This window comes from Comamonas sp. BIGb0124 (assembly GCF_003752175.1).
GTDB lineage: Bacteria > Pseudomonadota > Gammaproteobacteria > Burkholderiales > Burkholderiaceae_C > Comamonas_F.
The window spans coordinates 792,188-849,858 of record NZ_RJVF01000008.1 but is presented as its reverse complement, the minus strand read 5'-3'; the positions used below and the strand labels follow the sequence as shown (position 1 = coordinate 849,858).

Here is a 57,671-nt window from a genome sequence, read left to right as displayed (position 1 = left end):
GCGAATCCCAACTCCAGGCTAGCCAAATACCGTGGGGGCTCTTGTTGTCCTTCAGGGGTTTGGCGCTTGCCCGCCTTGCCATGCCGTCTCTTTTCCGGATCCATCTTGTCCGCGCCTCGTTGTTTCTTTTGTTGTCCTGGCTCGGGGTCGGCGCCGGCCCCGCGTGGGCGCACGGTTATGTCGTCCAGCCCGAATCGCGTGCCGCGCTTTGCCGATCCGGGGGCAACAGCGATTGCGGGGCCGTCCAGTACGAGCCCCAGAGTCTCGAGGGACTCAGCGGCTTTCCTGCCCAGGGTTCGGCAGACGGCAGCATTGCCAGCGCCGCCTTGCCGCAGTTCTCCGCTCTCGACGAGCAATCCGCCGGTCGCTGGCGCAAGGTGCCCTTCGCCGCCGGCGAGCAGGTCTTCCGCTGGATGCTCACCGCCAACCATGTCACGCGCAATTTTCGTTACTACATCACGAAACCGGACTGGAATCCCAATTTCCGGCTGAGCCGCGTGTCGTTCGAATCCACGCCGTTCTGCCATGCCGACGGCGGCATGCAGCGTCCGCCGAAAGACGTCTCCCATACCTGCCAGGTGCCGGCACGGTCCGGTTACCAGATCATTCTGGCCGTCTGGGAAGTGGGCGACACCGCCCGGAGCTTCTACAGCACCATCGACGTCCAGTTCCCCACGGCAGGCAGCCCGACGGCCGTCGCGCCCACCGCGGCGCCGGCCTGGCCGGCACGGGGCAGCATCTACCCGTCCATGGATCTGCAGCCTGGCGACCAGGTGGCGACCCGGGTCTTCGATGCGCAGGGCGAACGCAGCGACCTGCAGACCCGGCTCACGATCGGCAGCGTGGCCGACGGCCAGCGCAATACCTGGCCCTACCTGCTGGCCGGTCGCATCAATGCCACGCAGGCCCGCACACAGCGTGCGGGGCGGATGGCGGGCAGTGGCGAGATCTCTCCCGTCCAGGGTCAGAACGAGGTGCATGCACCACCCGGCAGCGGCATACAGACGGTCGAGGTCCAGATCACCAAGGCGGTCGAGCCGGCCGACGTCATCGTCAGTGGTCTCGCCAGCCGTTACGACGTCCCTGCGTCCGGCCGCCTGGATCTGCGTCTGCAGGTCACGACGGTGGGCAACATCGATCTCCATGCCAGCCTGGTCGACACCGGCGGCAAGACCCTGGCCGTTGCCAGCGCCGCCCGCGACGCTTCGGGGCAGGGGCGCTTGTCTCTTTCGGTGACGGGGGCTTCTGCCGGTGGGCACCAGCTTGTCGTCAAGGGCACCAACCGCGCGACCGGGGCATTGGTGCAACGCACCTACGCATTGGAGTTCACCGGGGGGATCCCGGCCTCGGGATCCAGTAGTGCGGCAGGCCCCGAACAGCGTTTCCCCCAGGGCCTGAGCAGCTACACCGCGGGCACACGGGTTTTCCAACCCAAGACCGGACGCTCCTACGAATGCCGGCCCTTTCCGTACAGCGGCTACTGCGTGCAGTGGTCTCCCGGCGCCACGCAATATGAACCCGGAATCGGCAGCCATTGGCAGATGGCCTGGCTGCTGCGCTGATTGCTTCTGTTTCCCGGCGCACACTTCGTGCCGGGAACGCCCCCGGTCGCCATTTTTCATACCCCTCTTTGGGGCGACCGGGTTTTTTTATTCGCCGTCATGGGATCTCGGTGATCGCCATGACCTGCATGACCGCTGCGGCCGGGATGCCCGGCGGCCAGGCCCGCATGCCGAGGCCGTAGTCCCTGCAGAAACGCAAGCCTCTTGCCTCTTGCCTCTTGCCGCACAGCGCACAGCGCGCAGGGCTCAGGGCTCAGGGCTCAGTTCTGCGCCTTCTTCACAAAAAACAAGCCCATGCCCACCGCCATGAGAATGCCGCCGAACAGGCGGTTCTGCAGCCGCAGGGCGCGTGCATCGCTCATGAAGCGGCTGAACGCGCTGGCGCCATAGGCATAACCGCCCATGACCAGGGTGTCGATGGCCACCAGGGTAACGGCCAGGATGAACAACTGCGGCAGCAGCGGGCGCTGTGGACTGATGAACTGAGGCAGAACGGCAACCATGAAGACGATGCCTTTTGGATTGGTCGCGTTGGTCAGGAAACCGACGGCCAGGCGCGTCCGGCGCGAGGGCAGCACGGCGGTCTCTCGCGTCGCGCCGGCTCCCGCCACGCCTGCGGTCGAGCGCCACTGCTTCCAGCCGAGGTAGATCAGGTACGACGCGCCCAGGATCTTCACGGCCCAGAATGCCGTTTCCGAGGCCACCAGCAGGGAGCCGATGCCGGCCCCCGCGATCAGCAGAATCATGACCAGGCCGATTTCCAGGCCTGCAATGGTCAGGCGGGCGTTGCGCCAGCCGTAGGACAAGCCGTGACTCATGCACAGAACGGCACCCGAGCCCGGGGAAACCGCGATGAAGACGCTGGCCAGTGCAAAGGCCAGCCAAGTGTGGAATTCCATGGCTGTCGTGAAGAGTCGAAGGGGTCCGCAAAGGACCGGAACAAAAAAAGGCATGCGCCGGATGCTGCGCATGCCTGTCGTGTCGCCGCGAAACCCGTGCGGAGCCCGCACGGGACAGGGCGGTGGCCTGTCGTCAGATCACCTTGGCGATCGAGGCGCAGACGTGGTCGATGTTCTTGCTGTTGAGCGCGGCCACGCACATGCGGCCGGTGTCGGTGCCATAGACACCGAACTCGTTGCGCAGTCGCACCATCTGATCCTTGCTGAGGCCCGAGTAGCTGAACATGCCGATCTGGGTCGTGATGAAGCTCACGTCCTGCGACACGCCGGCGGCCTTCAGACCGTCGACCAGCTTCTGGCGCATGGCCTTGATGCGCTCGCGCATCTCGGTCAGCTCCTGTTCCCACTGGGCGCGCAGTTCGGGTGTGTTGAGCACGGTGGCCACCACGGTGCCGCCATGCGTGGGCGGGTTGCTGTAGTTGGTGCGAATCACGATCTTCAGCTGGCTCAGCACACGGCCGGCTTCTTCCTTGTCCTTGGCCAGGACGGAAAGGGCACCCACGCGCTCGCCATACAGGCTGAAGCTCTTGGAGAACGAGGTCGAGACCAGGAAGGTCAGGCCGGCCTGGACGAACTTGTCGATGACGGCGCCGTCTTCGGCGATGCCGTAGCCAAAGCCCTGGTAGGCCATGTCGAGGAAAGCCACCAGTTGGCGTTCCTTGACGGCGGCGACCACCAGATCCCACTGTTCGGGCGTGATGTCGTAGCCGGTGGGGTTGTGGCAGCAGGCATGGAGCACCACGACGGTGCCGGCTTCGGCAGCCTGCAGCGCGGCGATGAAGCCTTCGAAGTTGATGCCGCGCTTGGCTGCGTCGTAGTAGGGGTAGGTTTCGACCGTGAAGCCGGCGTTGATGAACAGCGCGCGGTGGTTTTCCCAGCTCGGGTCGGAGATCAACACCTTGGCAGAGGGGTTGAGACGTTTGAGGAAATCGGCGCCGACCTTCAGTCCGCCCGTGCCGCCCAGGGCCTGGACGGTAGCCACGCGGCCGGATTGCACCGGCTCGCTGTCGGCACCGAAGACCAGGGTCTTGACGGCATTGTCGTAGGCCGCGATGCCGTCGATGGGCAGATAGCCGCGCGCCTTGGGAGCCTCGGCCAGTTGTTTCTCGGCTGCCTGCACGCACTTGAGCAGGGGCAGCTTGCCGTTGTCGTCGTAATACACGCCGACGCCCAGGTTGACCTTGGCGGGATGGGTGTCGGCGGCAAATTGCTCGTTCAGACCCAGAATGGGGTCACGCGGTGCGAGTTCGACGGCGGAGAACAGGGAAGACATGAATTTCCTAGCGAGAGCCAAAAGAAAAGAGTTGATAACTGCCAAGATGGCGTGATCTACAGCAGACCCGGGCCGGCCTGCATCTCGGTTACGCTGCAAGACAGCCCATAATTTTATGCCCAGCTTTTGTGCGCTGTCTGCTTGCGGCGACGCCCGGGCGCCACATATCGTCTCCAGTCTTTGCCGTTCATGCCCAAAAAACCAGCCCTCACGCCGCCTGCCGCCATCGCCTCGGAACTGCTGGCCACCGTGCCGCCGACCGGCGCGGAGGCGGCCAACGACGCCCCTCCCGCGCCCCAGGGCGAGTTCGTGCGCTACGAGGATTCCCCCTTCGAGCTGTACCAGCCGTATCCCCCCGCCGGCGATCAGCCGACGGCCATCGAAAGCCTGGTCGAAGGCATCGAAGACGGTGAGGTCTTTCAGACCCTGCTGGGCGTCACGGGCTCGGGCAAGACCTTCACCATGGCCAACGTGATCGCCCGCATGGGGCGGCCCGCCATCGTCTTTGCGCCCAACAAGACGCTGGCGGCGCAGCTGTACGCCGAGTTCCGTGAGTTCTTTCCCAAGAACGCCGTCGAGTACTTCGTCAGCTACTACGACTACTACCAGCCCGAGGCCTACGTTCCGCAGCGCGACCTGTTCATCGAAAAGGACAGCGCCATCAACGAGCACATCGAACAGATGCGCCTGTCGGCCACCAAGAGCTTGCTGGAGCGCCGCGATGTGGTGATCGTCGCGACGGTGTCGGCCATTTACGGCATCGGCAAACCCGAGGACTACACCAAGATGCGGCTGATCACGCGCGTAGGCGACAAGGTCGGCCAGCGCGACATGATCGCCAGCCTCATCCGCATGCAGTACACGCGCAACGACACGGAGTTCTCGCGTGGGTCGTTCCGGGTGCGCGGCGACACCATCGACGTCTTTCCGGCCGAGCATTCCGAACTGGCCGTGCGTTTCGAGCTGTTCGACGACGAGCTCGAGAGCATTTCGCTGTTCGACCCGCTGACGGGCCGGATCCGCCAGAAGGTGCCCCGGTTCACGGTCTACCCGGCCGGCCATTACGTGACGCCGCGCGAGCAGGTGCTGTCGGCGATCGAGACCATCAAGGTCGAGCTGCGGGACCGGCTCGGCCAGTTCACTGCCGAAGGCAAGTTGGTGGAGGCCCAGCGCCTGGAGCAACGCACGCGCTTCGATCTCGAGATGCTGCAGGAGGTGGGCCACTGCAAGGGCATCGAGAACTACACCCGCCATCTGTCCGGCGCCGCGCCGGGCGATCCGCCGCCGACGCTGGTCGACTACCTGCCGCAGGATGCCCTGATGTTCCTCGACGAGAGCCACGTCATGATCGGCCAGCTCAACGGCATGTACAACGGCGACCGGGCCCGCAAGACCACGCTGGTCGAATACGGCTTCAGGCTGCCGAGCGCGCTCGACAACCGGCCCCTCAAGTTCCCCGAGTTCGAGGGCAAGATGCGCCAGGTGGTCTTTGTCTCGGCCACGCCGGCCGATTACGAAAAGACGCATGCCGGTGCGGTCGTCGAGCAGGTGGTCCGGCCCACCGGTCTGGTCGACCCGGTCGTCGAGGTCCGGCCGGCCGCGCACCAGGTGGACGACGTCCTGCAGGAAATCCACGAACGCGTGCGCATCAACGAGCGGGTGCTCATCACCACGTTGACCAAACGCATGGCCGAGCAGTTGACCGAGTACCTGTCAGAGAACGGCGTCAAGGTCCGTTACCTGCACTCGGATATCGACACCGTCGAGCGGGTGGAGATCATTCGCGATCTGCGGCTGGGGCTCTTCGATGTCCTGGTGGGCATCAATCTGCTGCGCGAAGGACTGGACATCCCGGAGGTGTCGCTGGTCGCCATCCTGGACGCCGACAAGGAGGGTTTCCTGCGTGCCGAGCGCTCGCTGATCCAGACCATCGGCCGAGCGGCCCGGAACGTGAATGGCCGGGCCATCCTCTATGCAGACCGGATCACCGACTCCATGTCGCGTGCCATGGACGAAACGCTGCGTCGCCGCACCAAGCAGACGGCTTACAACACCCTCAACGGCATCACGCCGCGCACGATCAACAAGCAGATCAAGGACTTGATCGACGGGGTGTACAGCGCCAAGTCCGCCGAGGCCGACAGCCGCGCCGCGCCGGATCTGATGCGGGCCAGCGTCCAGGACATGAGCGAAAAAGACGTGGCGCGGGAAATCAAGCGCCTGGAAAAGCAGATGTTCGAGCACGCCAAGAACCTCGAGTTCGAGCAGGCGGCACGGGTACGCGACCAGTTGGTCCAGCTCAAGGCCAATGCCTTTGGTGCGGCAGGGCACGACCCGGTTTGAGCCGCTCCGGATGCCCCAAGACAGGGCGTGTCACGGGAATTCACGTGTCTGCCCACCGTAAAATGTCCTGCTGATGACTATTGTCGGCGCTGTTCTGGTGCGTGGCGGGACGGGCCGCGTGGTGTTTCGGCACCGTCTCAGTGATTACCCGAGCCCCTCGGCGGGTCTTCTGGTATACTTGACGTAAACAGTCAGGAAACAACAGTCGTTCTCAATCGCCAGCCTCGGGCCGGTGTCACAAGAAGAGCGCTGAGCTGGCTGGCGCCGAGGTGTTTGCCGTGTTGGCAACCGTCCTCGTGCGTGGGCCGCATCTGGGGCAGGGGCTATCGCAGTCCGTGCTGCATGCGCGCCACTCACCGTTCATAAAGGAGCTTGCCATGCGTTTGACCACCAAAGGGCGATTTGCTGTCACGGCCATGATCGATCTGGCACTGCGCCAGAACAATGGCCCCGTGACCCTGGCTGCCATCAGCCAGCGTCAGCAGATTTCGCTGTCCTATCTCGAGCAACTCTTCGGCAAGCTGCGTCGCCATGAGCTGGTCGAATCCACGCGTGGCCCAGGCGGCGGTTACACCCTGGGTCGCAAGGCGGCCGACATCACCGTGGCGGACATCATCGTGTCCGTCGACGAGCCGATCGATGCGACGCAATGCGGTGGCAAGGAAAACTGCCATGGCGACGGCGGCCGCTGCATGACCCATGAACTGTGGGCCACCCTGAATCAGCGGATGGTCGAGTTCCTGGATTCGGTCAGCCTGCAGAAACTGGTCGACGAGCAGCTCGCCAAAGGCATTCAGGTCGAGTCGCGGCCCAACGTCAAGAAGGCGATTTCCAGCACGCCGGTGGTCAAGCCTATCCGCGTCAATGCACCGAATTCGGTGTTCGCGCTGGGCAGCATCCTGGCGGCGAAGTAAGCCGGCCGAAACCCGAGCCCGGCGAGGTCGCCATGCTCTTCGAAACGCAGCACCACCAACAGGGCTATTGCAAAGCAGGCAATATTCGACACTCGCCAGCGATCCGAATTTGTGCAACCCAACAGAACGTATAAGCCAGCCATGGACATGACACCCCACTTCCCGATCTACCTCGACTACGGCGCTACCACCCCGGTCGATCCCCGCGTGGTCGACGCGATGATTCCCTGGTTGCGCGAGCATTTCGGCAATCCGGCTTCGCGCAGTCACGCCTGGGGCTGGGAGGCCGAACAGGCCGTGGAAAAGGCCCGCGTCCAAGTGGCCGACCTGATCGGTGCCGACCCGCGTGAAATCGTGTGGACCAGCGGAGCGACCGAGTCCGACAACCTCGCCATCAAGGGCGCCGCCCAGTTCTACAAGGGCAAGGGCAAACATCTCATCACGATCAAGACCGAGCACAAGGCTGTGCTCGACACCATGCGCGAGATGGAGCGTCAGGGTTTCGAGGTCACCTACCTGGGCGTCCAGGAAGACGGGCTGATCGATCTTGAAGCGCTCAAGGCCGCTATCCGCCCCGACACGATCCTGATCAGCGTCATGCTGGTCAACAACGAGATCGGTGTCATCCAGGACATTCCGGCCATCGGCACGCTGTGCCGCGAAAAAGGGATCGTGTTCCATGTGGACGCAGCCCAGGCCACCGGCAAAATGGAAATCGACGTCAAGACGCTGCCGGTCGACCTCATGAGCCTGGCCTCGCACAAGACCTATGGTCCCAAGGGCATCGGCGCGCTGTACGTGCGCCGCAAGCCGCGCGTGCGCCTGGAAGCCCAGATGCACGGTGGCGGCCACGAGCGCGGCATGCGTTCGGGCACCTTGCCCACTCACCAGATCGTCGGCATGGGCGAGGCCTTCCGCATCGCCCGCGAAGAAATGGCGATCGAGCGTCCGCGCATCCTGGCCCTGCGCCAGCGCCTGCTCGACGGCTTCAAGGACATCGAACAGGTGTTCGTCAACGGCAACCTCGAGCACCGGGTGCCTCACAACCTCAACATCAGTTTCAACTATGTCGAGGGCGAGTCGCTGATCATGGGCATCAAGGGCCTGGCGCTGTCGTCGGGTTCGGCCTGTACGTCGGCGAGTCTCGAACCCAGCTATGTGCTGCGGGCCCTGGGTCGTACCGACGAGCTGGCTCATTCCAGCTTGCGCATGACCATCGGCCGCTTCACGACGGAAGAAGAGATCGACTACGCGATCGCCACGATCCGTCAGAACGTGGCCAAGTTGCGTGAACTCAGCCCGCTTTGGGAGATGTACAAGGACGGCATCGACCTGAGCACCATCCAATGGAGCGAGCACTGATCCCAGTGGTTTCGTGTTTTGTAGTTGTTGTTGTGTGAGGCCTGGCCCTCGATGAAACCTGGGTCGCCAAGACCCACCAGGCCGCCGCTAAAAGGAGATAGACATGGCTTATTCAGACAAGGTTGTTGATCATTACGAAAACCCGCGCAACGTCGGATCCTTCGAAAAAGGTGACGAGACGGTTGGCACGGGCATGGTGGGTGCGCCTGCCTGCGGCGACGTGATGAAGCTGCAGATCAAGGTCAATCCCGCCACCGGTGTGATCGAAGATGCCCGTTTCAAGACCTACGGCTGCGGCTCCGCCATCGCCTCGTCCTCGCTCGTGACCGAATGGGTCAAGGGCAAGACGCTCGACGAAGCCGTCTCGATCAAGAACAGCCAGATCGCCGAAGAGTTGGCTCTGCCTCCGGTGAAGGTGCATTGCTCCATCCTGGCGGAAGACGCCATCAAGGCCGCCGTGCACGACTACCGCCAGAAGCGCGGTGACGGTGCCGAACCGGCTGTGCCGGCAGTGGCCGAAGCGGCTGCGCATTGAGCGCGCAGGGGGAGTCGATCATGTCTGTCACCCTGACCGAATCCGCTGCCCGCCATGTCAACCGCTACCTGAGCAAGCGTGGCAAGGGCCTGGGTGTGCGCCTGGGCGTCAAGACCACGGGCTGTTCCGGCCTGGCCTACAAACTCGAGTACGTCGACGAGGCCCGGCCCGAAGACGTCGTGTTCGAAACGCTGGGCGTCAAGGTGCTGGTCGATCCCAAGAGCATGGCCTACATCGATGGCACGCAGCTGGACTTCGTCCGCGAAGGCCTCAACGAAGGTTTCAAGTTCAACAATCCCAATGAACGGGATCGTTGCGGCTGCGGCGAGTCTTTCCGCATCTGAGCGCGGCGCGCGAGGCGACGGGCGGGGCGGCACGCGCTGCCGCGCCCTTTTTTGTGTTTGTTTGATGGATCGAGAAAGTGATGAGCAGCAGCTTGGGCTTGGACTTGAAGGCGGATGATTTCACGCTGTTCGGCGTGCCGCGCGCCTTCGAGCAGGATCCGGCCGAACTGGCGCGCCGTTGGCGCGAACTGCAGGGTGCCGTCCATCCGGATCGTTTTGCCACCGAAGGCGCCGCCTCGCAACGCGTGGCGATGCAGTGGGCCGTCCGCATCAACGAGGCCTATCAGCGACTCAAGGATCCCATCAAGCGTGCGGCCTTGCTGTGCGAGATGAACGGCAGCCCCATCGATGCCGAGCGGAACACGGCGATGCCGCCGGCATTCCTGATGCACCAGATGGCGTGGCGCGAAGCCCTCGACGAGGTCGAAGGTCTGCCTGCGCTCGAAGCGCTCGAGGACGAGGTGCTGGCCGAGCGCCGCCGCAGCGAGGCGCAGCTCAATTGGCTGATCGACGAAAAAGGCGATTACCCTGCCGCGTCGCAGCAGGTGAGGGCGCTGATGTTCATCGTGCGTTTCGCAGACGAACTCGATAACCGAGCCGAACGCCTGGGCCGCTGAGCCGCCCGGCGTCTTCCGTATGGATTGCCGAGGCAGCCCCGGCTGGTCGGCAGATACCTCTTCAAATCCCTCTTCTTTAGGGCCGCGATGTCTTTACTCCAGATTTCAGAACCCGGTGCCAGCCCCGATCCGCATCAACGGCGAATCGCTGTGGGCATCGATCTGGGCACCACCCACTCCCTGGTCGCTTCGGTGCGCAACGGCGTGGCCGAATGCCTGCCGGATGAACAGGGCCGTGTGCTGCTGCCGTCGGTGGTGCAGTATCTGGCCGAAGGCCGGCGTGCCATCGGCTACGAAGCACAGCAATCCCAGGCCAGCGATGCCGCCAACACCATTGCTTCGGTGAAGCGATTCATGGGCCGCGGCCTGGCCGATATCGCCCACCGCGAGCAGTTGCCGTACACCTTCGTGGACAAGACCGGCATGGTTGCGCTGCAGACCCGCCATGGCGAAAAATCGCCGGTCGAGGTCAGCGCCGACATCCTGGCGACGCTGCGTTACCGGGCCGAAGACACCTTCGACGACGATCTTTACGGGGCTGTCATCACGGTCCCGGCATATTTCGACGACGCGCAACGCCAGGCGACGAAGGATGCGGCGCAGCTGGCCGGACTGCATGTGCTGCGCCTGATCAACGAGCCGACGGCCGCGGCCATTGCCTACGGGCTCGACAATGCCAGCGAGGGCGTCTATGCGGTGTACGACCTGGGGGGCGGCACCTTCGACATCTCCATCCTGCGGCTCACGCAGGGGGTGTTCGAGGTCATCGCCACCGGTGGCGATTCGGCACTGGGCGGCGACGATTACGATCGCGCGCTGGCGAGCTGGGCTCAGGCCCAGGGCGGCTGGCAGGTGGACGGCCCCCAGGACAAGGCTGCGCTGGTGGTGGCGGCTCGCCGCTGCAAGGAGGCGCTTTCCGACAAGCGGGATGGCGAGGCCGTCGAACTGGCCGTCGAACTCGGCGGGCAGTTGCGGGTGCTGCCGGTGCGTGCGGAAGACTTCAAGGCGGTCACCGCCGAACTGACGCAGCGCACGCTGACTGCGGTGCGCCGTGCGCTGCGGGATGCCAAGCTGAGCCCGGAAGCCGTGCAGGGCGTGGTCATGGTGGGCGGATCCACCCGCATGCCCGCCGTGCGCGAGGCGGTGCATGCCTATTTTGGCCAGGAGCCCCTGGTCAACCTCGATCCCGACGAAGTGGTGGCGCTGGGCGCATCCATCCAGGCCAACCAGCTTGCCGGCAACGACAACTCGGGTGATCTGCTGCTGCTCGATGTCATTCCGCTGTCGCTCGGCGTCGAGACCATGGGCGGTCTGGTCGAGCGCATCGTGCCGCGCAATCAGACCATTCCCACGGCCATGGCGCAGGACTTCACCACTTACCAGGACGGGCAGACCGCCATGTCCATCCATGTGGTGCAGGGCGAACGCGACATGGTGTCCGACTGTCGCAGTCTGGCGCGTTTTGTCCTCCGGGGTTTTCCGCCGATGGCTGCCGGTGCAGCGCGCATCCGCGTGACCTTCACCGTCGATGCGGACGGTCTACTGAGTGTGGCGGCCCGCGAGCAGGGTTCGGGCGTCGAAGCCAAGGTCGACGTCAAGCCCAGCTACGGGCTCGACGACGGCGAGATCGCGCGCATGCTGCGCGAGAGCTTTTCCACGGCCGAGCAGGACATCCAGACCCGCGCGCTGGTCGAGGCCCGTGTCGACGCCGATCGTCTGCTGATGGCGACACGCTCGGCACTGGCTGCCGATGGCGACCTGCTGGATGCCGGCGAGCAGGCCCGCATCGACGGCTTGCTGACCCGTCTGCAGCAGGTCATGCAGGGGGCCGACGCCGGCGATATCGAGGCAGCCTCGAAAGATTTGGCTCACGGCACCGAACAGTTCGCTGCCGAACGCATGAACCGCGGTATCCAGCGCGCGCTCGCCGGACGCGATGTGAACAGCTTCTGAGCGGCGCCCGCCGGCCTGCCGACCCGACTCCCGATACGCACAACACGATTTTCCCCATGCCCGTCATCAAGATCCTTCCCCATCCCGAGTACTGCCCCCAGGGTACGCAGATCAGCGCGCCGGCCGGCACCAGCATCTGCGAAGCATTGCTCGACAACGACATCCACATGGAGCATGCCTGTGAAATGGTCTGCGCCTGCACGACTTGCCATGTGGTGGTGCGCGAAGGCTACGCCAGCCTCAACGAACCCGAAGAAAACGAAGAGGACATGCTGGACAAGGCCTGGGGCCTGGAGCCTCAGTCCCGCCTGAGCTGCCAGGCCATCCTGGCGCAACAGGACGTCACCATCGAGATTCCCAAGTACTCGATCAACCATGCCAAGGAAGGCCATTGAGGTCTTTTCCCCCGGGGCAGGCTGCTGGTCTTAGAATGCGAATTATTATCTATCACGCATCTGCCTGACTCGGTTTTGCCATCACAACGCAGGCAGCCCGCCCGGTCTTCACGATCGGGCGGGCTGTGTCGTTATGACGCATGGCCAGGCTTGCAGGCCTTTCCATGCCATGGCCCTTGTCGATACCCCTGTCTCCCTGCATGCAGCCGACGCGCCGACCTCGACGGACGTGGCGGCCTTGTATGCCGCACATCATCGCTGGCTGATCAACTGGCTGCAGCGCCGCATGGCCGGTTCGTCCCAGGCCGCCGACATGGCGCAGGATACCTTCGTGAGTGTGCTGGCCGGCCATACAAAGACGGCCATCGCTCAGCCCCGGCCTTTCCTGGCGACGATTGCCCGGCGGCTGCTGGCCAACCACTACCGTCGTCTTGCGCTGGAGGAGGCGTATCTGCAGGCGCTGAGCTGCCAGCCCCAGACGCTGCAGGCCTCGCCCGAATCGCAGAGCCTGGTGATCGAGGCCCTGGTGCGCATCGATCAGGCCCTGGCGGGTTTGCCGGACAAGGCCCGCGAGGCTTTTCTGCTGGTCCATCTCGATGGCTTGAAGTACGCCGAGGTGGCCGCGATGCTGGGCGTCTCGCAGTCCGCGGTCAAGAAATACCTGAGCCGTGCACACGCAGCCTGTCTGCTGCTGTCGCTGGAGGACGGGCTTTGAGCGCGAACGATGCCGTGCAGGGCCGCGGCGGACTCGATCCCCGCATCGTGCGGCAGGCGGCCGACTGGCTGACCGTGCTGATGGCCGACGAGGTGTCGGCGCGCGACCGCGAGGACTGGATGCGTTGGCGGTGCGCCCATGCCGATCATGAGCGCGCCTGGCAACACCTCGAGCGCTGGCGCGACAGCTTCTCGCACGCGGCGCAGGCGAGCCGCGCTGTTCCTGTGCGGGAACTGTTGTCGCGGGTTCCATCGCGCGGCCGGCGGAATGCCGTCAAGACGCTGTCGGTGGCGATGATTGCCGGCTCGGCGGGCTGGCTGGGCTGGCGTTCACCGGCGGGCCAGGCGCTGAGGGCCGACTACCGCACGGGGACCGGCGAGTGCGTTGAATGGCAACTGCCCGACGGCACACAAATCATGCTGGATACACGCAGTGCCGTCGATGTCCGTTTCGACGGGGCGTTCCGGTGCGTGGTGCTGCGTGCGGGCCGTGTCTACATCCGGACGGCGGCTCAGGAAGACCCTCTGCACCGGCCTTTTGTGGTCGACAGCGCCCAAGGGCGTGTCCAGGCGCTGGGGACGGTGTTCACGGTGGCCGAATCCGATGAACTGACCCGCGTGGCGGTGCACAGCGGGGCCGTTGCGCTGCAGCCTGCGCAAGCCGGGCACAGCATGCTGCGTATCCAGGCCGGCGAATCCGGCCAGATGGATCGCCGGCAGGCGCGGCAACTGGCCGCCGTGCGCAGCGCGGAAGACGACCTGGCCTGGACCCGGGGCCAGATCCTGGCCGACGGTCTGCGGCTGGCCGATTTCCTGGCCGATCTGCAGCGGTACCGGCCCGGCCTGATCGTGTGTCATCCGGCGATCGCCGATTTGCGGCTGTCGGGCGTTTTTCCGGTGGCCGACACCGACAAGGTCTTGGCCGCCTTGGCCAATTCGCTGCCTGTTCAGGTGAGAACACGCACGCGCTTCTGGGTGACGGTCGAGCCGAGGCCGCAGAACGCTTGAATGCATCGGATTGTTGCGAATAATTACAAATCAGGAGTGTCTGTTTGACCTATTCGCGTGACCTACCCGTCGGGAACTTTGAATTTCACAGGTAAGGACACCATTCTGATGAACGTCTCATTGCAACTTCCGGGCACGGCTGTGCCTGCTTCCATGTCGTGCAGCGCTGCGCGTGCCGTGCTCCGGCCTCGCCCCGTCGCCTGGGCCGCGCGCCGGCTGGTCATGGGGCTGGCGCTCGCCGCCGGCGGCTCGGCCGCCTGGGCACAGACGCCTGCACGCACCGAACAACCCGTGCAGGCTGCCAGCCAGCGTTTCGACATCGATGCCGGCCCCTTGGCCCCTGCACTGCGGCGTGCCGCCAGCCAGGCGGGGGTGGTGTTGAGCTTCACGCCGGACCAGGCCGAAGGCCGCACCACGGCAGGCATCCACGGCAACTACGGGCCGACGGAGGCGCTGGCGGCCCTGCTGAGCGGCACCGGCCTGGCCCTGGCACAAGGCGAGGGCGGCGTCTATGCCCTGCGACCCGCAGCCGCGGCGGCTTCGGCCGTGCCGGTCGCGCCCGGCGCAGCCGTGACGCTGGGCACCGTGACCGTGACGGCCAACCAACTGGGCGAAATCACCGAGCGCAGCGGCTCGTATACGCCGGGCAGTATCGCCACCGCCACCCGACTCGTGCTGACCCCGCGCGAGACGCCGCAGACCATCAGCGTCACCACGCGGCAGGAGATGAACGACTTTGCCCTGAATTCGATCGACGACGTGATGCGCCACACGCCTGGCGTGAGCGTGGTCACATACGACAGCGAGCGCACCGAGTACTACGCCCGCGGCTTTGCGATCCAGAACTTCCAGTACGACGGGATTCCGATGCGCCGCGACTCGGCTTACTCGGCCGGCAACACGCTCAGCGACATGGCGATCTACGACCGTATCGAAGTGCTCAAGGGCGCGACGGGCCTGCTCACCGGCAGCGGCGATCCGGGCGCCACGATCAACCTGATCAGAAAAAAACCGACGCGCCTGTTCCAGGGGCATGCGCAACTCGGCATCGGTTCGTGGGACAACTATCGCTCCGAGCTCGATGTCAGCGGCGCCTTGAACGAAGCGGGCACACTGCGCGGCCGCGCCGTGGCCGCCTATCAGGACAAGCATTCGTACAGCGACGACTACAAGCGGCGCAGCTCCGTGTTCTATGGCGTGATCGAGGCCGACCTCGCGCCCAGCACGCTGCTGACGCTGGGCGCCGACAGCCAGAACAACGTGCCCAAGGGGTCGAGCTGGGGCGGCATTCCGCTGTACGACAGCAACGGCAACTTCAACAGCCTGCCGCGGTCGTTCAACAACGGTGCCAACTGGAGCCGCTGGGAGCAGTACACCCGCACGATGTTCGCCACGCTGGAACACCAGTTCGACAGCGGCTGGACCGGCAAGCTGCAGTTCAACCATCAGGTCAATGGCTATGACGCCGCACTGGGCTCGGCGGCCTCGGGCTTCATGGATCCGGTCGACGGTTCGGGCATCTCGATGTGGACCGGCAAATACATCGGCAAGACCACCAGCAATGCGATCGACGGTTATGCATCGGGCCCCTTCAGCTTGCTGGGACGCGAGCACGAACTGGTGGTGGGCGCCAGTTTCAGCAAGCGCCGCTGGACCAATCGAGGTTACGGTGCGCAGGCGGGCTACGACACCAGCGTGTCCGATTACCTGACATGGACCGGCAACGTGCCCGAACCGGACTGGGGCAGCCCGAGCTACACCAACGACGAAACGACGCGTGAGAGCGGCCTCTATGCGGCCTCGCGTTTCAACCTGCGGGACGACCTCAAGCTGATCACCGGCGCACGGCTCTCGAGCTACAAGGGGCCGGATCTCAAGGAGAACGGCGTGCTCGTGCCTTATGTCGGTGCGGTCTACGATCTGACCCGCAACCTCTCGGCTTATGCCAGCTACACCAGCATCTTCCAGCCGCAGTCGCTGCAGGACGAGCAGGGCCGCACGCTCGATCCGCTCGAAGGCAAGAACTACGAGATCGGCCTCAAGAGCGAGTTCTTCGGTGGCCGCCTCAATGCCAGCGCCGCCTATTTCCAGCTCAAGCAGGACAACTACGGCGAAGAGAGCGGTGGCGTCACGCCCAGCGGCGGCATTGCGTATCGCGCCATCCAGGGCGTGAAGACCAAGGGGTTCGAGCTGGAGATGTCCGGCCGGCTGACGGAGGCCTGGCAACTGCACGCGGGCTTCAACCACAAGATTTCTCGCCAGCAGGGCGACAAGGTCTCGACGCTCACGCCGGAAAACCAGTTCACGCTCTACACGAGCTACAAGCTCGACGGCTCGCTCGCCGGCTTGACGCTGGGCGGCGGCGCACGCTGGCAGGACAAGACCTGGGGCGACGTCCGCCATCCGTCGGGCACGCTCCAGCACACGGTCAAGGGCTATTGGCTGCTCGACGCCATGGCCCGTTATCAGTTCACCAAGAACCTATCGGCCACGCTCAACGTCAACAATCTGCTGGACAAGAAGTACTACACTATCTTCAACTGGTACAGCACCTACACCTGGGGTGAGCCCCGCAGTGTGACGCTCACGGTCAAGTACGACTTCTGACCGCCGGCGGTTCCGCCCGCACGGGCGATTCGGGCTGCGCACCGACATGGCGTTGCTGGCGCTGCCGCGCCAGTTCCACCTGCCGGTGCCGCTCCTCGAACCCTTGCAGTTGCCGTTCGTCCTTGCTGCCATGGCAATGCGGGCAACTGACGCCGGGCCGATACAGCGGCGACTGCCTGTCGGCCGGTCCGAGGGGCAGGCGGCAGCCGTAGCACAGCGCATGCGTGCCCTGTGCCAGGCCGTGACCGACGGCCACGCGCTCGTCGAACACAAAACACTCGCCTCGCCACAGGCTGTCCGCTTCCCCGACCGTCTCGAGGTATTTGAGGATGCCGCCCTGCAGGTGGTAGACCTCGTCGTAGCCACGCTGGCGCATCAATGCGGTCGATTTCTCGCAGCGGATGCCGCCGGTGCAGAACATGGCGATTTTTTTGCCGCGCAGCATGTCGGCATGGCTGTCCACCCACTGCGGCAGCTCGCGAAAGCTGGCGGTGTGGGGATTCACGGCCCCCTCGAAGGTGCCGATGGCGACTTCGTAATCGTTGCGGGTGTCGATCACCACCACGTCCGGGTCGCCGATCAGGCGGTTCCAGTCCCGAGCGGCGACATAGCTGCCGACCTGGTTGACCGGGTCGACTTCGGGCACGCCCAGGGTGACGATCTCGGGCTTGAAGCGTACCCGCATGCGGTAGAAGGGGGCCTTGTCGCCCAACGCTTCCTTGTGCTCCAGTTCGGCCAGCCGGGGGTCTGCCCGCAGCCAGGCCAGCAGATGCCGAACGGCCTCCGGCCGTCCTGCGACGGTGCCATTGATGCCTTCGTGCGCGACCAGGACCACGCCCTGGATGCCGTGGGCATCGCATTCGGCCTGCACCCGGTCCCGAAAAGCGGGCGCATCGGCCAGCGCGACGAAACGGTAGAAGGCCGCAGTGAGGTAGAGCGCGGGTTCGGAGGGCAGGCCGGAGAGCGGAGTGGACATGGGAGGGGCGGCTTTCGGGGCGGCGGCAAACGGGGGAGGGGACGGGCGGTCAGCCGGGCTCGCCGGCACGGTCTGCCGGCACCGGAGAAGGCTGGCCGGCCTGTCGTGTCGGCGAGGGCGTGGCGCTGGCGGCCTGCCGCAGCAGAGGCTGGCGCTGCAGCACGTCGTCGCGCGGACCGGCGTCGACGAGCTGTCCGGCCTCCATCAGGAAGACGGTATCGAAGCGCTCCAGCAGACTGAGCCTGTGGATGGAGGCCACGATGCAGGCCTGGGGAAAGGCCAGGCCGATCCGGTCGACGACCTTGGCTTCGGTGGCGGCATCGAGCGCGCTGGTCGGTTCGTCGAGCAGCAGGATCCGGCTGTCGCGGGCGGCGAGCAGGCCGCGTGCCAGGTTGAGCCGCTGGCGTTGTCCGCCGGAGAGGTTGAAGCCGCGTTCCGACAGCGGCGTCTCCAGCCCGTTTTCCATGCGTGCCATCACTTCGTCGAAGGCGCTGGTGTGCAGCGCCTGCTGCAGGGCATCCGGGGGAACCTGTTCGCCGAACGTCAGGTTTTCCCGCACGCTGGCTTCGAAGATCTCGCTCTCTTGGGGAATGAGCGTGGCGATATCGGCGAGTTCGGTCCAGTCCTGGGGACTGTCGCCGAACCTCAGGCTGCCGGCTTGCGGCCGGTAAAGGCCGGCCAGCACGCGCAGCAGCGTGCTTTTCCCACCGCCGCTGGCCCCGACCAGGGCGATGCGCTGGCCGCTGTGCAGCATCAGCGAGATACCGCGCAGGCCCCCGCGAGGGCCACCGCTCTTGAGTGCGGGATCGGCCGGATCCTGCATGCGGGGATAGTCCCAGTCGAGGGCCGCGAGCGCGATCGGGCTCCAGGCCGGGCCGGATGCGGCCTCCGGGCGATCGGCATGCAGACGGCTCGCAGCGGCAGGCAACGGCGCCGCAACGGGTTCCGCATCGGCTGCGCTTCCTGGCGCAGGGGCAGCGACAGGGCTGGGGTCATCCGGTGCCGGCAAGCTCCAGATGAGGTCGGCGCTGCCGTAGTCGGTGTGCATGCGGGCAAAGTTCTGGAAGTTGCCCGCCATGGTCGAGACCACGGCGGCGGTCTGCTGCGCATACTGGTAGATCATGAAGACCGAGCCCAGCAGAAGCGCCTGTCCGGGCTGGTGCGACTGCCAGATGTAGATGACGACCAGGCCCCAGGTCAACGCCAGGCCCATCATGTCGACGGCGCACCACTTGCCTTCGTTGAGCACCACCGAACGCTTCAGCGGTTCGGACATGGCCTGCATGCGGCCATGCAGCAGGCGACGCGAGGCCCTCTGCAGACGCAGGCCGATCACCGTCGATGCATTGCCGAGGAAATCCAGCAGGGCCGAAACGTAACGGCGGTCGGCATCGTTTTCGTCTCTGGCCAGCCGCATCAGGGCACGGTCGAACTTGATGATGACGAAAAAGATCACGATGTAGCCGGCGACGGCCGCGCCGCCGCTGACGGTCGAGAGCAGGGCGAGCGCGACCAGCGGGCCGAAGAAGTTGACGGTGCTCTGCAGGTAGACGAACTGGTTCTGCGTGAAATCGCACAGCGCCCGCCCGGCCTGGTGCACCCGGTGCTGCAGTTCGCCGGAGTGGTGTGCGTCGTGCCACACCAGGGGGGCCGCGGCCAACCGGGCATAGAGCTGATCGCTGACGGTCTCGCGGACCCTGACGGCGACGTTGCGTTCGAGGATGCGGCCCGGACCGTGGAGCGCCCAGCCGGTGGCGTAGACCAGCACCAGCAGACCGATCCAGCGCGCCGATGCCGCGATGTCGCCTTGCTGCAGTGCATTGATGGCCTGGGCCGTGAACCAGGGCATGGTCAGCCGCACCAGCTGCGAGGCGGTCAAGAGACTCATGGCTGCCACCAGCGTGCCGTGCATCCCCGTGGAGTGTTGCCACAGAGCACCATAGAGCTTGCGGAAGGCTGATTCGGGGGAACGTGTCATGCGGTCGGTTGCTGGGCCAGGAGCGGGAAATCGGTGTCGCTCCGACCCGCTATTGTCCATGCATGGGCTTGGTGAGGCCAAAAAAAAGCAGATCGCATGGCCCTCCATGTCGATCTGCTCCGGTCTCAGGCTGCGGTTTTATTTTGGATAGCAGCGCTTTCGTGGGGAGACTCGTATGCGTATGCCGCGCTGGCGCGCTTACTCCGGTTCGCCTGCGATCGACTGCAGGTAATTCTGCACGCCGATCTTGCCCAGCACGTCGATCTGGGTTTCCAGGAAGTCGATGTGTTCTTCGGTATCGTCGAGAATCTTCAGCAGCAGATCACGCGAGACGAAGTCGCGCACGCTCTCGCAGTAGGCGATGCCGTCCTTGATCGTGGCCTGAGCGGCCGTCTCGAGGCCCAGATCGGCCTGCAGCACCTCGGGCACATCCTCGCCGATGTTGAGTTTGCCGAGATCCTGCAGGTTGGGCAGGCCGTCGAGCATGAAGATGCGGTCCATCAGCCAGTCGGCGTGTTTCATCTCGCCGATCGATTCTTCGTATTCCTTCTTGGCCAGCTTGTCGAAGCCCCAATGCTTGAGCATGCGGTAGTGCAGGAAGTACTGGTTGATCGCCGTCAGCTCGTTCTTGAGCTGGGCCTGCAGATGCAAAATGACTTGCTTGTCGCCTTTCATCGTGACGCTCCGTGTATGGTTGTGAAGGCCGCGCGGAGCGGCGGAACGAGGGGAGCGGTGCAAGACCCTTCCCGCGACATTGATGAGGATTGTCGTCGCGCCGGCGCCTGTTCACAAGTTTGATAGCGTGAAGCCCCGCATTGGCGCTTTTTGTGCGTTTAATGTTGATTGGTGTTCTCAATCAGGCGGTGGCGCAGGCGGTTTGTCATATTTACGCCATGCCATACACACTGCGTACAGTTGGCCGCGCATATGTGCCGCTATAATTGCAAGGTTTACCTGCCAACAATACGCCTAGCGCAGCCCTGCATCCAGAACGCCTCCCTGCATACGCCGGTCCCGTACCGGCCGAGCCGGATGCGGGCCGCGCCCGGCGCAGCCATCTACTGGAGTTATCCCCGTGTTTCCCGTCCTGCCCCCCGCCATTCTTGCGCTCGCAGACGGCACAGTCTTTATCGGCCAGTCCATCGGAGCGGCCGGCTCGACCGCCGGCGAAGTGGTGTTCAACACCGCCATCACCGGCTACCAGGAAATCCTCACCGACCCGAGCTATGCGCAGCAGATCGTGACTCTCACGTATCCGCACATCGGCAATTACGGCGTCAACGAAGAGGATGTCGAAGCCCGCAAAGTCTATGCCGCCGGATTGATCATCAAGGATCTGCCGCTGCTGTCGTCCAACTTCCGCAAGACCCTCACGCTCAGCGAATACCTGCAGCGCGAGAACACGGTCGCCATCGCGGGCATCGACACCCGCAAGCTCACCCGCCTGCTGCGCAGCAAGGGCGCGCAGAACGGCACCATCGTGGGCCTGCCTGCAGGCACCACGGTCACGCAGGCCCATATCGATGCCGCCGTGGCTCAGGCCCAGGCTGCCCCCAACATGGCCGGCCTCGACCTGGCCCAGGTGGTCAGCGTCAAGCAAGCCTACGAATGGACCCAGACCGAGTGGAAGCTCGAGACCGGATACGGCGAGCAGACCGAGCCCCGTTTCCATGTCGTGGCTTTCGACTACGGCGTGAAGTACAACATCCTGCGCATGCTGGCCGAGCGCGGCTGCCGTGTGACCGTCGTGCCGGCGCGCACGCCGGCCGCCGAAGTCCTGGCGCTCAATCCCAGCGGTGTGTTCCTGTCGAACGGCCCTGGCGATCCGGAGCCCTGCGACTACGCCATCGCCGCCGCGCGCGAGATCATCGAGCAGGGCGTGCCGACCTTCGGCATCTGCCTGGGTCACCAGATCATGGCGCTGGCCTCGGGCGCCAAGACCTACAAGATGAAGTTCGGCCACCACGGTGCCAACCATCCGGTCAAGGACCTCGACAACGGCCGTGTCAGCATCACCAGCCAGAACCACGGTTTTGCCGTGGACGAGAAGACGCTCCCCGCCAATCTGCGGGCCACGCACGTCAGCCTCTTCGACGGCACGCTGCAGGGTCTGGCCCGGACCGACCGTCCCGCCTTCTGTTTCCAGGGCCACCCGGAAGCCTCGCCCGGCCCCCACGACATCGCCTATCTCTTCGATCGTTTCATCAAGCTGATGGAGGCGAAGTAAAAAAATGCCAAAACGTACAGATCTCAAAAGCATCCTCATCATCGGCGCCGGCCCTATCATCATTGGCCAGGCGTGCGAGTTCGACTATTCCGGCGTGCAGGCCTGCAAGGCCCTGCGTGAAGAAGGCTACAAGGTCATCCTGATCAACAGCAACCCTGCGACGATCATGACCGACCCGGCCACGGCCGACGTCACCTACATCGAGCCCATCACCTGGCAGACGGTCGAGAAGATCATCGCCAAGGAACGTCCCGACGCGATCCTGCCCACCATGGGCGGCCAGACCGCGCTGAACTGCGCGCTCGACCTGTGGCACCACGGCGTGCTGCACAAGTACAAGGTCGAGCTGATCGGCGCAACCCCCGAGGCCATCGACAAGGCCGAGGACCGCATGAAGTTCAAGGACGCGATGACCCGCATCGGCCTGGGCTCGGCGCGGTCGGGCATTGCGCACAGCATGGACGAAGCCTGGACGGTGCAGAAGACCGTGGGTTTCCCGACCGTCATCCGCCCCAGCTTCACGCTGGGCGGCACCGGCGGCGGCATCGCCTACAACGCCGAAGAGTTCGAGACCATCTGCAAGCGCGGCCTGGAAGCCTCGCCCACCAACGAGCTGCTGATCGAAGAGTCGCTGCTGGGCTGGAAAGAGTACGAGATGGAAGTCGTGCGCGACAAGGCCGACAACTGCATCATCATCTGCTCGATCGAGAACCTCGACCCCATGGGCGTGCACACCGGTGACTCGATCACCGTGGCGCCCGCGCAGACGCTGACCGACAAGGAATACCAGATCATGCGCAACGCCTCGCTGGCGGTGCTGCGCGAGATCGGTGTCGACACCGGCGGTTCCAACGTGCAGTTCTCGGTCAACCCGAAGGACGGCCGCATGGTCGTCATCGAGATGAATCCGCGCGTGTCGCGTTCCTCGGCGCTGGCCTCCAAGGCCACGGGTTTCCCCATCGCCAAGGTGGCGGCCAAGCTGGCCGTGGGTTACACCCTCGACGAACTGCGCAACGACATCACGGGCGGTGCGACGCCGGCATCTTTCGAGCCGTCGATCGACTACGTGGTCACCAAGATTCCGCGTTTTGCCTTCGAGAAGTTCCCGACCGCCGACAGCCGCCTGACCACCCAGATGAAGTCGGTGGGCGAAGTCATGGCCATGGGCCGTACCTTCCAGGAGTCCTTCCAGAAAGCCCTGCGCGGCCTGGAAGTGGGTGTGGACGGCATGAACGAGAAGACGCAAGACCGCGAACTGCTCGAAAAGGAACTGGGCGAGCCCGGTCCCGATCGCATCTGGTACGTGGGCGACGCATTCGCTGCAGGCTGGTCGCTCGACGAGGTGCACAACATCACCAAGATCGACAAGTGGTTCCTGGTTCAGATCGAGGACATCGTCAAGACCGAACTGGCGCTCGACCGCCTGACCGAGGAAAAGGGCGAGGGCGCACTGGCCTCGCTGTCGGCCGACACGCTGCGCACCCTCAAGAAGAAGGGTTTCTCGGATCGCCGTCTGGCCAAGCTGCTCAAGACGAGCGACAAGGCCGTGCGCGAAGCGCGCATCGCGCTGAACGTGCGCCCCGTGTACAAGCGCGTGGACACCTGCGCGGCCGAATTCGCCACCAATACCGCCTACATGTACTCGACCTACGAGGACGAGTGCGAGGCCGAGCCCACGGGCAACAAGAAGATCATGGTTCTGGGCGGTGGCCCGAACCGCATCGGCCAGGGCATCGAGTTCGACTATTGCTGCGTGCACGCCGCGCTCGCCATGCGCGAGGACGGTTATGAAACCATCATGGTCAACTGCAACCCCGAGACCGTGTCGACCGACTACGACACCTCGGACCGCCTGTACTTCGAGCCGGTGACGCTCGAAGACGTGCTCGAGATCGTCGACAAGGAAAAGCCCACCGGCGTGATCGTGCAGTACGGCGGTCAGACTCCGCTCAAGCTGGCACTCGACCTCGAAGCCAACGGCGTGCCCATCATCGGCACCAGCCCCGACATGATCGATGCGGCCGAAGACCGCGAGCGCTTCCAGAAGCTGCTGACCAAGCTCGGCCTGCGCCAGCCGCCCAATGCGACGGCCCGTACCGAAGCCGAAGCGCTCGAAAAGGCGGCCGAGATCGGTTACCCCCTGGTGGTGCGTCCCAGCTATGTGCTGGGTGGCCGTGCCATGGAAATCGTGCACGAGCAACGCGACCTCGAGCGCTACATGCGCGAGGCCGTGAAGGTGAGCCACGACTCGCCGGTGCTGCTCGACCACTTCCTCTCCAATGCCATCGAGTGCGACGTCGACTGTCTGAGCGACGGCCAGCGCACCTTCATCGGCGGCGTGATGGAACACATCGAGCAAGCCGGCGTGCACTCCGGCGATTCCGCCTGCTCGCTGCCGCCCTACTACCTGGCCAAGGAAACGGTCGAAGAGATCAAGCGCCAGACGGCCGCGATGGCGCATGCGCTGAACGTGGTCGGCCTGATGAACGTGCAGTTCGCGATCCAGGAAAAAGACGGCAAGGACGTCATCTACGTGCTCGAAGTCAACCCGCGCGCCTCGCGCACGGTGCCGTTCGTGTCGAAGGCCACCGGCATCCAGCTGGCCAAGGTGGCTGCACGCTGCATGGCCGGGCAGACGCTCGAGCAGCAGGGCATCACCGAAGAAGTCACGCCGCCTTACTACTCGGTCAAGGAAGCGGTCTTCCCCTTCGTCAAGTTCCCCGGCGTGGATCCCATCCTCGGCCCGGAGATGAAGTCCACCGGCGAGGTCATGGGCGTGGGCAAGAGCTTCGGCGAGGCCTACTACAAGTCGCAACTGGGTGCGGGCACGCAGTTCCCGCGCTCGGGCAAGGTCTTCCTGACCGTGAAGAACAGCGACAAGCCGCGTGCCGTCGCCATCGCCCGCGATCTGGTCGCACTGGGCTTCGAATTGCTGGCCACCAAGGGCACCGCTGCCGCGCTGAGCGAGGCAGGCCTGGTCTGCACGGTGGTCAACAAGGTCACCGAAGGCCGTCCGCACGTGGTCGACATGATCAAGAACAACGAGATCGCGCTGGTCATCAACACCGTTGAAGACCGCCGCAACGCCATCGCCGACTCGCGGGCCATCCGCACCTCGGCGCTGCAGGCGCGCGTGACCACGTTCACGACCATCTTCGGTGCCGAAGCGGCGGTCGAAGGCATGAAGTACGCCGACAATCTCGAGGTGTACTCCGTGCAGTCGCTGCACGCGCAACTCGCCACCGGCGCGGCCTGATCGGCCCCTGCCGGCATGGTGCCCCGCCGCACGCCAGGCAAGAGCCTGAGTACGGCATTGGATTGACTGGCCTGGCCAGTTAATCAAGGCATAATGTTCATCAAACAGACACCGCCGGGCTATATGCCCGGCGGTTTCCTTTTGGAGAAAGACAAAGCAATGGCTACCCTTCCGATTACGAAACGCGGCGCAGAAAAACTCAAGGCCGAACTGCATCAGCTCAAGACGGTCGAGCGTCCTTCCGTCATCAATGCGATTGCCGAAGCACGTGCTCAGGGCGACCTGAGCGAGAACGCAGAATACGAGGCCGCCAAGGACCGTCAGGGCTTCATCGAAGGCCGGATCAAGGAAGTCGAAGGCAAGCTCGCTGCCGCGCAGGTCATCGATCCGTCGAGCCTGGATGCCGGCGGCCGCGTGGTCTTCGGCGCCACCGTCGAGCTCGAAGACGTGGGCTCCGGCGATCTGGTGAAGTACCAGATCGTGGGCGAGGACGAGGCCGATCTCAAGCTGGGCCTGATCAACGTGGGTTCGCCCATCGGCCGTGCACTCATCGGCAAGGAAGAGGGCGATACGGCAGAGGTGCAGGCCCCGGGCGGGCTCAAGCACTACGAGATCATCTCGGTCCAGTACCTCTGATGGCCGACAACAGCACCTCCCGTCAGCCTGTTCCGCGCGGAGGGCTGTTGCACACGCTGCGAACCGGTCCGTGGCCGGTGCTGATCGCCGCCTTGTGGTGGGGAAGTCTCTGCACGATCGGATTCCTGGCGGTTCCCATGCTGTTCGCGAATCTGCCGTCGGCCGTTCTGGCAGGCGGCATGGCGGCCAAGCTGTTCGCGGCGCAGACATGGGTGTCCGTGGCCTGTACCTTGCTTTTGCTGGCCGTGTTCCGCGAGGCGCTGCAGTCGCGTGGCCCAGGCGGCCAGGCCGTGCTGGGGGTCGTTCTGCTGGGCCTGCTGGCCGCGCTGGTCGTTCAGTTCGGGGTATCGCCCCAGATCGTGGCGCGCAACAACCTCAAGCTGTGGCACAACGTCGGTACCGCGCTGTACGTGCTGCAATGGGCGTGCGCCACCGTGGTTCTCTGGCGCCTGGCCGCACCGGGTCGCGCCGCCAGACGATGAGTCCGAACCCGGCTGCACCGGGCTCGAGGCCCGATGGCTGCCGGGTGGCCGCCTAGCGGGTTCATGCGCCGTTGCAGGGGTTCCTGCAGCGGACGAGAATAAAAAAAGCCCGGCACGAGCCGGGCTGGGTTTGCAGGGCGGGGCCGCTGGCCTGTCGGCCGGGCGGGTTGTCAGCCTTGCGAGCGTTTGATGCTCTTCTGCTTGGGTTTGGCGCGCTTGACCGTGCCGCCTGCCGTCAGGCGCTGGTTGCCCAGCACGCGCAGGGTACGGACTTCGGGGCGCTGGCCGCCGCGTTTGCTGTACTTGAGCACCTTGACGTCGCGCGGGCCGGGCATGCGGTCTTCGTCCGTCGCCTTTTCCTTGACGGGGAGCGGGCGCCACAGGACCAGCAGCTTGCCGATATGCTGGATGGGTGCGGCGTCGAGTTCGTCGGCCAGGGTCTTGAGGATGGCTTCGCGCGTGGTGCGTTCGTCCGAGAACACACGCACCTTGATCAGGCCGTGGGCCTTGAGTGCGGCGTCGACTTCTTTTTGCACGGCGGGCGTCAGGCCGTCGCTGCCGATCAGCACGACGGGGTCGAGGTGGTGGGCATCGGAGCGGTGGCCTTTGCGTTGGGCCGGAGTGAGTTGTATGGCTGGCATGACAATATCGGTAATGAGGCCGGTGTCCAGGCAAGGGCGCGCGGGGCGCGCCGTGTTGTCGAACCGGCCAGTCGTTTGTGTATCCGCCGAAGGATGAACCCGTTGATTCGGGTTGGCAACAGGGTTGCCGGCGGGATTGGCCTCTATTATCAGGGCAAGATGAAAGTTTCTACCAAGTCGAAAAAGGTCAACAAGGCCTGGCTCAACGATCACATCAACGATCCATGGGTCAAATTGGCCAAGCGCGAGGGCTATCGCGCGCGTGCGGCCTACAAGCTCAAGGAGATCGATGAGACCCTCGGGCTGATCCAGCCCGGCCACATCGTGGTCGATCTGGGCTGCACACCGGGCGCCTGGAGCCAGTACGTGCGCCGCCGGCTCTCGCCCGAGGGGGCCGCCGTGGGGGCGCTCGACGGTGCCATCATCGGCGTCGACCTGCTGCCCATGGAGCCCGTCGAAGGCGTGGATTTCATCCAGGGCGATTTCCGTGAACCCGAGGTGCTCCAGAAACTGGAGCAGATCGTGGCGGAAAAGCTCGTCGAGAGCGGTGCCAGGGGCAAGCCGAAAGCCAAGGTCGACCTGGTCGTCTCGGACATGGCGCCCAATCTTTCCGGCATCGAGTCCTCGGACGCGGCGCGTATCGCGCTGCTGGTGGAATTGGCCGTCGAGTTCTCGCAAAACCACCTGCGGCCCGACGGTGCCCTGGTAGTCAAGCTCTTCCACGGCAGCGGCTACAGCCAGCTGGTGAAGCACTTCAAAGAGAACTTCAAGGTGGTCAAACCCCTCAAACCCAAGTCCTCCCGAGACAAATCGTCGGAGACTTTCCTGGTCGGGATAGGCCTGAAGAATCCGGGCTGAAGCCTTGTTCCATGCGGCCTGGCGCTTGATTTCGTGGTGTTGCGTGCGCGCAGAAACGCCGGTCATCAGTCAGTCATCGCCGCGCGTTATCCGAATTCGGGCTTGAAACACCTAAAATGATCCGCAAATGCTGATTCGACAGGTGTGTGTCTTGCCCACCGGGTCGTTTCTGCTCTCTTTCTACTAGACCGGAGTCTCGCTTGAATAACAATCCTTGGTTTTCCAAGATCGCTGTCTGGCTGGTGATCGGGCTGGTGCTGTTCACCGTCTTCAAGCAGCTTGACGGTCGCAGCATTGCCGGCTCCAACGCCATGCAGTATTCGGATTTCCTGGACGCCGTGCGCTCGCAACGCGTGTCGCAGGTGGTGATCCAGGAAAGCACCGGCGGTACTTCCGACGTGCTGGCCACGCTGACCGATGGCAGCAAGGTGCGCACCACCACCACGCAACTCGACCGCGGACTGATCGGTGACCTGATCAACGCCAAGGTGAAATTCGACGTCAAGCCTCGCGAGGAAGGTTCCTTCCTCACCAGCCTGCTGATCTCGTGGGGTCCGATGCTGCTGCTGATCGGCGTGTGGATCTACTTCATGCGTTCCATGCAGGGCGGCGGCAAGGGCGGTGCCTTCAGCTTCGGCAAGAGCAAGGCGCGCATGCTCGACGAGAACAGCAACCAGGTGACCTTTGCCGATGTGGCCGGTTGCGACGAAGCCAAGGAAGAAGTGCGAGAGGTCGTCGACTTCCTGAAGGATCCGCAGAAATTCCAGAAGCTGGGCGGTCGTATCCCGCGCGGTCTGCTGCTGGTCGGCCCTCCGGGTACCGGCAAGACGCTGCTGGCCAAGTCCATCGCCGGCGAAGCCAAGGTGCCGTTCTTCAGCATCTCGGGTTCGGATTTCGTCGAAATGTTCGTCGGCGTGGGTGCTGCCCGTGTTCGCGACATGTTCGAAAACGCCAAGAAGAATGCACCCTGCATTATCTTCATCGATGAAATCGACGCCGTGGGCCGCCAGCGTGGCGCCGGCCTGGGCGGTGGCAACGACGAGCGCGAACAGACCCTCAACCAGATGCTGGTCGAGATGGACGGTTTCGAGACCAATCTCGGCGTGATCGTGGTGGCTGCCACGAACCGTCCGGACATCCTGGATGCCGCTCTGCTGCGTCCCGGCCGTTTCGACCGCCAGGTCTACGTGACGCTGCCCGATATCCGGGGCCGCGAGCAGATTCTCAGCGTGCACATGCGCAAGGTGCCGATCGGCCAGGATGTGAATCCGTCGATCATCGCCCGCGGCACGCCCGGCATGTCGGGCGCCGATCTGGCCAACCTGTGCAACGAGGCCGCGCTGATGGCGGCCCGACGCAATGCACGCGTGGTCGAGATGCAGGATTTCGAGAAGGCCAAGGACAAGATCATCATGGGCCCGGAACGCAAGTCCATGGTCATGCCCGAGCATGAGCGCCGCAACACGGCCTATCACGAAGCCGGCCACGCCCTGATCGGACGCCTGCTGCCCAAGTGCGATCCCGTGCACAAGGTCACCATCATCCCGCGCGGTCGTGCGTTGGGCGTGACCATGAGCCTGCCCGCGCAGGACCGCTACAGCTACGACAGCGAGTACATGCTGAGCCAGATCAGCATGCTGTTCGGTGGCCGTATCGCCGAGGAAGTGTTCATGAACCAGATGACCACCGGCGCCTCGAACGACTTCGAGCGTGCCACGCAACTGGCCCGCGACATGGTGATGCGCTACGGCATGTCCGAGGCCCTGGGCCCGATGGTGTATGCCGAGAACGAAGGCGAAGTGTTCCTGGGCCGCTCGGTGACCAAGACCACCAACATGAGCGAAGCCACGATGAAGAAGGTGGACGACGAAGTTCGCCGCATCATCGACGAGCAGTACACGCTGGCACGCAAGCTCATCGAGGAGCACAGCGACAAGATGCACGCCATGGCCAAGGCCATGCTCGAGTGGGAGACCATCGACGTCGAGCAGCTCGACGACATCATGGCCGGCAAGCCGCCGCGTCCGCCCAAGGACTGGGTGCCGCGTACGCCCCCGTCTTCGGGTGGCGACGGCAATGGCGGCGGCGGTGCTCCGGCAACCGTGAAGCCGGAGCCGAGCACCACTGCTGCCTGATCAGGCGCACGGATGGCTCTACCATCCGTCCGACCATGCGGGGCCCTCTGGGGCCCCGTTTTGTTTTGAGCGCTCGTTCTCTGTCCAAACAAACCCGACTGCCGCCATGTCCTCTGCCACGCCCCCTTCCGCCGCTGCCGCCCGTTCCGCACCCGCACCCACGCCCCCGTCTTCGACGGGCCGCTTCCCCCCCGTGTGGCAGGCGGGCCGGCATGTCCTCTCGCTCGATCAGCCCCTGATCATGGGCGTGGTCAATGTCACGCCCGATTCCTTTTCCGATGGCGGTTGCTACGACACGCCGCTCAAGGCCCTGCGGCATTGCGAACAGTTGCTGCAGGAGGGCGCTCACGTGCTGGACATCGGCGGCGAATCGACGCGGCCCGGCAGCCCGGCGGTGGACGAAGCCGAGGAAATCGCACGCGTCCTGCCGGTGGTGCGCGAGGCGGTGAAGCTCGGCGTGCCGATTTCGGTCGACACCTACAAGCCCGGCGTGATGCAGGCCGTGCTGGACCTGGGCGCGGACATCGTCAACGACATCTGGGCACTGCGCCAGCCGGGCGCGCGCGCGGTGGTCGCCGCCCATGCAAACTGCGGTGTGTGCCTGATGCACATGCACCGGGATCCGCAGACCATGCAGCAAGCACCGATGGACGGTGACGTGGTGTCTCAGGTCCGCGCGTTTCTGGACGAGGCGGCACAGGCCCTTGTGGTCCAGGGCGTCGATCCGCAACGCATCCTGCTCGATGTGGGGCCGGGTTTCGGCAAGACGGTCGAGCAGAACTTCAGCCTCCTGGCCCGGCAGGCCGAACTGCTGGACATGGGGTATGCATGGCTCGCCGCCTGGTCGCGCAAATCCTCGCTGGGTGCGGTGACCGGCCTGCCGGTCGAGCAGCGCATGGTACCGAGTGTCGCGGCGGCTCTGCTGGCGGTCGAGCAGGGGGCACGTGTCGTGCGGGTGCACGATGTGGCAGAGACTTCGGCGGCGCTCAAGGTATGGCAGGCGTATGACCGGCAACGCCCAGCCCGTGCAGGAAAGGCCGCCCCGCAGGCCGCGGCGTAGGATGATGTGCTGAGCCGCAGGGCGGCGGTTCAGTCCGGGTATAGTCTTGCGCCTTCCTCCAACGCAACGGATCAGTCAGACATGAGCAGGAAATACTTTGGCACCGACGGTATACGCGGTACGGTCGGCCAGTCGCCGATCACGCCGGATTTTGTGCTGCGCCTTGCGCATGCCGTGGGCCGGGTGCTGCGTGAGGGAACTGCCCGTCCACGCGTCCTGATCGGCAAGGACACACGCATCTCCGGCTACATGCTCGAGAGCGCGCTGGAGTCGGGCTTCAATTCCGCGGGCGTCGATGTGGTGCTGGTCGGACCGTTGCCGACCCCTGGCGTCGCCTACCTCACCCGTGCGTTGCGTGCGAATCTCGGGGTGGTGATCAGTGCCAGCCACAATCCTTTTCCCGACAACGGCATCAAGTTTTTCAGCGCCCAGGGGACCAAGCTGTCCGACGAGTGGGAAAGCGCGGTCGAGGAGCGTCTGACCGAGGAACCGGTGTGGGTCGATTCTGCCAACCTCGGCAAGGCGCGGCGGCTGGACGACGCAGCCGGACGCTATATCGAGTTCTGCAAATCCACCTTCGATCACGACCTGACCCTGCGGGGACTGAAGATCGTGGTCGATGCGGCACATGGTGCGGCCTACCAGATCGCCCCCAAGGTGTTTCATGAACTGGGCGCCGAGGTGGTGGCGATCGGTTGCGCGCCTGACGGCCTCAACATCAACCATGAAGTCGGAGCAACCCATCCGCAGGCCCTGGTCGACGCGGTGCGGCTGCATGGTGCGGACGTGGGCATCGCGCTGGATGGCGATGCCGATCGCCTGCAGGTGGTGGATGCGCAGGGCCGGCTCTACAACGGCGATGAACTGCTGTACGTGATGGTCAAGGACAGGCTCGATCGCGGCCAGTCGCTCGGAGGCGTCGTCGGTACGCTGATGACCAACATGGCTGTCGAGACCGCGCTCAAGGCCCGTGGCGTGGCGTTCGTGCGGGCCCGGGTGGGCGACCGCTACGTGCTCGAGGAGCTCAACAAGAACGGCTGGCTGCTGGGTGGCGAGGGTTCGGGTCATTTGCTCGCGCTGGACAAGCACACCACGGGCGACGGCCTGATCAGCGCACTGCAGGTGCTGCAGTTGTGCGTGCGGCAGCAAAAGCCGCTGGCCGAGGTCCTGGGTGCCCTGCGCCTGTATCCGCAGGTGCTCATCAACGTCCGGTTGGCGCCGGGTACGGACTGGGAGTCCAGCCGGGCTCTGCGCGAGGCGCGTGTGGCCGTCGATGCCGACCTGGGCAGTACGGGGCGCGCGCTCATCCGGCCCAGCGGCACCGAGCCGTTGCTGAGGGTGATGGTCGAGGCCGAGGACGAAGCGCTGGCCCGGACCTGTGCGCAGCGTCTGGCCGATGCGGCTGTGGCCGCCTGAAGCGCGCGGGGCTTCTGTCAGAATCGCCGTTTCATTTCATTCACAGTCAGTCGCCGCATGCGCATACCGAGTTTCTGGGCCGAGGCCACCATCAGCCAACAGCATGACGGCAAGTCCGTCGTCATCCGGCGTTACGGCTGGTCCGACACCGGCGAGCCAGAGGCTAAGGCCCTGGCGCAGGCGCGTGCCGAAGAAGCGGCGGCCCAACTGGCCGCCGGCGAATCGGTGGTCCGGCGCGAGCCGCGCAAGGGTTATGGCGGTGCCGACGGTACCCCCATCCGCGAAGAGATCATCGAACAACGCGGCGACAGCGTGCTCACGCGCAACAGCTATGGCGCGGTGTGCCTGAACACGCCCGATGTGCTGTTCGTGGACATCGACGACGAGTCCTTCGAGCCCCCCGTGCTGGGCAATGCCTCGCTGTGGACGGCGGGGATCGTCATGGCGGTGCTGGTCGGCGTGTCGGTCAACATGCAGTACTCGCCGCACGGCTGGTTGCTGGCGGCACTCATCCTGTGCGCCACGGCTTTTGTCGGATTGCGCCGAGGGCGCGAGGGCGAGGCTGCGGGCCGCCAGCGCAAGGGCGCAGCTCTCGAGCGCGTGCGGCGCCAGATCGACTCGTTCATTGCCGCGCATCCCGACTGGTTGCTGCGCCTCTACCAGACCCCCGGCGGCCTGCGCCTGATGGCGACGCACCGCACCTTTGCCCCCGACGATGCCGAGGCGCAGGCGTGTTTCGAGACCTTCCAGGCCGACCCCATCTACGTGCGCATGTGCCTGAGCCAGCGTTGTTTTCGTGCGCGTGTCAGCGCCAAGCCCTGGCGCATGGGTTTGCGGCGCGGCCTGCCGCAGGCACAGAGCCACTGGCCGGTGGCTCCGGCACAGCGTCAGGCACGCGAGCAGTGGGTGGCCGATTACGACGCCAAGGCCCAGCGATATGCCGCCTGCCATTTCATCGAAGCCTTCGGCAGCGGGACGGCCCACCCGCGCGCCCTGGCCGTGCAGGATTGGCACGACAGCCTGTGCCGGGCCGAACGGAAGAACCTGCCGTTGGCCTGAGGACCGCCGCACTCGGCGCAGCCGTCCGCTCAGGCGCTTCGGTGTTCGGGCAGTCGGTCGAGCTGCTGTCCGGCCTTGTCCATCCAGGCCCTGAGGTTGGCGATGAGGTCGTCGTGGCTGAACGAGCAGCTTTCCTCGTCGAACAGCGCGCTCGACTCCAAGCGATTGAGCAGATCGAACAACACCACTTCGTATTGGTGCGGCAGCGCCTTGTGCAGCGATTGCGCGGCGCGCGCCTGGGCGGCGAAGCCGTGCAGGCTTTGAGGGGTGCCGTCGAGGGCGTCGAGTCCGAGTTTGAGGGTTTGCCACTGCTGGCGGCCCAGTTCGATGTCGGTGATGTCCATGAGGAGTCGGCTCCTGGGCGATTCGGGTCTGGCTGCAAGCGCAAGCCGCCGGGCATGGAGCCGGCGGCCTTGCGCTACGGGGTTCGATGCGTTCAGTGTGACATATCCGGATCGCCTTGCGATACGGTCTGGGGCTCATGGAACTGTAGGGCGGCCAGCCTGGCATAGCTGCCGCCGGCGGCGATCAAGCTGTCGTGCGTGCCTTGCTCGACGATGCGTCCCTGGTCCAGCACCACGATGCGATCGGCCTGCTGCACCGTGGCCAGGCGGTGGGCGATCACCAGGGTGGTGCGGCGATGCATGGCGGCCGCCAGTGCCGCCTGCACCATGCGTTCGCTGTGCGCGTCGAGTGCGCTGGTCGCTTCGTCGAGCAGCAGCACCGGTGCATTGCGCAGGATCGCACGCGCAATCACGATGCGCTGCCGTTGACCGCCCGACAGGCGCACGCCGCGTTCGCCCAGGAACGTGGCGTAGCCCTCCGGCAGGGCACTGATGAAGTCGTGTGCATGGGCGGCGTGCGCGGCGGCAAGGACCTGCTCGTCGCTGGCCTGAGGGCTGCCGTAGCGGATGTTGTCCGCGGCACTGCCGGAAAAGATCACGGGATCCTGCGGCACCAGCGCCATCCGGCTGCGCAGGTGGTGCAGGCTGATGCTGTCGAGCGCCTGGCCGCCGATGGCGATTTGCCCCTCCTGGGTGTCGTAGAAGCGCTGCAGCAACTGGAAGACGGTGCTTTTGCCTGCGCCGCTGGCACCGACCAGGGCAACGGTCTCGCCGGCCGCGATGTGCAGCGTGAAGCCGTCGAGCGCCGGTACCTGGGGCCGCGACGGATAGTGAAAGACGACCTGGTCGAAGGTGATGGGCAGCGGCTGCGGTTGTGCGGCCGGTGGCGGGGAGGGCAGGCTTTCGTCGGATCGGACGGGCGAGGGGCTGTCGAGCAGTTCCATGAGCCGTTCGGTGGCGCCGGCGGCTCGCAGCAGCTCGCCGTAGATCTCGCCGAGCACGGCACTGGCACCGGCGAGGATGATCACGTAGACGACGGTCTGGCCCAGCTCGCCGGGGCTCATCTGACCGGCAAGCACGGCCTGGGTGCCCTGGTACAGGCCCCACAGCAGCGCTGCGGAAGTGGCGATGATGATGAAGGCGACCAGCAGGGCACGCGCACGGCTGCGGCGCACTGCGGTGGCGAAGCTCTGCGCGCTGGCCTGGGCAAAACGCGCGGTTTCGTGCCGCTCGGCGGTGTAGGCCTGGACGACGGGAATGGCATTCAGGATCTCGCCGGCAATGGCGCTGGTGTCGGCGACGCGGTCCTGGCTGGCGCGCGAGAGCCGGCGCACGCGGCGTCCGAACACCATGGCCGGCACCACGAGCAGCACCAGCACCAGCAGCACCTGCAGCATGACGGCGGGATGGGTCCAGACCAGCATGCCGAGCGCGCCCAGCGCCATGACGCCGTTGCGCAGTCCCATCGAAAGCGACGAGCCGACGACGCTCTGGACCAGCGTGGTATCGGTGGTCAGGCGCGAGAGCACCTCGCCGGTGCGTGTCGTCTCGAAAAACGCCGGGCTCAGCCGGATCACATGCTGGTAGACCGCCTGGCGCAGATCGGTGGTGACCCGTTCGCCCAGCCAGCTCACCATGTAGAAGCGGGCCGCCGAGAACACGCCCAGCGCCGCGGCGACGGCAAAGAGGGCGAGGAAATGGTCGCGCAGGCTCAGCAACTGGGCTCCGCGCAGGCCTGCCGCGTCCGGCGTCGAGGCCCCCGGCCCCCAGGCGGCGAGACCGCCGTCGATGAGCTGGCGCAGCGCCAGCGGGAATGCCAGCGTCGTGGCCGCGGCCAGCACCAGGAACAGCAGCGCCAGCCCGATCTGCAGACGGTAGGGACGCAGGAAGGGGCGCAGTCCCGACAGCGCACGCACGGGGGGCTTGGCGGGCACGACAGGGGTCTCCAGGGACATCGAAGGAGCGGATCGGGAGTCGGGCATGGGGAGAGGGATGAAGCGGGTGGCAGCCGTGTCGACGTTGCGAAACGCGGCTGGATAGGGGCAGCAGGACCCCGGTGGTCCCGGTGTCGCATGCCACCGGGACGAAGCCAGGACCGCCAGTTTAGGGAAGTTGGCGCCGGTGTGCCGGGGAAGCCCGGTTTTGACCGTGTTTTTGTGCGGCGCACGCAAGCGGCCCGTCGACGGTGACTTTGCGTCGCCGCCCGAGCCGCTAGGGAAAACCGCGATGGCATTTGTCCCTATAGGACGGTTTGAGCGACACGTCTAGAGTCCACTGACACCACGACATTGCAGGTTTGCGGCAGCGCCGCAACGACGTCCGACTCTCAAGGGATCCTCTCGAATGAGCGACATCATTCTCGAAACGCGCCACATGACCAAGGCGTTCAAGGGCTTCACCGCCGTGAACGATGTCAATCTGCGGGTCAGGCGTGGCTCCATCCACGCCCTGATCGGCCCCAACGGCGCAGGCAAGACGACCTGTTTTAATCTGCTGACCAAGTTTCTCGAGCCGACGCGCGGCGAGATTCTTTTCAACGGTCAGGACATCACCCGCGAAAAGCCGGCACAGATCGCACGCCGCGGCGTGATCCGGTCGTTCCAGATCTCTGCGGTGTTTCCCCATCTGACCGTTCTCGAGAACGTGCGTGTCGGCCTGCAGCGCAAGCTGGGCACGGCCTACCATTTCTGGCGCAGCGAGAGCCAACTGCGGCAGTTGCATGACAAGGCCCGCGAGCTGCTGGCCGAAGTGGGACTCGAAGGCTTTGCCGACGAGACCACGGTGAACCTGCCCTATGGCCGCAAGCGCGCGCTCGAGATCGCGACGACGCTGGCCATGGACCCCGAACTGATGCTGCTCGACGAGCCCACGCAGGGCATGGGCCACGAAGACGTGGACCGCGTGACGCAACTGATCCAGAAGGTCTCGGCGGGCCGCACCATCCTGATGGTCGAGCACAACATGAACGTGGTCTCCAGCATCGCCCACACCATCACGGTGCTGCAGCGCGGCGCGGTGCTGGCCGAAGGCCCGTATGCCGAGGTCTCGCGCAACCCTGCCGTGATGGAGGCCTACATGGGCCAGTCCGACGGCGAACTCCAAGGAGCGCACTGACATGGCCGAATCGCAAGATCAACGGACGGAAGGCGGCGCGCAGGCCCTGGCCCTGTCGCTGCAGGGGCTGCACGCCTGGTATGGCGAAAGCCACGTCCTGCATGGCGTCGATCTGGACGTGCGCCGCGGAGAGGTGGTGACGCTGCTGGGCCGAAACGGCGCCGGCCGCACGTCCACCCTGCGTGCCATCATGGGGCTCACGGGCACCCGCAAGGGCTCCATCAAGATCGCGGGCGAGGAAGTCTCTCACCTGCCCACGCATCGCATCGCCCATCGCGGCGTCGGCTACTGCCCCGAGGAGCGCGGCATCTTCGCCAGCCTGTCCTGCGAGGAGAACCTGATGCTGCCGCCCACGCTCAAGAGCAGCGGCAAGGGCATGTCGGTGGCCGAGATCTACGAGATGTTTCCGAACCTCGCAGAGCGCCGCCACAGCCAGGGCACCCGGCTGTCGGGCGGCGAACAGCAGATGCTGGCGGTCGCGCGCATCCTGCGGACCGGCGCGAACCTGCTGCTGCTCGACGAGATCTCCGAGGGCCTGGCGCCCGTGATCGTGCAGGCCCTCGCACGCATGATCGTCATGCTGAAAGCCAGGGGCTACACGGTGGTCATGGTGGAACAGAACTTCCGCTTCGCGGCCCCGCTGGCCGATCGGTTCTACGTGATGGAACACGGTCGCATCGTCGAGCGTTTCGGCGCCGCCGAACTGCAGCAGAAGATGCCGGTGCTCACCGAGCTGCTGGGCGTCTGAACACGGTGGCCGTCCTCATTTTTTCCCTCGCGAGTTTCCCTTGCGGTTTTTTTGACATCGACAAACAGGAGACAAGGCAATGACACGCAGCAAGCAACCTTCGTTCAACATGCTGGCCGTCGCGCTGGGCGTGGCGGTCCTGGGACTGACCAGTGGGGCACAGGCCCAGCAGGCCGACAAGATCCGCATCGGCTTCACGACGGACATGTCCAGTCTCTACTCGGACATCGACGGCAAGAACGGGGCCATCGCCATCCAGATGGCCATCGACGACTTCGGCGGCAAGGTGCTGGGCAAGCCGGTGGAACTGCTGAGCGCCGATCACCAGAACAAGGCCGACATCGCAGCCTCCAAGGCGCGCGAATGGTTCGACACGCAGGGTGTGGTCGCCATCATCGGCGGCACGAACTCCGGCACGGCGCTGGCCAGCGCCAAGGTCGCCGAAGAAAAGAAAAAGCTCTATATCCAGATCGGCGCAGGCTCGTCGGCCCTGACCAACGAGGCCTGCTCGCCCTATACCATCCACTATGCGTACGACACGGTGGCACTGGCCAAGGGCACCGGCGGCGCCCTGGTCAAGCAAGGCGACAAGGACTGGTTTTTCCTGACCGCCGACTATGCATTCGGCCATTCGCTGGAGGCCGACACCTCCAAGGTGGTCAAGGACGCCGGCGGCACGGTCAAGGGCACGGTGCGCCATCCGCTCAATGCTTCCGACTTCTCGTCCTTCCTGCTGCAGGCGCAGAGCTCGGGCGCCAAGGTGCTGGGCCTGGCCAATGCAGGCGGCGACACGGTCAATGCCATCAAGGCGGCCAGCGAGTTCGGCATCAACAAGACGATGAAGCTCGCAGGCCTGCTGATCTTCATCAACGACATCCACAGCCTGGGGCTCAAGGACACGCAGGGCCTGTTGTTCACGGACAGCTGGTACTGGGATCAGACCGATGCCTCGCGGGCCTTTGCCAAGAAGTTCTTCGAGAAGACCAAGCGCATGCCGTCTAGCCTGCAGGCTGCCGACTACTCGGCGACCATGAACTACCTCAAGGCGGTCGAGGCCGTGAAGTCGACCGACACCGACCAGGTCCTGGCCCATCTCAAGAAGACCGGCATCAACGACTTCTACGCCAAGGGCACCATCCGCGACGATGGCCGGTTCGTGCACGACATGTATCTGCTCAAGGTGAAGACACCGGCCGAGTCCAAGCAGCCGTGGGACTATTTCACGGTCCAGGCGACGCTTCCCGGCGACCAGGTCTACACGACCAAAGCCGAATCGCGCTGCAAGCTCTGGAAGTGACCCAGACAACGGGCACGGCGGGCGGGCGGTGCCCGCCGGCTCGTGCCGCCTGCAGCCGGTTACCTGCCACCCGCGCACGACGTGCGTCCCGAAGCCCCGATCGGATGCCGTGACGCCGCTGACGTCCCGGCATGCCATCTCCCGCATCTTGCGGTCGACTGCCTGAAGCAACGAACATGATCCTATTCGGCATACCCATGACGGCCTTGCTCGGACAGCTCCTGCTGGGGCTGGTCAATGGCTCGTTCTACGCCATCCTCAGTCTTGGCCTGGCGGTGATCTTCGGCCTGCTCAACGTGATCAATTTTGCGCACGGCGCGTTGTTCATGCTGGGGGCCGTGCTGGCCTGGGCCGGACTGAACTACTTCGACCTCAGCTTCTGGGTGATGCTGCTGGTGGCGCCCCTGCTGGTGGGCCTGGTGGGCATCGTCATCGAGAGGCTGTTTCTGCGATGGATCTACCGGCTCGATCACCTCTACGGCTTGTTGCTGACATTGGGCATCACGCTGATTCTCGAGGGCGTGCTGCGCTCGATCTACGGCGTCTCGGGCCTGGCCTACAGCGCGCCGATCTCGGGGGCGACCAACCTGGGTTTCATGATCATGCCGAACTACCGCGGCTTCGTGGTGGTGGCGTCGATCCTGACCTGCCTGGCGACCTGGTTCGTGATCGAGAAGACCAAGCTTGGTGCCTACCTGCGGGCGGGTACCGAGAACCCGCGGCTGGTCGAGGCGTTCGGCGTGAACGTGCCCCTCATGATCACCCTGACCTACGGCTTCGGCGTGGCACTGGCCGGATTGGCCGGCGTGCTGGCCGCACCGGTGATGCAGGTCTCGCCGCTGATGGGGCAGAACCTCATCATCATCGTGTTCGCGGTGGTGGTGATCGGTGGCATGGGCTCGATCATGGGCACCATCGTGACCGGGCTGGGGCTGGGGATCGTCGAAGGGGTGACCAAGGTGTTCTACCCCGAGGCGTCTTCGACCGTGGTTTTCGTGATCATGGCCGTCGTGCTGTTGATCCGTCCGGCCGGCCTGTTCGGCCGCGAGAAGTAATGTTGTTGAGCCCAAGGATGTTGGCATGACTTTTCCTATCAAGCTCGTTTTGTATGGCTTGCTGCTGCTGGCCCTGGCGCTGGTGCCCTTCATCGGCGTCTATCCCATACTGATCATGAAGCTGCTGTGCTTCATGCTGTTTGCCGCCGCTTTTAATCTGCTGCTGGGCTACACCGGACTGCTGTCCTTCGGGCATGCGGCTTTTCTGGGGGGTGCCGGTTATGCGGCCGGACATGCCATCAAGGTCTGGGGCGTACCGCCCGAGCTGGGGCTGGTTCTGGGCACGCTGTCCGGCGCAGTGCTCGGCCTGGTGGTGGGTTATCTGGCGATCAAGCGGCAGGGCATCTATTTCACGATGATCACCCTGGCATTGGCGCAGATGCTGTTCTTTTTCTGTCTGCAGGCACCGTTCACCGGCGGCGAGGACGGATTGCAGGGTGTGCCGCGCGGGACCTTCCTGGGCCTGCTCGATCTGCGCCAGGACGTCACCATGTATTACGTGACGCTGGCCATCGTCGTGCTGGCGCTGCTCTTCATCATGCGGGTGGTGCATTCGCCCTTCGGACAGATTCTCAAGGCCATCAAGGAAAACGAGCCGCGCGCGATTTCGCTGGGCTACGACACGCAGCGCTTCAAGCTGCTGGTGTTCGTGCTGTCGGCCGCGCTGTCGGGGCTGGCCGGATCGCTCAAGACGCTGGCCATGGGATTCGCCACCCTGACCGACGTGCACTGGGCGATGTCGGGTTCCGTGGTGCTGATGACGCTGGTCGGCGGCCTGGGCACGCTGTCGGGCCCCTTGGTGGGCGCTGCGGTCATCATCGCGCTGGAGAACAAGCTGGGCGAGATCGGCCACTGGCTGGCGCGCAACACGGGCGTCGACTGGTTCAACACGTTGGGCGAATCGGTCACCATGGTCACCGGGCTGATCTTTGTCGTCTGTGTACTGGCATTCCGCCGCGGCATCATGGGCGAACTGATCGCTCTGATCGAACGTTTCTATCCGTCCAAGAGGCGTTCGGGTGAAGAAACGCCACCCGCGCAGGCCATGCCGAAGGACGTGCATGCCGCACCGGTCGCGCCGGCCCGCAACGGCTGATGTGACGTTCGGCACCCGAGAGGGCACGTGGGGGATGGGCTGAGGCACGGGCTCGCGCCGTCGCCGGCGTGAGCGTCAACTCACCCGCAGCGGCGCGTGGTAACCGGTCATTTCAAGGTATCCGTAACCCAGGGTCTCGCTGCTGTCGGCACGGCTGAGCGCGCACAGGCCCTCCCAGTAGATGCCGCCCGTGCTGGCGCGTGCGTCGATTTCCTGAGGATCTGCCAGGGCGCGCACCCTGAATCGGCCCGCCGGTGTGTCGACTTGCCACGCCAGTGGATAGCGGGCGCCCGACTGCGGACTGGTCCAGGTGCGGCCGGGAGACCATTTCAGTTCTCCTGGCGCGAAGGCGTGGGCCTGCCCTCCGGCCTGACGCCACGAACCACCGGTCCACAGGGCGCTGCCATCGGGCCGGCGCAACTGGAAGGCGGTGAGGGCGCTGCCGTTCAGGAAATTGATGCCCATCCAGTCCCAGCCTTCGGCGTCGCGCGACAGCAAGGCGTCGCTCCACTCGTGATCGAGCCAGGCGGTGCCGGTCATGTCGAGGGGCGCACGGTCTTGTCGTGTGCGGATGCGGCCGGTCACATCGAGTTGTGGGCGGCTGTAGTAATAACTCGCCTGTTCGGGCAACGGCCCCTTGCGCGAGAGTCCGTCCAAGCCCTGCAGCACAAGAGGCTGGCTGTCGGTCAGTTTCAGGTCGAGCAGGAGTTCGTCGGTTTCGATCTTGGCGGCATGACGCCCCCTGGCTTCGCTGGTCAGCAGCCACGGGCCGATGTGCACGGCCATGTCGGTCTCGGCGGCCTGCGCCCAGCCGTGGCCCTGGCGCGCCATGCGCTGCACATGAATCAGTTCGCCGCGGGCCAGGTCGGTGATCGCTGCGTGAGCGAACAGCAGTTGGCGTGCCGCGAAGCTGGACTGGATGCCTTCGGCCTGGGCCACGCGCGAGCGGAAGAAGGTGATCTGGAAACCATGGCTCGGGGCCGGGCCGGCGTTGCCGCGCGGGCGCAGGTGGCCCGTGACGTACCACCATTCGGTCTGAAGCTCGGGATGGCTGCCATGATCGCGTGGAAACACCAGCATGCGGGGTGCCAGGGGCTGCAAGGCCGTGGCCCCGGCTGCGGCCCAGGCCGCAGGCCCACCGGCCGCCGCCAGTCCTGCGGCCGAGAGCTGCCAGGCATGCTTCAGCCAGAGCCGCCGGCCGGCAGAGGACGGCAGGGCGGATACGAGGGGTTGCTGGGTCGCGGACATGCTTTGATTGTGGCAGCATAGGCCCTCGCTGGTTCGGGGAACCGAGAGCTCGCCAGCGGGTCTTGAACAGTGCGGCCGGGTCCGGCCGTGCACCAGTGTTTTCTACGGATTCCTTTTTGATTTGCAAGCCACTCCCTCTTCTTCCAAGCCCCCGGCCGTTTCGCCCCTTTCCGATTCCCCTGTCCAGCCCGACCGTTTGCGCAGCCTCTGGCTGACCGAGGCGTTGCGATTGACCGAGGCCCAGACGGGCTGGCTCGACGACGAGCAGGCCAATCGGCAGGCGCGAGCGGCAGGCGGCAGTTTTTCGACGCGACTGCAGATTCGGGCCTGGGCGCTGGGTCTGCGCGACGGATGGGTTCAGGCGCAATCGCGTTGGCTGACCAGTGCCGGCCTCGCTGTTGCGCTGCTGGCCGTTGTGGCCGTGCTCAGCGGCGCCGGGCTGGCCTGGGCTGCATTGGGGACACAGGCCGGACCGGATGGCGTGGTGGTCAATGTCTACCGGGCCGTGGTCGGGCTGCTGGGCTTGAATGCGCTCATGCTGCTGGTCTGGCTGGTGGCCATGCTGGCGACAGTACGAGGGAGTGCGCAAGCGGCCGGGCAGGGCCTGGGCCTGGCTGGCCGTTTATGGATATGGCTGATCGGGCGCTTCAGCCGCGAAGCGCGCATGCTGCAACTGGGCGCAGCCTGGCAGCCCGTGCTGGTGCGCCACGGCTTGTTGCGCTGGCTGATGGGCCTGCTCACCCATGGTTTCTGGCTGGTGACCTTGGTGTCGGCGCTGCTTTGCCTGCTGGCGACGATGGCCACGCGCCGCTATGGCTTCGTGTGGGAAAGCACGCTGCTGGGCGGCGACACGTTTGTGGCCCTGACTCAGGCACTGGGCTGGTTGCCGTCTCACCTGGGCTTTCCGGCGCTGGGGGTCCAGGCCATCGAGGCCAGCGGGCAGGGCGTCGTTGGCGATCCGTCGGTTCGCCAGCAATGGGCCTGGTGGCTGGTCGGTCTGGTGGTGACCTACGGTGTGCTGCCGCGCCTGCTGCTCGGGTTGCTGTGCGCGGCGGGCTGGAGGCGCGGCACGAAGCGCCTGACGTTGGATACCGGCTTGCCGGGTCTCGAGATGTTGCGGAGCCGCCTGGTGCCGGCCGCCGAGGCCGTCGGGGTGCACGACGCCGCGCCGCCCCGTCGCGCCGATGCGCAGCTCGATGCCACGCGGATCGTCGCAGGCCATGGCGCGATTCTGGTCGCCATCGAACTGGGCACCGATCACGACTGGCCGCCGGATTTGCCGGAGGGGATCGAGGGCCAGGTGCACGACGGCGGGCGGCTCGACACCGGAGGCCAGCGCCAGCGTGTGCTCGACCAACTGACCCGGGAGCCTGCCGAGCGGCTGCTGATGGCCTGCGATCCCCGGCGCTCACCCGACCGCGGGACCCTGCGCCTGATGGTGACGCTGGCGCAACTGGCCACGCAGGCCCGGGTCTGGCTGTTGCCGGCACCCGGTGGCAGCCAGTTGGACGCCGCGCGCGTGGGCGATTGGATCGAGGCGCTCGACGAAGCCCGGCTGCTGCGCGTCGAAGGGGTGGCGTTGGCCTGGCTTGAACGCGGACAGGTTCAGTGGCCCAATGACGCTACTGCGGCCGTACATGTCGGTGTCGGTATGCCGGACCCGCTCGATCCCGCGCAACCTCTTTCCAGACAGGCGGCCTCGTGAACCCAGAATCTGCATCTTCATACGACCGGCCGCGCGGCGCTGCAGGCCCCGCCGCACCACAGGCTCCCGCCACACCCGTCAACCTTGCCGTGGTCGGGCACACCAATGTCGGCAAGACCTCGCTGCTGCGCACGCTGCTGCGCGATGTGGCGTTCGGCGAGGTCTCTCATCGGCCCAGCACCACGCGGCATGTCGAAGGCGCGGCCCTGAGCGTGGGCGGCCAGATCCATCTGGTTCTGCATGACACGCCGGGCATGGAAGACGGCATCGGTCTGCGTGAGTATCTCGAACGGCTGGCGCAGGCGCCGGCCGAACCGACGCTCGTGCCGGGCCATCAGGACGACCCGGGGCTTTCGCCTTACGGGTCGACCGGCGGCCTGGGATCGACCCGTCTGCAGCCGCCGGTCGCCCGCACGCAGCGCCTCGACGGCCCGGACACGATTGCCGTTTTCCTGCGCACGGCCGAGGCGTCCGATCGCTACGAGCAGGAGGCCAAGGTGCTGCGCCAGATGCTGCAGGCCGATGCGGCTCTGTACGTGGTCGATGTCCGCGATCCGGTGCTGCCCAAGTACCGAGACGAACTGGCGGTGCTCGCCATGGCGGGCAAACCTCTGCTGCCGGTGCTGAACTTCGTTCTGGATGCCGCGTCGCAGGAGCCGGCCTGGCGCGACATGCTGGGTCGATTGGGTCTGCATGCGGCCATCCGCTTCGATACCGTTGCGCCGCCGTTGGACGGCGAGCAGCGCCTGTACGACAGCCTGTCGATGCTGCTGGAGCCGGCGCGTCCGGTGTTTCAGCGGCTGCAGGCCGAGCTGGTGCGACAGGCGCGTGAACGCCGGGCAACCGCGGCCCGGCTGGTGGCCGAACTGCTGCTGGACGTGGCGGCCGTGAGGCTGACGGTGGCCAGCGACGAGGACTCGGTCAGAGCCTCCGGCCTGGCCCTGCACGATGCCGTTCGCCAGCGCGAACAACGCTGCAGCCAGGCGCTGCTGGCCCTGTACGCCTTTCGGCAAGGCGATGCGGCCAGCCGGGGTTTTCCGAGCTTCGAGGGGGTTTGGGACGAAGACCTCTTCAGTACCGAAACCCTCCGCCAATTCGGCATCAAGCTCGGCGGCGGCATGGCTGCGGGTGCGGCCGTCGGGGCCGGCCTGGACGTGATGCTGGCAGGGCTTTCGCTCGGCACGGCCACCCTGGTCGGCGCACTGGCCGGTGGAGCCCTGCAGACGCTGCGCGATTACGGGCAGCGCATGTGGGGGCGGGTGCAGGGCGAGCGTGTGCTGCGTGTCGACGACACGGTGCTGCGCCTGGTCGCCCTGCGCCAGTTGAGTCTGGTGCGCGCGCTCGAGATGCGAGGACATGCGGCGCAGGATGTCATCCGCATCGACGACTTGCCTGCTGTGCAGGCCGCGACCTCGGCCATGATGGACTGGCGCCACGACAGCCTGCCGCCGGCCTTGCACAAGGCCCGCAGTCACCCGGAATGGTCGAGTCTCAATCGCCATGAAAACGCACCGTCGGCTGCCTGGCGGCAGGTGGTACCGCCGCAGCAGCCCGAGCGCCAGCAGCAGGTACAGGCGTTGGCCATGCACCTGATCTAGGAGGGCTGCGAATGGACAGGCCGGGCGGGACTGATTCTTCAGCCGCTCCGGCTTACCAGTCTTCCTTGACGGACAGCACGGCATCCTGGCCCGCCGCGGCGCGGGCGGCCAACCAGGCCGTGAGGGTGCCCACGGCGACCACGGCGGCGCACAGGGCCATCAGGCGCGTGGCGGGCAGGCTCATGTCCATTGTCCAGTGGAAGCTTTGCGGGTTGACCACTTTCACCAGGATCAGGCTGATCACCAGGCCCAGGGCCAGGCCGGCCGCGCTGCCGATGGCGGTCCACACCGCCCCTTCGCCGGCGACCACGCCCAGGATCTGCCGGCGTGTGAGGCCCAGATGGCGCAGCATGCCGAACTCCTTGCGGCGTGCCAGGACTTGCGCACTCAGGCTGGCTGCGACACCGAACAGGCCTATGCCGATGGCCACGCCTTGCAGCCAGTAGGTGACGGCAAAACTGCGGTCGAAGATGCGCAGCGAGGTCGCGCGCAACTCTGCCGCGCTGGCGAACTCGATGCCCTCGGGCCGTCCCTGCGGTCCGGCGGCATCCAGTTGCCGTTCGATGATGTGTTGCAATGCGGCGGTGTTGCCGGCGGTCTGGCCTGGCGCGAGCCACAGCGCGAGCTCGTTGACCTCGGTATCGCCGGTCAGGCGCCGGTAGTCGGCCAGATCCAGCGCCAGGCTGCCTTGCTGTCGGGCGTAGTCGCGCCAGATGCCGGCCACCACCAGGGGAGGCGTGGAGCCCGTCGTTCCAAGCAGAGCAGGCAACGGGTCGCCGGGCGCGACGTCGAACAGGGCGGCGAATGTCTCGCTGGCATAGACGGGAATGGCCTGCGGGTCGCTCGGTACCCACGGCTCGCCGACCAGCGGCAACGTCTGGCTTGCGCGCGCCGCGGCATCCGCGCCGGGCATGAAGGTGCGTGCAATCAGCGTCACGGGGGCGCGGGTGGGATCCATCACCACGGGCTGGATGCGGCTCGCCGTGCTGCGGGCCACCTCGCCGAGGCCCGCGACGGCTTGAACCTGCTCGGGCGAGAAATGGCCCGAGGGCGCCAATTGACGGTCGATTCGGACATACAGGTCGGCCGGCAGCACGGTGTCGAGCCATGCCGTGACCGAGTCGCGGAAGCTGGCCACCATGACCGTCAGTGCGACCGACAGAGCCAGGGCCGCTACCACGCCGCTGACGGCAACGGCCGCCGTTTCACGCGCATGGCGGGCCCGCTCGACCGCCAGCAGGGGCAGAAGCCAGCGTTCGAGCGCGGGCGCAAGGCGGTCGTTGAGCACCCGGATCAACCAGGGCAATAGGCCGATGCCTCCGACCAGCAAGGCCGCGATGGCCGCATAAGCACCCAGCGCCATGCCCGCGATGGGCGGCAGCGCGCTCATCGCACCGGCTGCCGCAAGGGCTGCGAGCGCTGCCCAGGGGAGGTCGGCCTGACCGGTCGTCCCGCCGCCCAGGCCCTTGAGCGCCTGCGCAGGGGGCAGCGCACCGGCCGCCCGCGCCGGCCACCAGCCCCCCGCCATTGCCGCCCCTGTGCCCAGGGTGCCGAAGACCAGGGCTGTCGTGTGGTCCCAGGGCCATTGCAAGGCGCCACCCACGACCTGGAAGTAACCTCCACCCAGATCGCCTCCCAGCCAGGTCAGCGCCAACGCGGCCAGTGCCGAGCCCAGCAGCAGCCCGAGCGCGCTGCCGACCACGCCCAGCACCGCCGATTCCGCCAGCACCAGTTTCAGACGCTCGCCGCGGGTCAGGCCCAGCACGGCCAGCAAGGCCAGTTGCTGGCTGCGGCGCGCCACCGACAGGGCCAGTACCGAATAGACCAGAAAAGTGCCTGTGAAAAGGGCCACCAGCGCCAGCACGGTGAGGTTGACCCGGTAGGCACGCGACATGTTGCTGACCCGCAGATTGGTGTCGCCGGGCTGGCTCAGCAGCGTGCCGGTCGGTGCAGGCCAGCGCTGTGAAAAGAGCTCGGGGGTCAGTCCGGAAACCAGTTTCAGGTCGATGCGACTGAGCCGCCCGGGCTGGCCCAGCAGATCCTGCGCCGCGCCGATGTCCATGACGGCCAGGGGCGGGCCTTGCGCGGCCACGTCGCCGGCCCTTTCGAGCACGATCGGCCGCTGGGCATCGACCAGGGCCGTCAGGGGACCCTTGGGCCAGACGGCCGTGGCGGCGGGGTTGAGGAAGAGGGTGCGGGGGGCGAACAGATCCAGCCGGTCGCGGCCCTCGGCCAGCCGGGGCATGAGGTTGCCGGCAACGGCCGCCACGCGCAAGGCATCCACACCCACGATGCGCAACGGCACGAGCGTGCCATCGGGCCCTCGGGCTGCGACCGTGCCTTCGATGACGGGGCTCGCCTCGTCGACGCCCGCGACCGTCGCCAGATCGGTGTAGACCCGGTCGTCGAACGTGCCGCGCATCGATTGCACGGACAGATCGGGCTGTCCGTTGACCGAGCGGACGGCGCTGGCGAACTCGTCCAGGGCCGAAGCATTGATCAACTGCACCGCATAGGCCAGGGCGACGCCGAGCATGACGGCCATCAGGGCCGCCGCGTAGCGCCACGGATGCTGCCATGCCGCCAGCCATGAATAGCTGCGCAGCAGGGCGGGGAGGGGGCTGGCGCAGCGGCCGGCCTGTCCGGGCGCTGGGCCCGGGCGGGCGAGCGGCACGGGGCGCCTCAGCGGGGCGAGCCGTCGTCGCTCGGCGGCAGGGGGATGGCGGTACCGGCTTCCACGGACGGCACCACGGCCGTCGTGGTGGACGCGGCATGGCTGCCGGCATCCATGGCATGTGCCTCGTCGGCATTGCGCTCGAGGCGCGAGACCCAGCGATTGGCCAGGCGGCCCGCGGCTTCACGGCCGCCCAGACCGAAGGCCAGCGCGACGGCCACCGTGACCGCACCCAGCGTGAGACCGAAGGCCAACTGGACGATCTCGTTGGCAATGCCCATGGCACGCAGGCCCATGGCCACGACCAGGCCGATGATGGCAAAACGTGCCACGTTGGCGATCAGCGTGCTGCGGTCGGGGCTGGCTTTGACGATGGCGCGGTAGGTGACGCCCGAAAGCCAGAAGCCCACCACCAGGATCGCGCCGCCCAGCAGCACGTCGCCGCCGAAGCTGATGAAGGTCGCCACCACGTCGCTGACTTGGTAGAAGCCCAGTTGCGATGCCGCTTCCACGCTGGCGAACAGCATGGCAAAGAACTTGACCAGGAAACTGGCCAGTCGCGAAGGACTGGTGTTGCCCGACAGCGCATGCGCCACACCGAGCTTGGCCGGCAGGCTGTCGAAGCCTGCGCTCTCGAGCAGCCGGGCCACGAGCTCGCCGGCGAACTTGGCCACGTACCACGTCAGCAGCAGGATCACGGCTGCGGCGACGATGGCGGGCACCGCATCCAGAATCTGGGCCAGCATGTTGGCTGCGGGCTCCGAGATGGCCTCGATGCGCAGGGCGTCGAGCGCGGCGATCAGCGAGGGCACGAACACCAGGATGAACACGATGGTGCCCAGCAGGCGCGAGAGCTTGATCGCCGGGTCCAGGCCCACGCGTTCGTTGATGGTGTCGGCGCCCGCGGCGCTGAGCAGGTTGGTGACCAGGCCACGCAGCACGCGCGCCACGAGCCAGCCCACCAGGCCGACCACGGCGGCGGCGAAGACATTCGGCACCATGTCCAGCACCTTGCTGAGCATGCCGCGAACGGGTTCGAGCACGCCGTAGAGCGAGAACGCCGACAGGATCGCCGGCAGGAAAAACAGGATGACCAGCCAGAACAGCACGTCTCCGGCCGTCTGGCTCATGGGGCGCATGCCGGCTTCGGCCGACAGGCGTTCATCGAGCGTCGTGGCTGCCAGCAGCCGCTTGACCAGGGCACGCAGAAACGTTGCGACCAGCCAGGTCACCACGATCAGCACCATGCCGGCCAGCAGATTGGGCAGATAACCGGTGATGCCGGCCAGCAAATCGGCAAAGGGCGCCGAGACATACGACAGGTTGAGTGCGTTGAGCACCGCCACCAGGGTGACCAGCAGGACCAGCCAGAACACGCCGGAGGCGATGGGCGATTCCAGATCGACGGGCGACGCGGCGCTTTCGCTCACGCGTGAGTTGACCCGCAGCAGGCTCAGCAGCCGGTGCACGCCGGCGCGGGCGAGCACGGCCAGCAGCCAGCCGACCACCAGAACCAGCAATCCTCCCAGGATCTGCAGCAGGTTGTGCCCGAGCGCATTTTGCAGGGCTTCGTAAAAGACATGGACGTTCATCGGTATTCCTCGGGAACGGCGGCTAAAGAGGTGCCGTGACGGATCGGCCGTGACCGCGTCCGTCGCTCGGCGGCAAGGTATCGTTTCGGGCGCCAGGTGCTGCCGCTATTTCAGGAGCAGCCAGCACCCGCGCATCCTATCAAGTCTGGGGTTCGCTGTGCAAACAGATGGACAAGGTCTGCCAGCCCGGGTCGTCCACTTGGGTGCTGCAGGCGGATCAATCCATGCGCAGCACGCGCGTGGCACGCTCGGCCAGGCTTTCGGCATGGGTGACCAGCAGCACGGCGCTGCCGTGCCGGGCGGCTTGTTCGAGCAGCAGATCCATGGTGCGGGTCGCCGTGCGGGTGTCGAGATTGCCGGTGGGCTCGTCGGCCAGCAGCAGCGGCGGGCGGTGGATGAGCGCGCGGGCGATCGCCACGCGTTGCAACTGTCCGCCCGAGAGCTGCGAGGGCATGCGGGCCTCCAAGCCGTCCAGGCCCAGTGCACCGAGCATCGCCAGGACCCGGCTGTCGCCCGTCCAGCCCGGTCGGGCGGGGTCGGGGCCATGGCCCAGCAGCAGCAGGGGCAGGGCCACGTTCTGCGCCACGTTCAGGTGCGGCAGGATGTGGAAGGCCTGGAACACGAAACCCAGCGTACGCCGCCGCAGCAGGGCACGGCCATCGTCCGAGAGCTCGCCCAGATCGTTTCCTGCCAGCAGGACGCGGCCGGCATCCCAACTGTCGAGGCCCGCCACGCAGTTGAGCAGCGTGGATTTGCCCGAACCCGACGGTCCGAGAATCGCCATGACCTCACCGGATTCGAGTGTGAACGACAGATCGTGGAACACCGCGCGCTCGCCGTATGCCTTGCCCAGGCCCTGCACGGACAGCGCGGGCGGCAGCGTTGCGGCTGCTTTCATGCGGCCGGCTTTCCGTCGGCCTGGGCCAGCAGCACCGGCAGGATGGCCGTGCAAGCCGTCTGCAAGGCATTGGGGGCATCGCAGGCGACGATCTGGCGCTGCGGCATGCTGCGCAGCCAGGTGATCTGGCGTTTGGCCAGTTGCCGAGTGGCCGCGACACCGCGCTCGCGCAGTTCGGCGGGCGGGTAGACACCATCCAGCATCTCCCAGGCCTGCCGGTAGCCCACGCAACGCATGCTGGGCAGGTCGGGATCGAGGTCGCCACGGGCGCGCAGCCCCTCGACCTCGGCGACCAGGCCGTCTGCAAGCATCGCATCGAAACGCTGGGCAATGCGGGCGTGCAGCCACGCCCTGTCATCCGGCTCCAGCGAGAACAGGCGATGCGCAGGCGCCTGCCGGGCATCGGCAGGGGCGGCCGCGCGGCCGTGAAAAGACGACAGAGGCCGGCCGGAAACAGTCCAGACCTCGAGCGCCCGCTGGATGCGCTGGCTGTCCTGCGGCGCCAGGCGTGCCGCCGTGACCGGGTCGACCCGGGCCAGCTCGGCGTGCAGCGCAGGCCAGCCCTGCATCCGGGCGCGTGCATCGAGCTGGGCGCGCACGGCCGCATCGGCTGCCGGCATGTCGTCGATGCCGTCGAAAAGGGCCTTGAAGTACAGCATGGTGCCGCCCACCAGCAAGGGCACGGCACCGCGCCCGCGGATGGTCTGCGCCAGCGCCTGGGTATCGGCCACGAACTCGGCGGCGCTGTAGGCCTGCAACGGGTCGCGGATGTCGATGAGGTGGTGGATCACCGCCGCACGCTCGGCGGCGCTGGGCTTGGCGGTGCCGATATCCATGCCCTGGTAGACCAGGGCCGAATCCACGCTGATCAGCTCCAGTGCATGGCCGCGTGCCTGCAGGGCGGCGGCCAGGGCCAGGGCCGCTGCGGTCTTGCCCGAAGCGGTGGGGCCGGCCAGGCAGACGAGAGGGGGGAGAGGTGTGGAACTCACTGAAGGCAATGGGCGGGAGGGGGCAGGGCTTTCCGGATCGCCGCCGGAGGGCGGGACAGGCTTGCGTGATTCTATCGGCCCACCGCTCAGCGTTTGCCCCCGAGCAGGCTGCCCAGCACCCCGCGCAGAATCTGCCGGCCCAGCGTGGTGCCCATGGTGCGAGCGGTCGATTTCACCACCGACTGGACCAGGCCGTCGCGGCGGCCGCCACGCGGTCCGGTGCTGCCGAACAAGAAGTCGTTGAGGGCGCTGTCGGCCTGCGGGCGCGCATCGGGCGATGCCGCGCCGTCCGGTTGCTGGCCGGTACCGTGTGTGGTGGCCTGGTTCCGCTGCAGCAGGATCTCGTAGGCGGATTCACGGTCCACGGCTTTTTCGTAGACGCCCGCCACGATCGATTGCGCGATCGCCGCCTGGCGCTGGGCCGGCGTGACGGGGCCGATCAGGCTGCCCGGCGGGACCACGAAGGCCCGCTGCGTGATGCCCGGACGGCCTTTTTCGTCGAGCAGGCTGACCAGGGCTTCGCCGACGGCCAGCTCGGTGATCGCCGCCTCGATGTCCAGGCCGGGCTGCGGCCGCATGGTCTGCGCCGTGGCTTTCACGGCTTTCTGGTCGCGTGGCGTGAAGGCGCGCAGCGCATGCTGCACACGGTTGCCCAACTGCGCGAGCACGCTGTCGGGGATGTCCATGGGGTTCTGGGTCACGAAATACACCCCCACGCCCTTGGAGCGCACCAGCCGTACCACCAGTTCGATGCGTTCGAGCAGGGCCTTGGGCGCGTCGTTGAACAGCAGATGCGCTTCGTCGAAGAAAAACACCAGGCGCGGCTTGTCCGGGTCCCCGATCTCGGGCAGGGTCTCGAACAGCTCGGAGAGCAGCCACAGCAGAAACGTCGCGTACAGGCGTGGGGCATTCATCAACTGGCTGGCCGCCAGGATGTTGACCATGCCCAGGCCGTTGCCGTCGGTCTGCATCAGATCGTCGATGTCGAGCATCGGTTCGCCGAAGAACTGTGCACCGCCCTGTGTTTCCAACTGAAGCAGGCCGCGCTGAATCGCGCCGACGCTGGCCGCGCTGATGTTGCCGTAGGTGGTCGTGTACTGCTTGGCGTTGTCGCCCACGTGCTGCAGCATGGACCGCAGATCCTTCAGGTCGAGCAGCAGCAGGCCGTTGTCGTCGGCGATCTTGAAGACCAGGTTGAGCACGCCGGCCTGTGTCTCGTTGAGCCCGAGCATGCGACCGAGCAGCAGCGGCCCGAGGTCGGAGATCGTGGCCCGCACCGGATGCCCCTGTGTGCCGTAGACGTCCCAGAAGGTCGTCGGGCAGGCCGTCGGCTCGGGCGGTTCGATGCCGCGCTCGGCCAGCGTCGCCGCCAGCTTGGCGCCGATCGTCCCGGCCTGGCTCAAGCCCGAGAGGTCGCCCTTCACGTCGGCCATGAACACCGGCACGCCCAGCCGGGAAAAGCCCTCGGCCAGCGTCTGCAGCGTCACGGTCTTGCCGGTGCCCGTGGCGCCGGTGATCAAGCCGTGCCGGTTGGCCAGGGCAGGCAGCATCAGGCACTCGAAATTCGCGTTTCTAGCGATCAGGAACGGTGTGGCCATGGGGTGCTCGCAAGGTTTAGTTGAGCGGCTCGACCGGGTCATGCGCCCGGACAAGTAAAATTCGGCCCCTAGATTAAATCAGTAACGAAGGATTCCCCATGGCTGGACACAGTAAATGGGCCAACATTCAGCATCGCAAGGGCCGCCAGGACGAGAAACGCGGCAAGATCTGGACCCGCCTGATCCGTGAAATCATGGTGGCCGCCCGCACCGGCGGCGGCGACATCACGGCCAATCCGCGCCTGCGCCTGGCCATCGACAAGGCCAAGGCCGCCAACATGCCGGCGGACAACATCAAGCGCAACGTCGACAAGGCCACCGGCAATCTCGAAGGCGTGACCTACGAGGAAATCCGCTACGAAGGCTACGGCATCGGCGGCGCGGCCGTCATTGTCGACACCATGACCGACAACCGTGTGCGCACGGTGGCCGAGGTGCGCCATGCCTTCTCCAAGCACGGCGGCAACCTGGGAACGGAAGGCTCCGTGTCCTTCCAGTTCAAACACGTGGGACAATTCTTCTTTGCGCCCGGCTCGGACGAGGAAGCGCTCATGGAAGCCGCCCTCGAAGCCGGTGCGGAAGACGTCATCACCGGCGAGGACGGCTCCATCGAAGTGCTGAGCGCCGCGGTCGACTTCGAAGCGCTCAAGAACGCCCTCGAAGCGGCCGGTTTCAAGGCCGAAGTCGCCGAAGTCACGATGCGTGCCGACAACAGCATCACCCTGACGGGCGAGGATGCCGAGAAAATGCAGAAATTGCTCGACGCGCTGGAAGACCTGGACGATACGCAGGACGTCTTCCACAACGCCGAGCTCGATACCCAGTAACCAATCGGCCCCCGTTCCTTGATGGATCGATGCCCCGACAGTCCGCCGTGCGCAGGCTGTCCCAGCATGCCGGGGGAGAGGTCCCCGGATGCAAACCAAGAGTAATCGCATGAAAGTTTTAGTGATCGGAAGTGGTGGACGCGAACACGCGTTGGCCTGGAAGCTGGCGCAGTCGCCCGGCGTCAAGCATGTCTGGGTCGCCCCGGGCAATGGCGGCACCGAGCTCGACGCCAATCTGGAAAACCTGCCCCTGACCGATTTCAACGAACTGGCCGACTTCGCACAGCGCGAAGGCGTGACGCTCACCGTGGTCGGACCGGATGCGGCCCTGGCCGGCGGCGTGGTCAACGTCTTCAAGAGCCGTGGCCTGCCCATCTTCGGTCCCACCAAGGAAGCGGCCGAGCTGGAGTGGTCCAAGGACTTCGCCAAGGGCTTCATGCAGCGCCACAAGATCCCGACGGCAGCCTACGCGACCTTCTCGGATGCCCAGGAAGCCCATGCGTACATCGATGCGCAGGGTGCGCCGATCGTGATCAAGGCCGACGGCCTGGCCGCCGGCAAGGGCGTGGTGGTCGCCATGACGCTCGAGGAAGCCCACGCCGCCGTCGACAGCATGCTCGAGGGCGACCGCTTCGGCGCCGCCGGCTCGCGTGTCGTCATCGAAGAATTCATGCAGGGCGAGGAAGCCAGCTTCTTTGTCGTGAGCGACGGCAAGGACTTCGTCACCCTGTCCACCGCGCAGGATCACAAGCGTCTGCTCGACGGCGACAACGGCCCGAATACGGGCGGCATGGGCTCTTATGCTCCCGCGCCCATCGTCTCGCCCGACGTGCGCGCCAAGGTGCTCAGCCGTGTCGTGCGCCCCACGCTGGCCGGCATGGCCAGCGAAGGCCGGCCCTACGCCGGATTCCTGTACGTGGGCCTGATGATCGACGCCGCCGGCGAGCCGCGCGTGGTCGAGTTCAACGCCCGCATGGGCGACCCGGAAACCCAGGTCATCATGCTGCGCCTGAAATCCGATCTGCTGCCCCTGCTGCAGCACGCGGCCAAGGGCGCACTCGGCCCCGATGTCGAGCTCGAATGGGACAGGCGTGCCGCGCTGACCGTGATCCTGGCCAGCCAGGGCTATCCCGACAGTCCGCGCAAGGGCGACGTCGTTCACGGCCTGCCGGTCGCACCGCAGGACGATGTGGTCGTCTTCCATGCCGGCACCACGCTCAAGGACGGCCAGCTCCTGACCAGCGGCGGCCGCGTGCTTTGCGTGACGGCCTTGGGCGAGTCCATCAAGCAGGCCCAGCACCGTGCCTACGAAGCGGCCTCGACCATCGGCTTCGACGGCATGCAGTTCCGCCGCGACATCGGCTGGCGCGCCATCAAGCCGCACCATTGAGCCGTTTTGCCGAAACGAATCCCCTGGCCTCCGAAGCCCTGAAACGCGTGTCCGATCTCCATCCGAAGGCCTCCGGCCCCGCTGCCCTCGATACCGGTTCCCAGGCCCTGCCCGGGCCTGCCGATGTCGCGGGCGTGGCCGGTTACCTGCGCGGCCTGCAGCAGCGCATCGTCGCGCAGGTGCAGGCGCTCGAAGACCGCCTGGGCGACTCCGGCGTGCGCATGGTGCAGGATGCCTGGTCCAAGCCCCCTGGCGAACGCCTGCAGGGCGAGGGCCTGACCTGCATCCTCGAGGGCGGGCAATTGTTCGAGCGCGCCGGCTGCGGGTTTTCGCACGTGCGAGGTTCGCAACTGCCGCCCTCGGCCACCGAGCATCGCCCGCAACTGGCGGGTGCGCCGTTCGAAGCCATGGGGGTATCGCTGGTCTTCCACCCGCGCAATCCGTACGTGCCCATCGTGCACATGAACGTGCGCATGATCGCCGCTCACCCGGCGCAGGGCGAGGCGGTGTGCTGGTTCGGCGGGGGCATGGACCTGACGCCCATCTACGGCTTCGAGGAAGATGCCGTGGCTTTCCACCAGGCCTGTGCGGCGGCGCTGGCGCCCTACGGCGAAGACAAGTACCCACGCTTCAAGCGCTGGTGCGACGCGTATTTCTATCTGCGCCATCGCCAGGAGCAGCGGGGTGTCGGCGGCATCTTCTTCGACGATTTCAGCGAACTTGGACAGGCCCGCAGCCTGGCCATGATGCAATCGGTGGGCGAGGCCTTCATGCCGGCCTACCAGGCCATCGTCGAGCGGCGTGCCGCCCAGCCTCACGGACCGCGCGAACGCGATTTCCAGCTCTACCGCCGGGGCCGCTACGTCGAGTTCAACCTGGTGTGGGACCGCGGCACGCATTTTGGCCTGCAGTCGGGCGGGCGTACAGAATCCATCCTGCTGTCGATGCCGCCCCAGGCACGCTGGGCCTACGACTGGCAGGCCGAGCCGGGCAGCCCCGAGGCGGCGCTGCTGACCGATTTCCTGCCGCGGCGCGATTGGATCTGACGCACCGCCGGCTCCCGCCTAGACTCCGATCCTTCACTGACTTTTTTTGCCCGGCTCAGCCGGACAGGCCGGGCCCCATGGTCGAATCCTGCGGCCCGCGCTATAGTTCCCTCAATTCTTGAACTGATACTCTCTGCATGACCACTTCCGAAACGGCAGTCAAAAAAGACGTCCTGAAACTCCAGCGCGCCATCATCGATGGCCTGGAGGACGTCAAAGCCCAGAACATCGTGGTGTTCAACACCGAGCACCTGTCGCCGTTGTTCGAGCGCGTCATCGTGGCCTCTGGAACGTCCAACCGCCAGACCAAGGCCTTGGCCGCCAGCGTGCGCGATGCCGTGCGTGAAGCCGGCTTCGGCAAGCCCCGCATCGAGGGCGAAGACAACGGCGAGTGGATCATCGTCGATTGCGGCGCCGCTGTTGCACACATCATGCAGCCCTCCATCCGCGAGTACTACCGCCTCGAGGAAATCTGGGGCGACAAGCCCGTGCGCCTCAAGCCCGCCACGGCAGCCAAGGAAGCCGCAGCACCGAAGGCCGCGGCCAAGAAGGCAGCCGTGAAGGCCGCCTCGGCCAGCGAGGAAACCAAGCCGGCCCGCAAGACTGCGGCGAAGACAGCGGCCAAGGCGCCTGCCAAGACGGCTGCCAAGGCCGCCCCCAAGAAGACTGCCGCCAAGAAGAGTGCGGCCGAGGCTGCACCCGAGGTGAAGGCCCCGGTCGCCAAGAAGGCCGCAGCCAAGACCGCGGTCGGCACGGTCAAGAAAACCGCCGCAAAGACTGCAGCCCCGAAGGCCGCCGCCAAGACGCCCGCAGCCAAGGCCGCACCGGCCAAGAAGGCGCCCGCCAAGAAGGTTGCAGCCGCTCCCAAGCCCGCCCTGAAGGCTCCGGTCAAGAAGGTCGCAGCCCCCAAGCCGGCACTGAAAGCACCTGCCAAGAAGCCGGCGCTCAAGGCGCCCGTCAAGGCCAAGGCCTCCTGATCTCGCCCGGCCCATGAAACTGCTGATCGTGGCCGTGGGCCAGCGGGTGCCCGATTGGGCACAGACGGCCTGGGATGACTACGCCAAGCGTTTTCCATCCGAACTCAAGGTCGAGCTGCGCGCCGTCAAGACCGAGCCGAGAGGCTCCAAGACCGTCGAGACGCT

At 65.9% G+C, this 57,671-nt stretch carries 47 protein-coding genes (1 of these 47 cut by a window edge); 33 read left to right on the top strand and 14 right to left on the bottom strand.

Annotation, left to right across the window (positions count from 1 at the left end):
• Nucleotides 1-128 precede the first annotated feature (128 nt).
• Nucleotides 129-1,562 (top strand): N-acetylglucosamine-binding protein GbpA, encoded by a 1,434-nt coding sequence (gene gbpA, locus EC845_RS05055; protein WP_199739725.1) that lies wholly within the window; start codon nucleotides 129-131, stop codon nucleotides 1,560-1,562.
• Between the two features lie 260 nt (nucleotides 1,563-1,822).
• On the opposite strand, the gene EC845_RS05050 is transcribed toward gbpA, so the two are convergent.
• Nucleotides 1,823-2,461, bottom strand: coding sequence for a LysE family transporter (locus EC845_RS05050; RefSeq protein ID WP_123296081.1), 639 nt, complete (start codon nucleotides 2,459-2,461; stop codon nucleotides 1,823-1,825).
• A 133-nt stretch (nucleotides 2,462-2,594) separates the two neighbouring features.
• Complete coding sequence (locus EC845_RS05045; RefSeq protein WP_123296080.1) at nucleotides 2,595-3,794, bottom strand: amino acid aminotransferase; 1,200 nt, start codon at nucleotides 3,792-3,794, stop codon at nucleotides 2,595-2,597.
• A 189-nt stretch (nucleotides 3,795-3,983) separates the two neighbouring features.
• On the opposite strand from EC845_RS05045, the gene uvrB reads away from it, so the two are divergent.
• The 11 genes from uvrB to EC845_RS04990 all read left to right on the top strand — a co-directional run bounded on the left by uvrB (nucleotide 3,984) and on the right by EC845_RS04990 (nucleotide 16,586).
• Entirely contained in the window at nucleotides 3,984-6,137 is a 2,154-nt protein-coding gene (uvrB, locus tag EC845_RS05040) for an excinuclease ABC subunit UvrB (RefSeq protein WP_123296371.1), read from the top strand.
• A 377-nt stretch (nucleotides 6,138-6,514) separates the two neighbouring features.
• Nucleotides 6,515-7,051 (top strand): Fe-S cluster assembly transcriptional regulator IscR, encoded by a 537-nt coding sequence (iscR, locus tag EC845_RS05035; protein WP_123296079.1) that lies wholly within the window; start codon nucleotides 6,515-6,517, stop codon nucleotides 7,049-7,051.
• A 141-nt stretch (nucleotides 7,052-7,192) separates the two neighbouring features.
• Complete coding sequence (locus EC845_RS05030) at nucleotides 7,193-8,413, top strand: IscS subfamily cysteine desulfurase (protein WP_123296078.1); 1,221 nt, start codon at nucleotides 7,193-7,195, stop codon at nucleotides 8,411-8,413.
• Between the two features lie 103 nt (nucleotides 8,414-8,516).
• Entirely contained in the window at nucleotides 8,517-8,948 is a 432-nt protein-coding gene (gene iscU, locus EC845_RS05025; protein ID WP_123296077.1) for a Fe-S cluster assembly scaffold IscU, read from the top strand.
• Nucleotides 8,949-8,968: 20 nt separating this feature from the next.
• Complete coding sequence (gene iscA, locus EC845_RS05020; RefSeq protein WP_123296076.1) at nucleotides 8,969-9,292, top strand: iron-sulfur cluster assembly protein IscA; 324 nt, start codon at nucleotides 8,969-8,971, stop codon at nucleotides 9,290-9,292.
• Nucleotides 9,293-9,390: 98 nt separating this feature from the next.
• Nucleotides 9,391-9,909 carry a Fe-S protein assembly co-chaperone HscB gene (hscB, locus tag EC845_RS05015; RefSeq protein ID WP_123296370.1) on the top strand — a complete coding sequence of 173 codons (519 nt, stop codon included), beginning with the start codon at nucleotides 9,391-9,393 and terminating at the stop codon, nucleotides 9,907-9,909.
• Nucleotides 9,910-9,996: 87 nt separating this feature from the next.
• Nucleotides 9,997-11,862 (top strand): Fe-S protein assembly chaperone HscA, encoded by a 1,866-nt coding sequence (gene hscA / locus EC845_RS05010; RefSeq protein ID WP_123296075.1) that lies wholly within the window; start codon nucleotides 9,997-9,999, stop codon nucleotides 11,860-11,862.
• 56 nt (nucleotides 11,863-11,918) lie between these two features.
• Nucleotides 11,919-12,257, top strand: a complete 339-nt coding sequence (fdx, locus tag EC845_RS05005; RefSeq protein WP_123296074.1) for an ISC system 2Fe-2S type ferredoxin — start codon at nucleotides 11,919-11,921, stop codon at nucleotides 12,255-12,257.
• Nucleotides 12,258-12,426: 169 nt separating this feature from the next.
• On the top strand, nucleotides 12,427-12,972 hold the full coding sequence (locus tag EC845_RS05000; RefSeq protein WP_123296073.1) for a sigma-70 family RNA polymerase sigma factor: 546 nt from the start codon (nucleotides 12,427-12,429) through the stop codon (nucleotides 12,970-12,972).
• Nucleotides 12,969-13,979: a FecR domain-containing protein gene (locus EC845_RS04995; RefSeq protein ID WP_123296072.1), complete on the top strand. Its 1,011-nt coding sequence runs from the start codon at nucleotides 12,969-12,971 to the stop codon at nucleotides 13,977-13,979. Before EC845_RS05000 ends, EC845_RS04995 begins: the two co-directional genes overlap by 4 nt.
• 108 nt (nucleotides 13,980-14,087) lie before the next feature.
• Nucleotides 14,088-16,586, top strand: a complete 2,499-nt coding sequence (locus EC845_RS04990) for a TonB-dependent siderophore receptor (RefSeq protein WP_233597930.1) — start codon at nucleotides 14,088-14,090, stop codon at nucleotides 16,584-16,586.
• Here the strand turns inward: EC845_RS04990 and EC845_RS04985 are convergent.
• The 3 genes from EC845_RS04985 to bfr form a co-directional block, all read right to left on the bottom strand.
• Nucleotides 16,570-17,562 carry a rhodanese-related sulfurtransferase gene (locus EC845_RS04985; RefSeq protein ID WP_123296071.1) on the bottom strand — a complete coding sequence of 331 codons (993 nt, stop codon included), beginning with the start codon at nucleotides 17,560-17,562 and terminating at the stop codon, nucleotides 16,570-16,572. The genes EC845_RS04990 and EC845_RS04985 overlap by 17 nt on opposite strands.
• Nucleotides 17,563-17,611: 49 nt before the next feature.
• A complete protein-coding gene (locus tag EC845_RS04980) occupies nucleotides 17,612-19,540 on the bottom strand; it encodes an ABC transporter ATP-binding protein (protein ID WP_123296070.1) in 1,929 nt (642 codons plus the stop codon).
• Nucleotides 19,541-19,738: 198 nt separating this feature from the next.
• Nucleotides 19,739-20,215, bottom strand: a complete 477-nt coding sequence (gene bfr / locus EC845_RS04975; RefSeq protein ID WP_123296069.1) for a bacterioferritin — start codon at nucleotides 20,213-20,215, stop codon at nucleotides 19,739-19,741.
• A 400-nt stretch (nucleotides 20,216-20,615) separates the two neighbouring features.
• Here bfr and carA point away from each other — a divergent pair, with 400 nt between their 5' ends.
• From carA to EC845_RS04955, 4 genes are all read left to right on the top strand, one after another.
• Nucleotides 20,616-21,767, top strand: coding sequence for a glutamine-hydrolyzing carbamoyl-phosphate synthase small subunit (gene carA / locus EC845_RS04970; protein ID WP_123296068.1), 1,152 nt, complete (start codon nucleotides 20,616-20,618; stop codon nucleotides 21,765-21,767).
• 4 nt (nucleotides 21,768-21,771) lie between these two features.
• Entirely contained in the window at nucleotides 21,772-25,023 is a 3,252-nt protein-coding gene (gene carB, locus EC845_RS04965; RefSeq protein WP_123296067.1) for a carbamoyl-phosphate synthase large subunit, read from the top strand.
• A gap of 159 nt (nucleotides 25,024-25,182) precedes the next feature.
• The gene (greA, locus tag EC845_RS04960) at nucleotides 25,183-25,659 is read left to right on the top strand and encodes a transcription elongation factor GreA (RefSeq protein ID WP_123296368.1); all 477 of its coding nucleotides are present in this window, start codon (nucleotides 25,183-25,185) and stop codon (nucleotides 25,657-25,659) included.
• The gene (locus EC845_RS04955) at nucleotides 25,659-26,141 is read left to right on the top strand and encodes a DUF4149 domain-containing protein (protein ID WP_123296066.1); all 483 of its coding nucleotides are present in this window, start codon (nucleotides 25,659-25,661) and stop codon (nucleotides 26,139-26,141) included. Before greA ends, EC845_RS04955 begins: the two co-directional genes overlap by 1 nt.
• Before the next feature lie 170 nt (nucleotides 26,142-26,311).
• On the opposite strand, the gene EC845_RS04950 is transcribed toward EC845_RS04955, so the two are convergent.
• On the bottom strand, nucleotides 26,312-26,782 hold the full coding sequence (locus EC845_RS04950) for a YhbY family RNA-binding protein (RefSeq protein WP_123296065.1): 471 nt from the start codon (nucleotides 26,780-26,782) through the stop codon (nucleotides 26,312-26,314).
• 159 nt (nucleotides 26,783-26,941) lie between these two features.
• Here EC845_RS04950 and EC845_RS04945 point away from each other — a divergent pair, with 159 nt between their 5' ends.
• The 5 genes from EC845_RS04945 to EC845_RS04925 all read left to right on the top strand — a co-directional run bounded on the left by EC845_RS04945 (nucleotide 26,942) and on the right by EC845_RS04925 (nucleotide 33,310).
• On the top strand, nucleotides 26,942-27,640 hold the full coding sequence (locus tag EC845_RS04945; RefSeq protein WP_123296367.1) for an RlmE family RNA methyltransferase: 699 nt from the start codon (nucleotides 26,942-26,944) through the stop codon (nucleotides 27,638-27,640).
• A gap of 200 nt (nucleotides 27,641-27,840) precedes the next feature.
• On the top strand, nucleotides 27,841-29,775 hold the full coding sequence (ftsH, locus tag EC845_RS04940) for an ATP-dependent zinc metalloprotease FtsH (RefSeq protein ID WP_123296064.1): 1,935 nt from the start codon (nucleotides 27,841-27,843) through the stop codon (nucleotides 29,773-29,775).
• A gap of 241 nt (nucleotides 29,776-30,016) precedes the next feature.
• Nucleotides 30,017-30,835 (top strand): dihydropteroate synthase, encoded by an 819-nt coding sequence (gene folP, locus EC845_RS04935; RefSeq protein WP_233597958.1) that lies wholly within the window; start codon nucleotides 30,017-30,019, stop codon nucleotides 30,833-30,835.
• An 81-nt stretch (nucleotides 30,836-30,916) separates the two neighbouring features.
• Complete coding sequence (gene glmM, locus EC845_RS04930) at nucleotides 30,917-32,251, top strand: phosphoglucosamine mutase (protein WP_123296062.1); 1,335 nt, start codon at nucleotides 30,917-30,919, stop codon at nucleotides 32,249-32,251.
• Nucleotides 32,252-32,308: 57 nt separating this feature from the next.
• On the top strand, nucleotides 32,309-33,310 hold the full coding sequence (locus EC845_RS04925; protein WP_123296061.1) for a hypothetical protein: 1,002 nt from the start codon (nucleotides 32,309-32,311) through the stop codon (nucleotides 33,308-33,310).
• Between the two features lie 29 nt (nucleotides 33,311-33,339).
• Here the strand turns inward: EC845_RS04925 and EC845_RS04920 are convergent, their stop codons facing one another.
• The gene (locus EC845_RS04920) at nucleotides 33,340-33,654 is read right to left on the bottom strand and encodes a hypothetical protein (RefSeq protein ID WP_123296060.1); all 315 of its coding nucleotides are present in this window, start codon (nucleotides 33,652-33,654) and stop codon (nucleotides 33,340-33,342) included.
• 92 nt (nucleotides 33,655-33,746) lie between these two features.
• Entirely contained in the window at nucleotides 33,747-35,609 is a 1,863-nt protein-coding gene (locus EC845_RS04915) for an ABC transporter transmembrane domain-containing protein (protein ID WP_123296059.1), read from the bottom strand.
• Nucleotides 35,610-35,997: 388 nt separating this feature from the next.
• On the opposite strand from EC845_RS04915, the gene EC845_RS04910 reads away from it, so the two are divergent.
• The 5 genes from EC845_RS04910 (at nucleotide 35,998) to EC845_RS04890 (ending at nucleotide 40,964) form a co-directional block, all read left to right on the top strand.
• On the top strand, nucleotides 35,998-36,768 hold the full coding sequence (locus EC845_RS04910; RefSeq protein ID WP_123296058.1) for an ABC transporter ATP-binding protein: 771 nt from the start codon (nucleotides 35,998-36,000) through the stop codon (nucleotides 36,766-36,768).
• A gap of 1 nt (nucleotide 36,769) precedes the next feature.
• Entirely contained in the window at nucleotides 36,770-37,516 is a 747-nt protein-coding gene (locus tag EC845_RS04905) for an ABC transporter ATP-binding protein (RefSeq protein WP_123296057.1), read from the top strand.
• A gap of 79 nt (nucleotides 37,517-37,595) precedes the next feature.
• Entirely contained in the window at nucleotides 37,596-38,813 is a 1,218-nt protein-coding gene (locus EC845_RS04900; protein ID WP_123296056.1) for an ABC transporter substrate-binding protein, read from the top strand.
• A gap of 176 nt (nucleotides 38,814-38,989) precedes the next feature.
• Nucleotides 38,990-39,868: a branched-chain amino acid ABC transporter permease gene (locus EC845_RS04895; protein WP_123296055.1), complete on the top strand. Its 879-nt coding sequence runs from the start codon at nucleotides 38,990-38,992 to the stop codon at nucleotides 39,866-39,868.
• Nucleotides 39,869-39,893: 25 nt separating this feature from the next.
• The gene (locus EC845_RS04890) at nucleotides 39,894-40,964 is read left to right on the top strand and encodes a branched-chain amino acid ABC transporter permease (protein ID WP_123296054.1); all 1,071 of its coding nucleotides are present in this window, start codon (nucleotides 39,894-39,896) and stop codon (nucleotides 40,962-40,964) included.
• 75 nt (nucleotides 40,965-41,039) lie between these two features.
• Here the strand turns inward: EC845_RS04890 and EC845_RS04885 are convergent, their stop codons facing one another.
• Nucleotides 41,040-42,212: a lipocalin-like domain-containing protein gene (locus EC845_RS04885; protein WP_123296053.1), complete on the bottom strand. Its 1,173-nt coding sequence runs from the start codon at nucleotides 42,210-42,212 to the stop codon at nucleotides 41,040-41,042.
• 121 nt (nucleotides 42,213-42,333) lie between these two features.
• Between EC845_RS04885 and EC845_RS04880 the strand changes: the two genes are divergently transcribed.
• Both EC845_RS04880 and EC845_RS04875 read left to right on the top strand, forming a co-directional pair.
• On the top strand, nucleotides 42,334-43,917 hold the full coding sequence (locus tag EC845_RS04880) for a DUF2868 domain-containing protein (protein ID WP_199739724.1): 1,584 nt from the start codon (nucleotides 42,334-42,336) through the stop codon (nucleotides 43,915-43,917).
• On the top strand, nucleotides 43,914-45,515 hold the full coding sequence (locus EC845_RS04875) for a DUF3482 domain-containing protein (protein WP_123296051.1): 1,602 nt from the start codon (nucleotides 43,914-43,916) through the stop codon (nucleotides 45,513-45,515). Before EC845_RS04880 ends, EC845_RS04875 begins: the two co-directional genes overlap by 4 nt.
• A 52-nt stretch (nucleotides 45,516-45,567) precedes the next feature.
• Here the strand turns inward: EC845_RS04875 and EC845_RS04870 are convergent, their stop codons facing one another.
• The 5 genes from EC845_RS04870 to EC845_RS04850 form a co-directional block, all read right to left on the bottom strand.
• Nucleotides 45,568-48,189 carry an ABC transporter permease gene (locus tag EC845_RS04870; protein WP_233597929.1) on the bottom strand — a complete coding sequence of 874 codons (2,622 nt, stop codon included), beginning with the start codon at nucleotides 48,187-48,189 and terminating at the stop codon, nucleotides 45,568-45,570.
• A gap of 8 nt (nucleotides 48,190-48,197) precedes the next feature.
• Entirely contained in the window at nucleotides 48,198-49,781 is a 1,584-nt protein-coding gene (locus tag EC845_RS04865) for a mechanosensitive ion channel (protein ID WP_123296050.1), read from the bottom strand.
• 217 nt (nucleotides 49,782-49,998) lie between these two features.
• A complete protein-coding gene (locus EC845_RS04860) occupies nucleotides 49,999-50,679 on the bottom strand; it encodes an ABC transporter ATP-binding protein (RefSeq protein ID WP_123296049.1) in 681 nt (226 codons plus the stop codon).
• The gene (gene miaA / locus EC845_RS04855) at nucleotides 50,676-51,668 is read right to left on the bottom strand and encodes a tRNA (adenosine(37)-N6)-dimethylallyltransferase MiaA (protein ID WP_123296048.1); all 993 of its coding nucleotides are present in this window, start codon (nucleotides 51,666-51,668) and stop codon (nucleotides 50,676-50,678) included. The genes EC845_RS04860 and miaA overlap by 4 nt, the downstream gene beginning before the upstream one ends.
• A gap of 86 nt (nucleotides 51,669-51,754) precedes the next feature.
• A complete protein-coding gene (locus EC845_RS04850) occupies nucleotides 51,755-53,266 on the bottom strand; it encodes a helicase HerA-like domain-containing protein (RefSeq protein ID WP_123296047.1) in 1,512 nt (503 codons plus the stop codon).
• A 98-nt stretch (nucleotides 53,267-53,364) separates the two neighbouring features.
• Between EC845_RS04850 and EC845_RS04845 the strand changes: the two genes are divergently transcribed.
• From EC845_RS04845 to rlmH, 5 genes are all read left to right on the top strand, one after another.
• Nucleotides 53,365-54,093: a YebC/PmpR family DNA-binding transcriptional regulator gene (locus EC845_RS04845; RefSeq protein ID WP_123296046.1), complete on the top strand. Its 729-nt coding sequence runs from the start codon at nucleotides 53,365-53,367 to the stop codon at nucleotides 54,091-54,093.
• A gap of 109 nt (nucleotides 54,094-54,202) precedes the next feature.
• Nucleotides 54,203-55,483 (top strand): phosphoribosylamine--glycine ligase, encoded by a 1,281-nt coding sequence (purD, locus tag EC845_RS04840; protein WP_123296045.1) that lies wholly within the window; start codon nucleotides 54,203-54,205, stop codon nucleotides 55,481-55,483.
• Nucleotides 55,484-55,590: 107 nt separating this feature from the next.
• Complete coding sequence (hemF, locus tag EC845_RS04835; protein WP_123296365.1) at nucleotides 55,591-56,529, top strand: oxygen-dependent coproporphyrinogen oxidase; 939 nt, start codon at nucleotides 55,591-55,593, stop codon at nucleotides 56,527-56,529.
• 137 nt (nucleotides 56,530-56,666) lie between these two features.
• Nucleotides 56,667-57,506 carry a ribosome silencing factor gene (gene rsfS / locus EC845_RS04830; protein WP_123296044.1) on the top strand — a complete coding sequence of 280 codons (840 nt, stop codon included), beginning with the start codon at nucleotides 56,667-56,669 and terminating at the stop codon, nucleotides 57,504-57,506.
• Nucleotides 57,507-57,519: 13 nt separating this feature from the next.
• On the top strand, nucleotides 57,520-57,671 hold the 5' portion of the coding sequence (gene rlmH, locus EC845_RS04825) for a 23S rRNA (pseudouridine(1915)-N(3))-methyltransferase RlmH (RefSeq protein WP_123296043.1). It continues 328 nt past the right edge of the window; the window shows 152 of its 480 coding nt (coding positions 1-152); it begins with the start codon at nucleotides 57,520-57,522; its stop codon lies beyond the right edge, outside the window.

Excerpts from the sequence above, each read along its gene's own strand:
- EC845_RS04905 (WP_123296057.1), top strand. The coding sequence starts at position 36,770 with ATGGCCGAATCGCAAGATCAACGGACGGAAGGCGGCGCGCAGGCCCTG.
- bfr (WP_123296069.1), bottom strand. The coding sequence starts at position 20,215 with ATGAAAGGCGACAAGCAAGTCATTTTGCATCTGCAGGCCCAGCTCAAG.
- EC845_RS05000 (WP_123296073.1), top strand. The coding sequence starts at position 12,427 with ATGGCCCTTGTCGATACCCCTGTCTCCCTGCATGCAGCCGACGCGCCG.
- carB (WP_123296067.1), top strand. The coding sequence starts at position 21,772 with ATGCCAAAACGTACAGATCTCAAAAGCATCCTCATCATCGGCGCCGGC.
- EC845_RS04850 (WP_123296047.1), bottom strand. The coding sequence starts at position 53,266 with ATGGCCACACCGTTCCTGATCGCTAGAAACGCGAATTTCGAGTGCCTG.
- EC845_RS05050 (WP_123296081.1), bottom strand. The coding sequence starts at position 2,461 with ATGGAATTCCACACTTGGCTGGCCTTTGCACTGGCCAGCGTCTTCATC.
- EC845_RS04885 (WP_123296053.1), bottom strand. The coding sequence starts at position 42,212 with ATGTCCGCGACCCAGCAACCCCTCGTATCCGCCCTGCCGTCCTCTGCC.
- EC845_RS04925 (WP_123296061.1), top strand. The coding sequence starts at position 32,309 with ATGCGCATACCGAGTTTCTGGGCCGAGGCCACCATCAGCCAACAGCAT.
- iscA (WP_123296076.1), top strand. The coding sequence starts at position 8,969 with ATGTCTGTCACCCTGACCGAATCCGCTGCCCGCCATGTCAACCGCTAC.
- EC845_RS04980 (WP_123296070.1), bottom strand. The coding sequence starts at position 19,540 with ATGACACGTTCCCCCGAATCAGCCTTCCGCAAGCTCTATGGTGCTCTG.
- EC845_RS04945 (WP_123296367.1), top strand. The coding sequence starts at position 26,942 with ATGAAAGTTTCTACCAAGTCGAAAAAGGTCAACAAGGCCTGGCTCAAC.
- EC845_RS04845 (WP_123296046.1), top strand. The coding sequence starts at position 53,365 with ATGGCTGGACACAGTAAATGGGCCAACATTCAGCATCGCAAGGGCCGC.
- rsfS (WP_123296044.1), top strand. The coding sequence starts at position 56,667 with ATGACCACTTCCGAAACGGCAGTCAAAAAAGACGTCCTGAAACTCCAG.
- folP (WP_233597958.1), top strand. The coding sequence starts at position 30,017 with ATGGGCGTGGTCAATGTCACGCCCGATTCCTTTTCCGATGGCGGTTGC.
- EC845_RS04955 (WP_123296066.1), top strand. The coding sequence starts at position 25,659 with ATGGCCGACAACAGCACCTCCCGTCAGCCTGTTCCGCGCGGAGGGCTG.
- iscU (WP_123296077.1), top strand. The coding sequence starts at position 8,517 with ATGGCTTATTCAGACAAGGTTGTTGATCATTACGAAAACCCGCGCAAC.
- EC845_RS05030 (WP_123296078.1), top strand. The coding sequence starts at position 7,193 with ATGGACATGACACCCCACTTCCCGATCTACCTCGACTACGGCGCTACC.
- EC845_RS04860 (WP_123296049.1), bottom strand. The coding sequence starts at position 50,679 with ATGAAAGCAGCCGCAACGCTGCCGCCCGCGCTGTCCGTGCAGGGCCTG.
- fdx (WP_123296074.1), top strand. The coding sequence starts at position 11,919 with ATGCCCGTCATCAAGATCCTTCCCCATCCCGAGTACTGCCCCCAGGGT.
- uvrB (WP_123296371.1), top strand. The coding sequence starts at position 3,984 with ATGCCCAAAAAACCAGCCCTCACGCCGCCTGCCGCCATCGCCTCGGAA.
- EC845_RS04895 (WP_123296055.1), top strand. The coding sequence starts at position 38,990 with ATGATCCTATTCGGCATACCCATGACGGCCTTGCTCGGACAGCTCCTG.
- EC845_RS04990 (WP_233597930.1), top strand. The coding sequence starts at position 14,088 with ATGAACGTCTCATTGCAACTTCCGGGCACGGCTGTGCCTGCTTCCATG.
- EC845_RS04985 (WP_123296071.1), bottom strand. The coding sequence starts at position 17,562 with ATGTCCACTCCGCTCTCCGGCCTGCCCTCCGAACCCGCGCTCTACCTC.
- EC845_RS04890 (WP_123296054.1), top strand. The coding sequence starts at position 39,894 with ATGACTTTTCCTATCAAGCTCGTTTTGTATGGCTTGCTGCTGCTGGCC.
- EC845_RS04920 (WP_123296060.1), bottom strand. The coding sequence starts at position 33,654 with ATGGACATCACCGACATCGAACTGGGCCGCCAGCAGTGGCAAACCCTC.
- EC845_RS04865 (WP_123296050.1), bottom strand. The coding sequence starts at position 49,781 with ATGAACGTCCATGTCTTTTACGAAGCCCTGCAAAATGCGCTCGGGCAC.
- hscA (WP_123296075.1), top strand. The coding sequence starts at position 9,997 with ATGTCTTTACTCCAGATTTCAGAACCCGGTGCCAGCCCCGATCCGCAT.
- greA (WP_123296368.1), top strand. The coding sequence starts at position 25,183 with ATGGCTACCCTTCCGATTACGAAACGCGGCGCAGAAAAACTCAAGGCC.
- EC845_RS04950 (WP_123296065.1), bottom strand. The coding sequence starts at position 26,782 with ATGCCAGCCATACAACTCACTCCGGCCCAACGCAAAGGCCACCGCTCC.
- EC845_RS04900 (WP_123296056.1), top strand. The coding sequence starts at position 37,596 with ATGACACGCAGCAAGCAACCTTCGTTCAACATGCTGGCCGTCGCGCTG.
- glmM (WP_123296062.1), top strand. The coding sequence starts at position 30,917 with ATGAGCAGGAAATACTTTGGCACCGACGGTATACGCGGTACGGTCGGC.
- EC845_RS04910 (WP_123296058.1), top strand. The coding sequence starts at position 35,998 with ATGAGCGACATCATTCTCGAAACGCGCCACATGACCAAGGCGTTCAAG.
- EC845_RS05045 (WP_123296080.1), bottom strand. The coding sequence starts at position 3,794 with ATGTCTTCCCTGTTCTCCGCCGTCGAACTCGCACCGCGTGACCCCATT.
- iscR (WP_123296079.1), top strand. The coding sequence starts at position 6,515 with ATGCGTTTGACCACCAAAGGGCGATTTGCTGTCACGGCCATGATCGAT.
- EC845_RS04915 (WP_123296059.1), bottom strand. The coding sequence starts at position 35,609 with ATGTCCCTGGAGACCCCTGTCGTGCCCGCCAAGCCCCCCGTGCGTGCG.
- purD (WP_123296045.1), top strand. The coding sequence starts at position 54,203 with ATGAAAGTTTTAGTGATCGGAAGTGGTGGACGCGAACACGCGTTGGCC.